We start from the raw sequence: 56,870 nt of genomic DNA, 5'->3' as shown, positions 1-56,870 counted from the left end.
GTGGAATGGGAGATCCGCACTGCACTGAAGGGGATCGTGCGCCGGGGGGAGAGGGTACTCGTCCTCCGCCGCTCGGACGGCGATGAGATCGGGCCGGGGACCTGGGAGTTCCCCGGCGGCAAGATCCGTTTTGGAGAGGAGCTGGAGGAGGCCCTTCTGCGGGAGATCGAGGAGGAGAGCGGCCTGGCTGTCGAGCCGGGAGAGCTGCTCTACGCCACCACCTTCCACCCGGCCCCCCACCGGCAGATCGTGCTGCTCAGCTACGCCTGCTACTGGGCGGGGGGTGAGGTGACCCTGTCGGAGGAGCACCAGGAGGCCCGCTGGGCCACCCGGGAGGAGATGGGGGAGTTGCTGCCCACCTCCATCCTGGCCGATCTGGAGCGCTGGGACGTCTGGGACCGGCTGGGGCTGGCCTGAATTGTGAGAAGGGATAAAAGCGCAAGGGGCGTGGGATTTCATTTTGCATGCTATTTTGCGGTTTTTGGAAAGGCTGGAGGGGAGATTGTACACGCTGTATCTCCCGCTTCGATAAAGGGGCAAAGGGCAGGGCGGCCTGTCCTCTTGCCCCTTTTTTGATGGCCGGGCGGGGGCCAAATCGCCCTGTCCCCCACGGCAGTGGCGGAAAAATAGAGCAAAAACGGTAAAAGATTGGGTAAATTGGAATATATTTGTTGCAATTCTTTACAGAGAGCGTTATACTATTAACAAATTAAGGCGTAGCTTTTCATTCGCGGATGAAATTGAGAAAAGAGCACGATTTTTTGGCAGGTCTGTCTAAGACAGACTTGCTTTTTTTGTACACAAAATTAAAAAAAGCAGATGAACGAAAAAGCACACCTTTCAAACCAAAAATTTGAATTGAGGAGTTGAATCTGCCATGAAGATGCAAAAGCGGTTGCTCTGCATCGCGCTGGCTCTGGTTTTGGCGGTGGGCAACCTGCCTGTCGCCCTGGCGGAGGGAGAGCCGTCGGTCACCTTCACCATCGGCATCGAGCCGGGCTATGCAAACGAGGTACAGCAGGGCGAGAGTGGGTATCAAAACGGCTACCACACCTACACCTTCCCCCAGTTGGAGGTGACCCAGCCGGGCAACCAACCCATCAAGAGCGTGGTGGTGCAGTTCTCGCGGGCCATCCAGTCCGGGGACGCCATCCAGGCGGCAAACCCCGCGGCGGCGGGGATCACCTCGGTGAGCGCCGGGGGCTGGGTGACCAACTGCGTTCTCACCAGCGCCAGCGGGTTGAGCGCCCAGCAGTGGCAGGATTACCTGCGCCAGAACCTGCAGGTGCGCTTGACCAATACCTCCAACGTGGTGCGCAGCCTTCGCTTTTCGGTGAGTGTGGAGCAGCTCGACAGCGTCTACCACTACAACGAGGACAACGGCCACTACTACCTGGCCGTGCCCACCGCTGTCAACTGGCCCACCGCCTATCAGCTGGCCTCCCAGCAGAGCTACCTGGGGCGGCAGGGGTATCTGGTGACCATCACCTCCCAGGCCGAGCACGACTTTGTCTACTCCCTGATCGGCACCAACTGTTGGACCGGCGCCACCTGCCTGGACGACTACACCGGCCACCCGGGCAGTTATGGGTCTGCCAAAGCGGACTACTACTGGGTCACCGGGCCGGAGGCCGGGCAGTTGATGTGGTCGGGTGCGTATAAGCAGACGACCCCCAACAACCCGGAGAGCTCGAAGATGTACACCAACTGGTCCACCGGCGAGCCCAACAATGCAAGTGGCGAACAGTGCATGCACTTTTACTCCACCGTACAGGGGCAGTGGAACGACTTCTCTCAAAACACCAACTGCGCCTATGTGGTGGAGTTCGGCGGGTTGGAGGGGGACAGCGAGGGGGTCACCGACACCTCCAGCACCACCGATATGGCCCTGGATATGACCGGCAAGACCCTGGGGGTCAACTGCTCCGACATCACCTACGGCGGCGCGGTCGTCCCCAGCACCAACGTCAACGGCAAGCCCTTTGAGGAAGAGGTACATTACACCTATTATAAAAAGCAGCCGGACGGCAGCTTTGTTAAGGTCGAGGGGACGCCTAGCGACGCCGGCACCTACAAGGTGGAGGTGACCAAGCCGGACGACGCCACCTACACCGGCTCCAGCAAGACCTTCACCATCTACCCCAAGGCGATCACCGCCGCTGATTTGGGCATCTCCCCCACCGTCAAGCCCTATGACGGCACCAACCAGTTCTTGGGGTCGGTGAGCATCGCCTCCGCCGTGGCGGGGGATGAGCTGTCCATCCAGTTTGACAGCAGTTCGGGCTACAACTCGCCCGAGGTGGCGGACGCCGACACCATCACCCTCAGCGGCCTGACCCTGGCCGGGGCGGACGCGGGCAACTACACCCTGGAGCCCGACCGCCTGGAGGTGGCCGGCTCCATCACCCCGCGGGAGGTGTGGGTGGGCCCCACCGCCGACCCGAGCGAGAAAAAGGTGGGGGAGGCCATCCCCCGCTACGGGGTGCAGTGGCTGCAAAAGCCGAGCGCCCGCGCCGCCGCGGCGGACCCCTTTGCCCGCCCGGTGAGCGACCTGGGCACCCCCTCCTTTACCTGCCAGAACAGCGCCGGGGTGGAGTTGAGCGAGACCAGCCCGGCCGGCACCTACTACCTCTGCGTGGTGGGATTCACCGACGGGAACGCCGTCTGGCAAAACCCCAACTACCAGGTGCACCTGGTCAACCCAGCCACCGTGGTGGTCACCCAGGACCAGGGCGGATACCAAATCACCGGCGAGCGCAAGAACAACAGCGGCTGGTTCACCGGCCCGGTGACCGCCGCCCCCACCGATGAGAGCGACTACCGGCAGATCGCCGACCTGCTGGCGGGGAGCCCCGCCGCTTGGGGGAGCGAGTGGGTCGTCACGGGAGACGGTGTCCACCGGCTGCAGTTGCAGCTGAAAAAAGAGGACACCGGCGCGGTGACCGAACCGGCCGACGAGGTGGTGAAGATCGACGCCACCGCCCCCGTGCTGGACGGGGAGCGGGACATCTCGGCCGCCTACCGGGATGGGAAGGACCATCCGGCCCTGCCCCCCATGGGCGGATTTGAGCGGGTGTACAACACTCCCATCGATTTATCGGTGCGCGCCGCCGACGCCACCAGCGGGCTGGCCTCCATCCAGTACGCGCTGCATCCCACCGCCGACCCGGCGGAGGTCTACACCCCCACCGCGCAGGAGTGGCGCAGCGACCTGACCCCTGACGGAGATGGAAAGATCGCCATCCCCTTTACCAGCGACTTTCGGGGGATCGTCTACCTGAAGGCGGTGGATGTGACCGGGAATGAGACGGTCGTGGCCTGCCCGCTGCTCGTCGACCTGACCCCGCCGGCGGTTTCGGGGGTACAGGACGGCGGCGTCTACTACGTGAAAAAGGACCTGCAGGTGAGCGATTTCAATTTGCAGCAGGTCATCGTCATCCAGGACGGGATGATCGTCCACCAGGCGACGGCTGGCCAGGGCCAGGAGCAGGTCGACCTGACCCTGCCCAGCGGCGGGGAGCCGGCGGACTACACCGTTTTGGCCTACGACAAGGCCGGGCATGTGACCGAGTACAAGGTGTCCACCCGCCCCATCGGCGAGATCCCTGCCCCCATCGAGGACGTGACCCCCGACACCGTCACCGGGGACGACCGGGAGGACATCGAGTCGGTCAAGGAGAAGGCCGAAGAGGTGAAAAACGACCCTGACGCCAGCGAGGAGCAGAAGGAGGAACTGCAGGAGATCATCGACCGCTGTGACGAACTGCTGGACAAACTGGATGAGGTGAAGGAGAAGATCGAGGAGGTCAAGAGACCGGACGGGGGCAGCGAGCCCCTGGACCCCGGTACGGTGGACAAGGACAACAAAGATGACGCCCAGCAGGTGGTGGACAAGATCGAGGACCTGCTGGACGGGGAGGACAGCCACCTGACCGAGGAGGAGCGAAAGGACCTGGAGGACCTGCGCGACCAACTGGAAGACGCCATCGACCAGGTGGAAGAGGTGGAGCAGTTGGAGGAGGACCTCCGCCGACTGCCGGAGGACCTGCGCGACGCCACCGCAGAGGAGCAGCGGGACATCCTGGACCGGTACAGCCAACTCAGCGAGCGCCAAAAGGAGATGATGGACCCGGCCCTGCGGGAGAGGGTGGAGGCCCTGTCGGTGTACACCGGCGACGCCACTGCCCCCCTGGGGTGGGGACTGCTGGCGGCCCTGGGCGCCCTGGTGCTGACGGCCGCGGGCAAGCGCCGCCGCGAGGGGTAGGGCAAAGGGCCTGAAGAGGGCGCTTTGCGGATGGGCAGATAAATAGAGAGGGGGCCCGGCCAAATCGACTGGGCCCCCTCTCTCTGTTCTTTCCCCGGGGATGGGGGTGGCGTTTTCCCGGGGGTGCGGGAGGGTCGCTGGAAAGGCGCTGCCACCCGCCTTTTCCCCCTGGGAGGCGGCGCCGGAGGGACGCCTGCTCTCACAAGTGGTCTACTGCCGGGCGGGGGAACGGCGCTCCCGGACGGCGGTCTCACACCAGCGGGCCATGGCCTCCCGCACGGCGGGGATGTCCGACTCGTCGCAGAGGAGGGAGAGCTGGTCCCCCTGCAAGAGGAGGGTGGCCCCGCCGGGCACCAGCTCCCGCTCCCCCCGGCGGACCGAGACCACCAGGCTGCCGGCAGGCCAGTCGATCTGGCTGAGGGTGCGGCCGCAGGCGGGGGAGCCCATGCAGACCGGGGCCTCCACCAGCACCTTTTCGCCGGTGGGCTCCAGGGGGCGGCCACGGCTTTTGAGCAGCCGCTCCAACAGCTCGTCGTAGACCGGCTTGCACCCCAGCAGGTCGGCGGTGGCGTAGGCCACCAGGGAGACCAGGGAGAGGGTGAGCATGTGGGTGAAGCTGCCGGTCATCTCGCTGATGAGGAGGATGCCGGTCACCGGCGCGCGGACGATGGCGGCAAAGTACCCGGCCATCCCCAGGATGACGAAGTTGTCCACCATCTCGGGGGCCAGCCCCAGCGAGGGGGCCAACCCGGCGAAGAAGCCCGCCCCCACCAGGGAGCCCAACACCAGCAGCGGCAGGAAGATGCCCCCCGGCACCCCTGCGCCGAAGCTGGCCATGGAGAAGAGGAATTTGCAGCCGAAGAGGAGGGCCACCGCCCCCAGGGTGGCGGTGGGGTCGATCCCCTCCACCAGGGCGTGGCCGCCCCCCAGCAGTTGGGGGGCCACAAAGGCCAGCACCCCGGCCAGCAAAAAGGGGATCAGGGTGCGCAGATAGGCCGGGCGGACGTGGGCGTAGAGGTCCTGCGCCAGGGAGGTGCAGCGGTTGTAGAGCACCCCCAGCAGCCCCAGGGCGACGCCCAGCAGGGCCACCGCCCAGTAGTGGCGGATGGGGAGCATCTGCCGCACCGACAGGTCGAAGACCGGCTTCAGGCCGAAGATGTTTTTGGACAGGAAGTCGGCGGTGATAGAGGCGGACATGGCCGGCAGCAGCACGTCCAGCGAGAAGTTCTTGTGCACCTCCTCCAGGGAGAAGAGGACCCCGGCGAAGGGGGCGTTGAAGGCCGCGGCCAGCCCGGCGGAAGCGCCGCAGGTCATCAGCAGCTTCTCCTCGGTGCGGATGCGGGCGGTCAGCCGGGAAAAGCCCTTGCCCGCCATGGCCCCCAGCTGGATGGAGGGCCCTTCCCGCCCCAGGGAGAGGCCGGCCCCCAGGCTGAGGAGTCCGCCGGCAAACTTGCACAGCAGCACCCGCCACCAGCGCTGGTGCACCTGGCCCACCATCTCCCCCTCCACCTGGGGGATGCCCGAGCCGGAGATGTAGGGCTCCCACCGCAGCAGGAGGGTCACCAGCCCCGCCGCCCCGGCCAGGGCCAAAAACCAGAGGGCCACCGCCCAGCCGCCCCGCTCTCTGCAAAAGGCGATGGCCTGGCCTCGCAGGCCGTCGGCCCCCTGGATGGCCAGCCGGAAGAGGACGGCCACCAGCCCGGCAATGGCGCCCACGGCGAGCCCCTCCAGCACCAGGGAGTACCGGTACCCCCGCACCCGTTTGACCGTCTTGGCGACGGCGCTTTCCCCTTGTTCTGACATTGCAGTTTCCCCCTCTGTTCTTCTTTTGCCGCAAAAAGGCCGCGTTCCCCGGCGGGGGGCCTCCCCACCGGCTCGCGGCCGGACGATTTCCGCTTTTTAGTATACTGCGCCGCCGCGCCAAAGAAAAGGGAAAGAGGCGGTCAAAACGACGAAATATGGACAGGATCTGGACCCATTCTCGGGCAGTTTCCCCGCCGCCCCCCGCCGCGCTTGTGTGGGGCGGGAAAATCCCGTATAATGGGAGCGAGAAAAAGGACGCCCCGCGCGCGGGGGAAAGGAAGGGACCGACATTGTCAAAATACCGCTTTGTCCTGCTGGATGCCGACAACACCCTGCTGGATTTCGACCGGGCCGAGGAGATCGCCCTGCAGACCGCCTTTGCGCGGTGGGAGGTGCCCCTGACAGAGGCCGTTCGGGCGCGCTATCAGGTCATCAACAGCCGGCTGTGGGAGCAATTTGAGCGGGGGGAGGTCAGCAAGGAGAAACTCCAGTCCCAGCGCTTCGACGAGCTCTTCGCCGAGCTGGGGCTGCCCCACTCGGGGGCGGACTTCAACCGCACCTATATGGACGCCCTGGGGGAACAGGGCTGCTCGATCCCCGGGGCGGCCGACGTCTGCCGCCGGCTGGCCCAGCTCTGCCCCCTCTACCTGGTGACCAACGGGGTCAGCCGCACCCAGCACCGCCGGTTGCAGGGCAGCGACATCACCCCCTACATCGCCGACGTCTTTGTCTCCGAGGACACCGGCTACCAAAAGCCCCAGAAAGAGTACTTTGACTATGTGGCCGCCCACATCCCCGGCTTTGACCGGGCGGCGGCCCTGCTGGTGGGGGACTCCCTCACCTCCGACATGATGGGGGGGCAGAACGCCGGCATCGACACCTGCTGGTACAACCCCGGGGGCAAGCCCAACGCCCTGGGGGTGCCCATCACCTACGAGATCGCCCGCCTCGAGGAGCTGCCCGCCCTTGTGGCCGGGGCGTGAGCAGCGGGATGGAGACGCCGATCGAAGAGGGGCGCTACGCCCTGTTCTTGCAGCTTTTGGACGCCCTGGACGAGGGCTGCCGGCTGATGGAGGTGTACGACGCCATGCCCCACCGCTACGGCGGCGAGACCCTCTACCAGGCCGAGAGCCACACCATCGCCCTCATCGGCCGCAGCCCGGGCATCACCGTCACCGACCTGGCGGCAAGGCTGCAAAAGACCCCCAGCGCCTGCTCGCAGATGGTGCGCCGGTTGCGGGAGAAGGGCTGGGTGACCCAGGCCAAGAACGCCCGCAACAACCGGGAACAGAACCTGGGCCTCACCGAGCACGGCTGGGTCATCTTTGAAAACCACGAGCGCTTTGACAGGGAGTGCCACCAGCGGAGCTGCCGCAACCTGGCGGGCTTTAGCGACGAGGAGCTGCGGACCTATCTGGCGGTGCAGGAACACCTCAACGCCTCCTTCCGTCAGGATGTGGAAAGAAGCCGCCGGGATTTTAGCGAAATCCCCGAAAAATGAGTTTTGCCCCCGGGCCGATTGACAAACCCTCCCGGCGGCGATAGGATGGAAACAGAGAATGCTTAAGCAGCTTAAATGTTGCCGGCGCCGGGCCTCTCCCCACTCGGGATGGGGGCGGGTCCGGCCCGGCGGCCAAAAAAGGAGACGTGTGCGATGAGACAGTACGATCTGGACCAGCTCGTTGACCGCAAGGGCACCTTTAGCTCCAAGTGGGAGTTTATGCCCGGCGACGACCAGTCCGCCCTCCCCCTCTGGGTGGCGGACATGGACTTCCCCTGCGCCGACCCCATCATCGACGCGCTGCACAAGCGCATCGACCGCAAGATCTTCGGCTACACCGTGTACAACAACCCCACCTATAAAGAGGCGGTCACCGGCTGGTACAAGCGCCGCCACGGGTGGGACGTCAAGGCCGAGGACATCTTCTTCTCCCCCGGCGTGGTGCCCGCCATCTGCTACCTGATCCAGGCCCTGTCGGAGGAGGGGGACGGCATCGTCATCCAGCGCCCGGTCTACTACCCTTTCACCAACAGCATCCTCGGCAACGGCCGCAAGGTGGTCAACAACCCTCTGATTTACCGGGACGGCCGCTACACCATGGACTACGAGGACCTGGACAAAAAGCTGGCCGACCCCGGCGTCAAGGGGATGATCCTCTGCAGCCCCCACAACCCGGTGGGCCGGGTCTGGACCTTGGACGAGCTGAAAAAGGTGGTGGAGATCGCCAAGAAGTACGACAAGTGGATCATCTCCGACGAGATCCACTTCGATCTGGTGCGGGAAGGGGTCACCCACATCCCCCTGCTCAAGGCCTGCCCCGAGTACAAGGACCGGATCATCGTCTGCACCGCCCCCAGCAAGACCTTCAACCTGGCGGGGATGCAGCTGTCCAACATCGTCATCGAAAACCCCGAGTACCAGGAGAAGTGGCTGCACACCATCGGCGACAAGAACTCGGTGGGCTTTGCCAACCCTTTCGGCATCACCGCTATGATCGCCGCCTACAACGAGAGCGAGGACTGGCTCAACCAGGTCAACGCCTACATCGACGGCAACATCGCCTTCTGCAAAGAGTTTGTGGCCGAGCGGCTGCCCAAGGCCACCATGGTCGACTGCGAGGGCACCTACCTGGTCTGGCTGGACCTGCGGGAGTACTGCAAGGACAAGGAGGAGCTGGAGGAGATGATGCTCCGCCGGGCCAAGGTCGCCCTGGACGAGGGCTACATGTTCGGCGAAGAGGGCATCGGCTTTGAGCGCATCAACGTGGCCTGCCCCCGCTCCATCGTCAAGGAGTGCATGGAGCGGATGGCCCAGGTGCTGGAAGGCAAATAGAAAGAGCGAGCGCCTCTGCGCGGCGGGAGCCGGGCGGCCGGAGTTTTTCGGCCCCCGGCTCTCTTTTTGCGCCCTTTCTTGCGGCGCGAGCGGCGGACGGGGGGGCGAAACCGGTGCCCTGCCCACCGCCTGCCCCGGCTGCGTTGACAAAGGCTGCTTGCCGGGGGATAATGGGGAAAATGAGAGAGGAGGGGCCCTTTGTGGAGAGACCGCCCTTTGCATTGAATCGCTGGCAACCCCGGGACTACCGGGCCTTTGTGGCCTACCTGCGGGAGCGGGCCGCGCCGGGCTATCAGGCCTTTAACGCCCGCATCGTGAACGACCCCCAGTGCCCCCTGCTGGGGGTGCGGATGCCGGTGCTGCAGGCCTGTGCCCGCGCCGTCGCGCGGGGGGACTGGCGGGGGTTTCTCGCCCTCTCTCGAGACGACAGCCACGAGGAGGGGATGGTGGCCGCCCTGGTGGCGGGCCGCGCCTCCTCCCTGCCCTGGCCCGAGGGGGCCCCGGCGGTGGAGGGGTACATCCCCCGGGTGCACAACTGGTCCCTCTGCGACAGCTTCTGCACCGCCTGCAAGGGGTTGGCCGGCCAGCCGGCGTACACCTGGTCCCTCTGCCAGAGGCTGGTGCAGGACGGGAGCGCCCCCTGGGAGAAGCGGGTGGGGCTGGTGCTGGCCATGACCTACCTGCTGTGGGGGGACTGGGCCCCGCTAGCGGTGGAGCTGGCGGCCGCGGCCCCTGCGGGGGAATACTATGTGGACATGGCCCGGGCCTGGCTCCTCTGCACCGCCTGGCCCCGCTTCCCCGCGCTGGTGGAAGCCCTGCTCGCCGAAGGGCGGCTGGACGACTTCACCCACAACAAAACCCTCTCCAAGTTGCGCGACTCCCGCCTGGTAGCGCCGGAGGAGAAGACGCGGCTGTGCGCCCTGCGGCGGGGGAAGGGGGCGGGGAGATGAGGGAGATCACCCGGGCGGAGGCGGTGGCCCGGCGGCTGGCCGCCCACCACCTGACTGCGCCGCTTTGCGGGCCGGGGGCGGTGGAGCAGGCCCTCCCCCTGGGGGTGCAGGACAGCCCACCGGGGATGGGGGAGGCCGCCCTCTTCTGCCGGGTGGGGGATCTGGCCCCCGGCTGGGTGGAGGAGGCGGTGGCCTCCGGCGCGCTCTGCCGCTGCTGGAGTTTTCGCGGCGCGCCCTACCTTTTCCCCGCGGTCCAGCGGGGTCTCTTTCTCGGCGCGCTCTGCGCCCAGGAGGGGGAGGAGTGGATCTACGCCTACCCCGGCTTTGCCCCGGTGGCCGCGCGGCTGGGGCTGGGGGCGGACCGGCTGTTGCCCCTGCTCTGCCAGGCGGCGGAGGAGCTGCCCGCCCCGGTGACCGGCAAGGCCGAACTGGACCGGCAGTTGGCGGACCGGATCGCCCCCCGCCTGCCCGCAGGGGTGAGGGAGGGGTGGGAGGGCCCCTCCCTCTACGGGCCGGACCAGCGGCTGGGGGAGGCGGCGGTCTCCTTTTTGCTGCGGGCCTGCGCCCTGCAGGGGCACCTGGTGCTGGGCCCCCGCCAGGGGCGCTCCCCCCTCTTCTGGCCGGGGAACTGGGGGCGGGAGCGGCTGGCCCCCGCCGACCCCGCCCTCTTGGGCGCGCCGGGCCAGCGGGAGTTGGCGCGCCGCTTTCTCGCCCTCTACGGCCCGGCCACCGAGGGGGAGTTTGCCGCCTTTTTGGGCTGCTGCCCCCGGCAGGGCAGGCGGCTTTGGGCCCTGGCCGAAGAGGTGGGGGAGCCGGTCACCTTTTTGGGACGCCCGGCCTTGGCCCTGGCGGAGGGGGACTGCCCCGCCACCCCGCGGGGGGTGCAGCTGCTGCCCCCCTACGACCCCTACCTCTATGGGGGGCGCCGCTGGCTCTGTGAAGAGGGGCTGGCGGGACAGCTCTGGAAGACGGTGGGCAACCCCGGGGCCCTGCTGCGGGATGGCATTGCCGTGGGCTGGTGGCGGGGCAAGACCTCGGGCAGGAACTGGTCGGTCCGGCTGATGGGGTCGCCCCTCTCCCCCGGGGAGAGGGAGGCGGCCGTCGCCTGGTTGGAGCGGTACGCCACCTTTCGCGGGCTGCGGCTGAAGGCGGTGGCGTGGCCCGAGTAGGGCGAAAAGAAAATCCGGGGCGGGAAACAACGGCTGTTTCCCGCCCCGGATTTGTTGTTTGGGGGAGAGGGGCGCTCACTCCTCCCCCTGTTCCCGCCGCCGCTCCATCCCCCGCCGGATGAGACTGAGCCCGGCGATGTAGAAGAAGAAGACCCCCATCACCAGTGGCTGGATCGAGATGGAGAGGAGGCCGTCCTCGACAAAGGCGACCCGCCCGGCGGCCCAGGAGAAGAGGAACTCTCCCCCAAAAAGGGCGCCGAGAGCCAGATAGACCCAGGAGAGCCAACTGCCGCTGCGCCCGAAATAGGCGTTTTTGCAGATGGCCAGGGTGAGGAAGTAGAGGGCCGGCAGCACGATGAGGAGGAGGGCCTCCATCATCGGTTCGGCCCACTCGCCCCAGCCGGTGCGGACGATGCCGTCGGCCAGGATGAGAACGAGGGTCAAGAGGAGGGTCTGCATGGCGATTTTTTGCCGCTGTTGCAGCTGGTACTCGTCGTACTCCCGCTGGTTCACTGCTCTCCCCCCTCTTCTTCGGCCTGGGCCCGCTTCCACTGGATGCGGTAAATCAGGGCCTGCACCCCCAAAAACAGGACCATCAACAGGGTGGCGCCGCCGTCGAGCCGGCCGTTTTCGGTGAGGGTGAAGTTGCCCCAGATGGCGTCGCAGGTGAAATAGACCAGCGCCACCAGCACAAAGACAGGGATGACGTAGTAGAATATGCGGTGGTAGCCGGGGTGCCTGGGCAGCACCTGGCGCAGGGCGCAGAGACAGTCGAAGAGGGACTGGCCCCCCACCACGATCAAAAAGGCGGAGTGCTGGGGGCTGGTCCAGTCAAGGCCCGCCTCCCGCACCAGGCCGTCGGCCAGCACGGCGAGAAAGACGGCGATCAGCGTCTGCATGCCGATGCGGTCCCGCTCCCGCAGCTGCCGCTCGTCGTACTGCCCTTCACAGAGAAACATTTTGCTCATTGTCCTTCCTCCCAAAACAGTTGGTCCAATGTCTGCCCCAGCGCCCGGCAGATGGCGCGGCAGAGGTTGATGGTGGGGTTGTAGTCCCCCTTTTCAATGGCGACGATGGTCTGCCGGGTGACCCCCACCTTTTCCGCCAGGTCTTTTTGCGACAGCCCCAGCATGGCGCGTGCCGCCTTGAGCTTCACGTTTTTCCCCATCTGCTCACCTCTTTTCTCTGCCACCAATATATAACTTACCGGACATAAAGTCAAATATATTTTACTAAAAGAAAATTATTTTATGCTTCTTTATACAGAAAAATGGCCCATATCATTTTGTGTGACATGGGCCATTTTACATACTTCTACAACTGTATCAGCTTTTGGGAAAATCCTTTTGAAAGAAGAGAGAATTTCCTTGACAACGAACTTCTACAGTGTAATCCTTATACTCACCACCGGGATAGCCTACTCGAAAAGAAAAGCGTGCACCAGATAATTCAGCATCGCGCCCACCAACAATAGTTGGCCAAAAATCACAAGTAAGAGTTGGGTTTTTTCCACTGCGAGCTGTCACCTGTGCATATTTTTCAACTCGTTCTCCTGTTACAGAATCAATGCCTCGTTGAACAACAGTCAGTTCTTTGTTCCATAAAAAAATCTGTTTACCGTGCAGAGAGCAGGAGCAATTTGCGAAAAGAAGAGTGTAAAACTTTCCTTTAGAATCAGTATCTTCCTGATATCCTATTTTAACTTCTGCCATGACAGTGCCGTTTTCAAAAGTATCATTTGTTGATTTTTCCTTGTTGGACACCGAAACCGGGATGGAAATTGTGCTTGTAGATGATGTCAGTTGACCTGTGGCAGATAGCTTCCCATTTTCAAACACAAGGATTTCACCCATTTCTCTCTCCTGGCGGGTTATAGGAATGAACAGAAAGCTCAAAGATAGGATGAGAGCAATAAACGGGAAACGAGAAAATTGATTCATTTATCATCCTCCATGGAACGATAAGCGGGCAAACAATAACGAATCAGAATAGCAGTATCCCAATATGTCGTTAGAACTCAATATTCCCAATAATCCTAAGGTTTATTTCGCAATCCTGATAGCCGCTTGAAGTTCCAACTCTAAAGTTAAAACGAGCACCAGACAAATACGTAGGACCTGCCTTAACAATAGCTGGCCATGATGAACACGAAGTATAAGTATAGGACGTACCAGTAACTGTTATATTAGAGGTTTTATCGACTATGGGGCCTCCATCTATGCCAACCCCCCGGTGGGTAACCTGTAAATACTTATTCCAGACAGAGTATCCTGATTTGTCGATCCTATATTCACATTTTACGGAAACAAGTCTATATGCTTCATTTCCTCTGCTGTCTGTTGAAACATTATAGCTAATTTTAACTTGTGCCCATACAGCAGAATTATAGAACCAATCCGAATTATCTTTTACACCAGAATCCCGCGGTGTTACCCCAATTAAAACTGTCTGCTCTCTATTTTCAATGCCACTGGATGTATAAGGTTGTATCTCTGCTGGTTTGTCACTGACAAATCGTTCGATTAGCATTTCTTCCCCATCAAGAGTCACACTCTGCTCTTCTACTTTAGTAGCTTGAGACAGAGAAGAGGCTATTTCGTCATATGTCAATGGATTTAACTCATAGGATTCGTGGTTTTCAGCAAAAACAGTTAAAGTATTGGCAAAGACAAAAGCCGCCATTAAAATAATGGAAAAAAGATTTTTTTTCATAATACTATCTCTCCTTATGTACCTAAGGATTTAGAGGGTCGACATTAAGTTGGCTTGAATAGTCGGCATAATCAGAACCTCGTCCAACTCGGAAAGAGAAGGTTTCTCCCAAAACGCTCGATGAGGTGAAAACGACTTGGGGCCAAGAAGCACAGGAATTTGTGTTGTAGGATGAGCCTGTTACAGCTACAGTTGACCTTTTCTGAACGGGATAGCCATCTAACCCTGGCCCTATCTGCCCAAAAGTTAGACTTTTATTCCATACAGATACGCCGACTTCCTCTATTTTATACTCACAACTAACGAATATTAGTCCACCAGCTTGGTTACCAGAACTAAGTGTAGAAAAATTATATCTAATAAAAAGTCGAACCCACACACTTGAAGAATAATAATAGTGCTCTTCCGAATTTCCAGTCGAGCTTTTAGGAGCTATTGATAACAGCATTGCACGCTCGCGTATTTGGTCAGAGTTGCGAGAACTATTAGTATCAACAATTTTGTCAGAAACGAACTGTCTAATAACCATTTCTTCGCCATCAAGTAGAATTACTTTATCTTCTCCAACTTGTTCAGATTCTGAAAGTGTGTCTTGAATTTCCTGATAGGTAAGAGTATTGGCAAAGTCAGTATTAACTTCAGCAGAAACAGACAAGCAAGGCCCAAATATTAAGGAAGTGGCACATAATAAACATAAAAATTTTTTTAACATCATTAGCAACTCCTTTAGAAGTTCATCTAAACTTTTTTCAGATACGCTGCTAATGCATTGGTATCACCCACTCCTTATAATTTACTATTATTAGTATATCATATAAAAAAATAATGTAAACGTATTTAAAAAATATTAGATATATTGACATATAAAAAACTTGGTTTTGTATAATATTTCCAAAATAAATTTTTTGATTTATCGCGAATACAAAAATTTATTATTAAGATGTTAACTAGTATTTTTTAAATGACAAATAACTTATAGGAGACTAGCTCTTGTAAAGTTTGTAGAGTTAAAAAAGATAATATCGTCCAAACAGCCAATGGACAAGCCCTCCCCAATATAGGAAAATAGAACCAAACGGGGGGAGAGCCGATGAGAAAGAGAAAGAACGCCAATTTAGAGGCGATCGAGCCCGAGATCATCGCCATGCGCAAGGAGGGGATGACCCGGCAGGAGATCGCTGACTTTTTCGGCCTGGACCTGGACCAGATCCGCTGGTGGGTGACCCGGTACAACCGCAAGCAGGCGCGGCTGGCGGCCGGAGAGGTGCTTCGCCCCAAGGGGAGGCCGCGAAAGGAGAAAACCCCCTGAAGAGCGGATTTTGACAGCGAGAGAGCGGCGCGTCCCCACGCAGGGGCGCGCCGCTCTTTTACACGGTGGGGGAGGATCCCCCTATTTGCCGATCATGATGTTGAGGATCTCCACGTCGGTGGATTTCATCCCCACCCGGCCCATCCGGCCGATGGCCTGCACCGTCTCCTCCGGGGTGCTCATCACCAGCCCCTCTCCGGCGCCAAAGGTGCGGTTTTGCAGGGACATGCAGTGGCTGAGGATGGCCGCGTCCACCGCCGAGGCGATCTTGGCCGCACAGGAGGGCTTGGCCCCGTCGCAGACCACCCCCGACACGTCGGCCAGGGTGTTGACCACCGTGCGGCAGATGGCCTCGAAATCGCCGCCGCAGAGGTAGGTGATGGCGGCCCCGGAGGCGGCCGCGGCAGAGACCGCCCCGCAGTAGGCGCTGAGTTTGCCCAGCCCCTTTTTCTGGTAGATGGCGATCAGGTTGGAGAGGACCAGGGCCCGGTAGGCCTTTTCCTCGCTGACGCCCAGCTCCTGGGCATAGGCCAGCACCGGCAGGCAGACGGTCATCCCCTGGTTGCCGCTGCCGGAGTTGGTGACCACCGGCAGGGCGCAGCCGCTCATCCGCGCGTCGCTGCCGGCGGCGGCCCAGGCGCGGGCCCGGATCTTGACGTCGTCGCCGTACTCGCTGAGCAGGGTGCGCCCCACCTGGGCGCCGTAGGGGTGGGAGAGCCCCTCTTTGGCGATGGCGTAGTTGTATTCGATCTGGCGGGAGATCACCTTGCGCACGTCGTCCAGGTCCACCGTCTCGGCAAAGATGTAGATGTCGGCCAGGTCCAACAGCTCATAGGCCTCGCTCAGGTGGTCTTCCACCGGGGTGTCGGCGCCGCCCACCAGCACCTCGCCGTCGCGCTCGACCCGGACGATGTTGGTGTGGGAATAGCAGATCTCCACCACCGAGGTGTGCTCCCCCGCGGTGACCTCGACGATGATCTGCAGGTTGGAGACCCCCTCCAGCAGCTCGGTCTCGCAGATGCCGGCGTCCAGCAGCTCTCTGGCCCGCTGCAGGTCGGCGGGGGTGACGGCGGTCAGCACCTCCAGCCCCCGCTCGGGGTCGCCCCCCACCGCGCCCAGCACGGCGCTGGTGTCGATCCCCTTGAGGCCGCCGGAGTTGGGGACCACCACCCCCTTGACATTTTTGATGATGTTGCCGCTGCAGGAGACCACCATCTTCTGGGGCTCCTCCCCCAGCACCTGGCGGGCCTTGGCGGCGGCCAGGGCGATGGCAATGGGCTCGGTGCAGCCCAGGGCGGGTACCAGTTCCCCCTCTAAAATGGCGATGTACTGCTCGTAGATGTTGCGGTTCACGATCGGCGTCCCCCTCTATTCGCGCGCCGGCGGGGCCGGCGGCTTGTCTTTGTCTCCATTATACTCCTTTTTTCAGCGGGAGACTATCCCCCTTTTGCGCGGGTAAAACTGCCGGTTGAAAGGGGGGAGCGGTTGTATTACAATAAAATGATACGGCCGGTTTACACCGATCGCAAGAAAGTTGAAAGAAAGGCGGGCGGCAGGATGAATACCATATTACAGACACTCAAACAGGAGATGATCGACCGCGGCTACAAGTGCGTGGCCGGGAAGGGGGAAGGGGTGCTCTTCTCCTCCCACAAAAACGGGATCGCCCCCCTACTGGACCTCTACGAGGCCAAGCTGGGCGGCGAGGGCGGCCTCTGCATCTGCGACCGGGTCTTTGGCAAGGCGGCGGTCTTTGTGGCCTATCTCTGCGGCGCGAGGGACTGCTACGCCTTTGTGGCCAGCCGCCCCGCCCTGGACCTGGCCGCCGAGCTGGGGATGCGGCTGGACTGCGAGACCGAAGTCCCCTTCATCGAAAACCGGGACAAAACCGGCCAGTGCCCCATCGAAAACTCGGTGATGGACTGCCACACCCCCGAGGAGGCGCTGGCGGCCATCCGCCGCCGGTTGGCCGCGCTGCGGGGGTAGGAGGTGGCGCAGGGTCTCTGAAATTTGTGTGAAAAACCCATTTTTCCCCTTGCCAGAGGGGGGCGGTTTCTGGTATTTTAGAGCAAGCTGCAATTTTAAAACGTATGAGAGGGATGCCCATGTCTGTCGATCTCGTTCCGGCCGTCGCCTATCCTGCCCGCCCGACCCTGCCGTCCGGCCAAGCGCCGGCGGGCAGACGCCATATCTATTTGGTGTTCACCCACACCGGCACCCGCTTTTCCAAGGTGCTGAAGATGGTCACCCGGGGGGAGTACACCCACGTCTCCATCGCCATGGACGCCAGCTTGGACCGCCTCTACTCCTTTGGCCGCAACAGCATCAAGGAGCGCCCCTGGGAGGCCGGCTTTGTCTGTGAGCAGAAGGACGGCGGCGTCTACCGGGAGTTGCCCGGCACCCGCTGCATCGTCTACCAACTGGAGGTGAGCGAGGAGCAGTACCGCCGCGCGCAGGGGATCATCGACCTCTTTTTGCGCCACCAGTCGGTCTTTAAATACAACTATCCCGGGCTGTTTTTTATGTCCATCGGCTGGGCCAAGCAGTGCAAGCGCCGGTTCGTCTGTTCTCAGTTTGTGGCCTATGTCCTCGAAAACAGCGGCACCATGCGCTTTCACAAAGATTTCAGCCTGATGCGCCCGACCGATTTGAAGGGCCTTCTCTACGCCCCGGTCTACACCGGCATGCTGCGCAGCTATTCGGCGGCCCATGCCCTGTAACGGGCCCCTCCCGAACAGAAGATTTCAGACGGCCGCAGGGCCGTTTTTTTGTTGCCCTTTTTCCCGGTGTTCCGAAAAGCCCACTTCTTTGCGCTGCTGTGTTGACGCGCTGCTGCAAGAAAGTGAATTTGCACAATGATTTTTTTGAGCAGATGGTGATTTTTATGAGAGGGTGACAGTATTTTTTCGGTTTTTTTACTAATGTGTACAAACTTTTAACAGAGTGGCCGCGGGCGTTGGAAAATGTTCACCGATATGGTACACTACAAATGTCGGCCCGAGGGCAGGGCCCTGCGCGCGCTTCCCAATGGGGGCCGGCGCCCTTTTTTTGCCCGTTTGCCGCACGGCGGCGGGAAGGGCAGTTTTTGAAGAGATAGGAGAGGGAGAGAAATTTGAGTAGAAAAATCGCGATCGAACGGGACCAGGGCTTTTACGGCTCGGTGTTGTCCCTGGCCATCCCCCTGGCGCTGCAGTCGGCGCTGATGTACAGCGTGACCACCCTCAACAGCATCATGCTGGGCGCCCTGGGGGAGATCCCCATGTCCGCCTCGGCCATTGCCGACCAGCCCTTCAACATCGTCTCGGGCATCTTCCGCGGACTGACGCTGGGCGGGGCCATCCTCATTGCCCAGTACTGGGGCAAGGGGGACACCAAGGCCATCCGCCGGGTCATCGCCATCGGCATCCGCTGCTCGGTGCTCATCTCCCTGCTGACGGCCATCCTGGTCATCGCCTTCCCGGCCCCCATCATGGGCGTTTTCTCCACCGACAAGGCGGTCATTGACGCGGGTATCGACTACCTGCGCATCGTGGCGCTGACCTATCCCATGTTCGCCGTCAGCAACTGCTATATGCTCTCCATCCGGGCGACCGAGAACGCCCGCACCCCGCTGCTGATCAACCTGCTCTCCTACGGGGTCAACATCCTCCTCAACTACGGCTTCATCTTCGGCAAGTTCGGCCTGCCGGAGATGGGGATCACCGGCGTGGCCATCGGCACCCTGCTGGCCCGCGGGATCGAATTTGCCTGTGTGCTGGTGCACATGCTCTGCCTCAACAAGAAGGTGCGGATGAAGCTGAGCGACTTTGTCAAGCGCGACAAGCTGCTCTTCAAGGACTTTATGACCTACGCCGCCCCCTCCCTCCTCAGCGAGATGATCTTCACCATCGGTATGTCCGCCTACTCGGTCATCTTCGGCCGCCTGGGCACCACCACCATCGCCGCCAACACGGTGGCCGAGGTGCTCCACCGCATCGGCTCGGTCTTCTTTGCCGGGCTCTCGGGCGCCTCTTCGGTCATCATCGGCAAGACCATCGGCTCGGGCGACATCCAGCGGGCCAAGCTGCAGAAAAAGACCTTCAACGTGCTGGCCATGGGGGTGGGCCTGTTCACCACCGCCCTGCTGCTGGTCATCAAGAACTTTGTCCTCTCCCTCTATAACATCGCCCCCGAGACCTATGCCATGGCCGACAAGATGATCGTCATCAATGCCATCTTCATGATCGCCTTTGCCTACGAGTCCCTCTATGTCACCGGGCTGCAGGTGGGCAGCGGCGACGCCACCAACATCCTCATCTACACCACCATCATCATGTGGGGGGTCACCATGCCCATCGCCTTTGCGGGGGCCTTCTGGTTCAAGCTCTCCCCCCTGGTGGTCTTCGTCATCCTCAAGTGCGACTACGCCGTCAAGGGCGTTTACGGCTACCTCCGCACCCGGGGCGACAAGTGGATCAAGCAGGTCACCCGGGACGAAAAGGACCTGCAGGCGCAGGAGTAAACGGATCTTCTCCGCAAAAAAAGAATGGCAAAAGGAGGCGGGCAGCTGCGGCTGCCCGCCCCCTTTTTGCCGTGTCGAAAAAAGAGGGGATATTTTCAAACCGCCTCATTGCAGAGGGGAGGAGGGATGCGCTGTGCTGGGGGTGCAAGGGAGAACACGAGATGGAAAATGAAGGGAAAAAGGACTTTAACGCAATGCTGCACAGGGCCGCGGGGACGCCCAAGACCCAAATCGTCACCGACCCCAAAACGGTGGCCAAATACGGCGAGGAGAGGATGCACTTCGCCCCGCCCATCGACTGCGACTGGGTGATACGGCGGGTCCCCTTCGGCAGGGTGATCGCGGTGGGGGCATACGGGAGCACTTTGCCGCCCAGAATGGGGCCGACTTCACCGACCCCATCACGGCGGGCATCTTTGTCTCCATCGTCGCCTGGACCAGCTTTCAGCGCCAGGGGGACGAGACCCCCTACTGGCGCCCCCTCAAGGCCGGGGGCGAGCTCGACCCCAAGGATCCCGGCGGCGTTGAGGCGCAGTGCGCCCGCCTCGAGGGGGAGGGGCACACCGTCTTGCGGCGGGGGCGCACCGATCTGCGCTCCTTTGTAAAGGACTATGAGCAGGCCCTCTTTCCCCTGGATGAGAGGGGATAGGGGGATAGAAAAAGAGGGCCGGTCGACCTGCGACCGGCCCTCTTCTTTTTCGTTACTGGTGGGCAATCAGGTAGCGGATGCCCTCGATGGTGGCCTTGATGGCCTTTTCGGTGTCGTGGTCGTAAGGGTTTTCCATCCCCAGGGCGGCCCGCTCCTGGTTTTGGACGACGTGCATCACCGCGCCCGCCTTACAGCCCAGGGACTGGCAGACGGTGAAGAGGGCGGCGGACTCCATCTCACTGCCCAGGGTGCCGGCCCGCTTCCATGCCTCCCAGCGGTTGAGCAGCTCATAGGAGATGGGCATCCTGTCGGGGGAGTGCTGGCCGTAGAAAGAGTCCTTGCACTGCACCACCCCGGTGTGCACCCGGTAGCCCAGCTTTTTGGCGCCTTCCCGCAGGGCGTAGGCGATGTCCAGGTCGGCCACGGCCGGGAACTCGATGGGCAGGTACTCTTTCGAGGTGCCCTCGGCGCGGATGGCGCCGGTGACCACCACCACGTCGCCGCCCATGACGTCGAGGTCGATGCCGCCGCAGGTGCCGATGCGGATGAAGTTCTGCACCCCCAACAGGTGCAGCTCCTCGATGCAGATGGCGGCGGAGGGGCCGCCGATGCCGGTGGAGCAGACGATGACCTTTACGCCGTCCAAAAAGCCCTCGTAGGAGACGTACTCCCGGTTCTCGCCCAGCTTGCGCGGGTTGTCCAAAAAGGCGGCGATTTTGGGCACCCGGCCCGGATCGCCGGGCAGGATGGCAAACTGCGTGCCCTTGACGTCCTCCTCGTTGAGTTTGATGTGGTAGGTCCTCCCGTCGTCGCCGACGATCATTTTGCTGAGCATGCACAACACACCTTTCTATTTGAATCAAACGCGGGTTTGTGGAAATACATCTTCATTATACACCCGTTGGAAGCGTTTACACAATTCGGAAAATGCGCCAAGAAGCGCGGCCCTTTTTAGATAAAAAGTCAAGGCAAAAGAAAGGGGGACAAGGGCAATCCGCTAAAAATACAGGCTGCGAAAGGGCAAAAATACAATATTTGTGCGAAAGAATTGACAAATCTTCGTGGTCAACAGTATATTATAAAGAGATGGAAAACGCTTGCGCTCGTGGCGGCGAAACGTTTTGATATTGTCTGTCGGGCCCCTGGGGTCGGCTGCCGGCGGAATGTGAGGGGCGCTGGCCCCGTAAAGGTGGAGTGAAGAGTGGAGACCAAACAGATTACCATCAAGGACATCGCGCAGAAGGCGGGGGTGGCAGTGTCCACCGTCTCTCGGGTGCTCAACGGAAAGGACCGGGTGAGCCCCGAAACGCGGCAGCGGGTACAGCAGATCATCGACGAGTACGACTATGTGCAAAACGCCGCGGCGGTGTCGGTTGTCAAGCGTAAGACCAACATGATCGGCGTCATCATCCCCGAGATCCAAAACCCCTTTAACGCCTCCATCGTCTACGGGGTCGACAAGGTCTGCAAGACCCGGGGATACAACATCTGCGTCTTCTCCACCGACGACAAGGTGGCCGACGAGGAGCGGCTCATCCGCTCGGTGGTCAGCCCCCTGGTGGACGGGATCATCGCCATCACCTGCACCGACGGGCGCATCTACCTGGGCGGGCGCAAGCCGGTGGTGCTGGTGGACAGGGGCCTGGGGGCCGACGACTTTGACGAGGTGGTCATCGACAACATGGGCGGGATGCACCGCGCCTGCGACTACCTGATCAAAAAGGGGCACCGCAAAATCGCCTACATCTCCGGCCCGCTGGAGTTCACCACCGGCTTGGGGCGGCTGCAGGGCTTTCGCAGCTGTATGGAGGAGCACGGCATCCCCATCGACGAGGACAACGTCTACGTGGGCGACTGGTTCGTGGCCGACGGCCGCCGCGCCACCCAGAAGATATTGGAGAGAAACAGCGCCGGTGCGGGGGTCACCGCCATCCTCTGCAGCAACAACCTCATCTGCAAGGGCTGCATCGAGGTGCTGCACGAGGCCAAGGTGGCCATCGGCGAGGACATCTCCCTGCTGGGCTTTGACGAAAACGATCTGGTGCACTACACCACCCCCAAAATCACCTATGTGGCCCGTCCCACCTACGAGATGGGGGAGAAGGCCGCCGAGATGCTTTTAGAGAAGATCGCCTCGGAGAAGAGCTACCTGGGGCAGAAGATGGTGATGCGCACCCGGCTCATCGAGCAGGGCTCGGTCAAGGACCTAAACAGGAAATAGCGGCGGCGGAGCTGCCGAAAGAGAAAGACGACCGCCTTTGGGTGGTCGTCTTTTTTGCATTTAGGACTTGCTTCTGAGGAGGGGGTGCGGCGACTCGGCAGTTGGTTTTGCGGTCGGGGCAGGCCGTGAGGGAGGAGGGAAGAGCAGAGGTTCTTGCCTGTGACCGGACAACCGCGCCCCAGGGGCTGACGCTTACCCCCGACCAGACGAGGAAACTGGTGCAAAGTCAGGCCGCCTGCGGGCTGCCGGGCGTATGGAGGCGCAGAGGATACGGCGTAGGCACACCTTCTGCGACTCCCCCTACCTCTTCCCCCGGGAGTATCTGCCCACACTGGAAGGTCTGTTAGAGCTTTTTTACTTTAACTAAATCAGCGAGAGGTTGACCGGCCGGGAGCCGATGGAGCGGATGCGTTTCTATTTTGATGAGAGTTGTGGGGGTCCCGCTGGAACTGCCATGGGAGGGAAAGTGGAAACAGTTGGCCCAGGCCCTGTGGGAGGGGGAGGGGCCTCCTCCTCCCCAGACCTACACCGGCAAAGACCATTGGTAGGGGGCTAAAAGAGGGGGACGATGGCGAATGCGTGTGGGAGGGCCCTTTCTGGACGGCTGGCGCCCGGCTTTAAACAAGCTGTTGGTCTTCCGGGACGGAGAGGCGGTGCGACAGATGGACCGGGAGGACAGCTCCGTCGAGCGGGGGGGGGGGGCGGCAAATACCCTGCTGTGCTTCTTCTGCTCCGTGATTTCCCCGCACCAAGGGGAGGGGGAGGTGTCCGGCATTCCGCCGCGGAACGAGGGGCTGTCCTCTTTCCCGGCCCTGCCCTGCCCGGGGGAGCGCCGCCGACCCGCTTTGCCGGCGCTTTATCCTGCCGGATGGAGGACTGCGGCAGGATGGGGCGCGGTACAGCTGTGCCCTATCTGACAAGCTGGCGCTGGCGACGGGAGTAGCGGCCTGGGGTCCCTGCTGGAGAGCGGGCGTTTTGCCGACGGTGAGTGCGCCACCCCCCTTGAGACTTTGGGGGAGACGGTGCAATCTCTCCTCCTATGGGAGGCCGGTGCTTTTGGTTGGGGCGAAGGGGGGGGGGTTGGGCGGAAATAGCCCGCTTCTGCACCGCCCCCAACCCCGACAGAAGTGGTCGCGGGAGCTGGCTGCCGGGAGGCGGAGGGATGGCAGGGCGCAAAAAAAGAGCTGTTTGACTGGTTCAAACAGCTCTTTCTCTCTTTTGGAGGGATCACCGCTCCCCGCTGCCCAGGGCCTGTTCGGCCAGGCGGAGGGTGTAGACGGCGGCAGCCAGTTGGTCGGGGTCGCGCATCCCCTGGGCGGACTGGCGGTCCAGGGGGAACTCCACCACGTCGGCCCGCATGGCGGCGGCCATCACCGGCACCACGTCGTAGCCGGTGCCGTCGTAGTAGCCGACCCCCTCTTGAAACCGGCCCTTGAGGACGATCATCGCCCGCAGGTTGGCCTCTTCCGGCGGGGCGGGAAAGGCGGGCGCGCCGTGCAGCAGGGTGACCAGGCCACTGCCGGCGCCGTGCAGGGCGACCAGGGCCTGGCGGAGCAGGTCGGTGGGGGCGTCCTCGGCGCAGAGGAGTACGGGGGCCCCGCTGGCGCCCGCGGCCTTCAGCAGCGGGGTGTCGTCCAGGGTGGCCCTCCCCAACTGCCAGAGGGGCATGCCCAGCTCTGCCAGGCGCTGGGCGTGCTCGGCTTTCTCGGGGAGGACCAGCAGGAGGATGCCCAGGGCGTTTGCCTCCTCTTTTAACTGGGTATAGTGGGGCCCGGCGACGGCAAAGGGGAGGAGCAGGCCGTTGACCCCCGCCTCGGCGGCGGCGCGGATGAAGAAGTGGGCGTCCTCCTCGCTGCGGCAGCCGCGGGTGGCGTCGGCCAGCAGGATGCAGCGGCTCATTGGGCCTGCTGCTCCCCGCCGTCGATGACCAGCTCTTTCAGGGAGGCGGCCAGCCCGGCCATGGACTGGATCTCGGAGGGGATGATGATCTTGGTGGCCCGCCCGTCGGCCACCTTTTCAAAGGCCTCCAGACTCTTGAGGGCAATGACCTTGTCGCCGGGATTGGCGTCGTTGAGCAGGCGCAGACTGTCCGCATAGGCCCGCTGCACCATCAGGATGGCTTCGGCCTCGCCCTCGGCCTCGTGGATCTTCTGCTCCTTGACTGCCTCGGCCCGCAGGATGGCCGACTCCTTCTCGCCCTCGGCCACCAGGATCTGGCTGCGCTTCTCGCCCTCGGCCCGCAGGATGGACTCGCGGCGCTGGCGCTCGGCCTTCATCTGTTTCTCCATGGCATCCTGGATCTCGGCCGGGGGCACGATGTTCTTGACCTCCACCCGGTTGACCTTGATGCCCCACTTGTCGGTGGCCTCGTCGAGGATGGTGGTGATGCGGGTGTTGATGACGTCGCGGGAGGTGAGGGTGTTGTCCAGTTCCAGGTCGCCGATGATGTTGCGCAGGGTGGTGGCGGTCAAAAACTCGATGGCGGCCATGGGGTTGTCGACACCGTAGGTGAACAGCTTGGGGTCGGTGACCTGAAAGAAGACCACCGTGTCGATCTGCATGGTGACGTTGTCCTTGGTGATGACCGCCTGGGGGGCAAAGTCCACCACCTTCTCTTTCAGGGAGACCCTCTTGGCGACCCGGTCCACAAAGGGGATCTTGAAGTGCAGGCCGGTGGCCCAGGTCTCCCGGTAGGCGCCGATGCGCTCGACGACATAGGCGTTGGCCTGGGGCACCACCCGGATGTTGGCGACCAGGATGATCAGGATCAGGGCGACAAGCCCCAGCAGGACGTATTGCATTGTGACTCCTCCTCGTTTTGGTTAGCGGGATCCCCCGTCGGCGGGGCGGACAAACAGCCGGACCCCTTCAATGCGGCAGATTTGCACCACCGCGCCTTGGGGGATGGTCTCGCCCCCCTCGCTGCGGGCGGCCCAGCTCTGCCCGCAGACAAAGACCCGCCCGCTGGGGGCCAGGTTGTCCACGGCCTGGGTGATGGTCCCCTCTTTGCCGATGACCATGTCGGCGTTGGTCCGCTGGGCCCGGCCGCTCAAGAACTTTTTGCACAGGGGGCGGGTGGCGGCCAGCAGCAGCCCACTGACCACGAAAAAGACCAGCAGCTGCACCCACAGGGACTCGGTGAACAGAGAGGTGATGAGGCCGGCCACCCCGCCGGCGGCAAACCAGATGGACACCAGGGCCACGGTCGCCGCCTCGGCAATGGCGAAGACGGCGATGGCGACCAGCCATCCCACAGCGTAGATCATAAGCAGAGAACCTCCTTTGCAAGGTGACGGGCGGCGCCCGCGGCCAAAAGGACCCCGGCGGGGCGGGTGAGATCGGCCGTCGGGGGCGGGGAGTGGGGCGGACAAAAGCTGCCCGCCGCCGCGGCGCCCCGGCCGTTTGCGGTCGTGCTTTCCCGGGCGCAGAGCGCGCGGGAGATTTGGCCGCGGGGCGGGGGCAAACAGGGGTTGCGCCCTCTGCCCGGCCCTCTTGGCACAATGACCGCGTTGCGATTATTATACCACAGTTTGGCCGGAAAAACGATTTTGCCCCCACAAATTGGCCGAATCCCCCAAAAGGAGGGGGCAAGCAGCGCAGCCGGTCTATTTTGTGGGGGAAAACGGCCCCTCTTTTGGCAGTTTTCTCAAAAGGCCGCGATTTGCCCGGCAAGATGGAGAAACTGGCGATATGACCGGCCTTTTTTGCCCCTTTGCGCCCTCCAATTTCGGCAGAAAGCGGATTGCAAAGGCCGTTTGCCCGGTGGTACAATAGAGGCAACAAGTGAGAACCGCCATCCGTTCGAGAGTTGAAGGAGGAACGCCCCATGATCACCCAAATTTATTCCATGCAGACCCCTGAAGAGGCCCTGGCCTGTGTCGAGGCCGGTGCCGACCACATCGGTGTCAACCCCACCGCCAAGAATTCCGGCATGAGCAAAGACGAGGCCATGGCCAAGTGCAAGGCCATCTTTGACGCCGTGGGCGACCGGGCCGTCAAGGTGGCCCTGACCATCGACGACACCCCGGAGGAGCAGATCGAGATCATCGAGAAGCTGCACCCCGACGTGCTGCATGTCTCCGGCGCCGAGGACGACGCCACCCCCGAGCAGGTGGCTGCCTGGAAGGCCAAATACCCCTGGCTGAAGATCATGCAGGCCGTTCCCATGAGCGGGCCCGAGGCCATTGAGCGGGCGGTCGCCTTCAGCAAGTTCTGCGACATGCTGATCCTCGACTCGGTGGTGCCCGGGGTCATCGGCACCGGCGCCGCCGGCATCACCCACGACTGGGCTTGGGACAGGGCCATTGTCGAGCAGGCCTCCTGCCCGGTCATCATCGCCGGCGGCCTGGGGCCCGACAACGTGGCCGACGCCGTTCGCGCCGTCAAGCCCTGGGGGGTCGACTCCCTGACCAAGACCAACTGCGAGAAGAGCCATATCGGCAAGAAGGACATCGACAAGGTGCGCGCCTTCTGCGAGAATGCGCAGGCTGCCGCCAAGGAGCTGGGCATCTAGTTTTCCCGATACAGCAAATAAAAACTCCCCGTGCCAAAGGCACGGGGAGTTTTTTGACTGTGTGCAGAAAAAACCTAGTGGTGGCAACCGCCCTGGCAGCCGCCCATTTCGCCCTGGCAGCTGTCGTGGTGGTGGCCGTCTTTTTCGTGGTGGCCGCCGCAGCCGCAGGAGGGGAGGGGGGCGAACTGCAGCTGCCCGTCGAGGTAGCGCTGTACGACCGCCTCAACGGGGCCCTCGCAGCCGCCGATAAAGGCGATGCCCTCGGCCGTCAGCTTGTTCTGGGCCCCCTGGCCCATACCGCCGCAGAGGACCAGCTCGACCCCGTTTTCCTTGAGCAGGTCGCCCAGCAGGTCGTGGCTGTGAATGAGGTTTTGGATCTGCCGGGTGGAGACGACCTTCCCCTCTTCGACGGTGAAGAGGGTGAAGTCGCGGGTCTTGCCGAAGTGGTGGGAGACCTGTCCGTCCAGGGTGGGGATGGCGATGATCACTTCTCCTCGCCTCCCATCAGGACCTCGACGGCGTCGCAGGCGATGTCCAGCGCCGGGAGCTGCACCTCTTCGATGCGGCCCTCGTCGCAGAGGGCGGCCACCGCCGGGTCGATGGGTAGCCGGCCCAGGAAGGGCAGGGAGAACTGGTTCGCCACTGCTTCGGCCTTGCTGTGGCCGAACAACTCGATCTGCTTGCCGCAGTCGGGGCAGGCCAGGTAGCTCATGTTCTCCAGCAGGCCCAGCACCGGGATGTGCATGGCGGACGTCATGTTCACCGCCTTGGAGACGATCATCGACACCAGGTCCTGGGGGGTGGAGACCACCAGACAGCCGTCCACCGGCAGGGACTGAAAGACCGTCAGGGGCACGTCGCCGGTGCCCGGAGGCATGTCCACAAAGAGAAAGTCCACGTCCCGCCAGATGACGTCGGTCCAGAACTGTTTGACCACCCCGGCGATGACCGGCCCCCGCCAGATGACCGGCGTGGTCTCGGTGTCCAGCATCATGTTGATGGAGATCACCTGGGTGCCCTGGCCGGTGAGGGCGGGGTAGATGCCCAGCCCGTCGGACTGGGCCTGCTCGTGGATGCCAAAGAGTTTGGGGATTGAGGGGCCGGTGATGTCGGCGTCCAGCACGGCGGTCTTGTAGCCGCGCCGGGCCAGGCCGACGGCCAGCATCGAGGTGACGAAGGACTTGCCCACGCCCCCCTTGCCGCTGGCCACCGCCACTACGTGTTTGACCGAGGACAGCTCGTGGGGCTTCTCCAAAAAGCTGGCGGGACCCGCCTGCTCTCTCGAGGAGCAGGACTGGGAACAGCTGCTGCAGTCGTGGGTGCATTGCTCTGCCATCAAATCATTCCTCTCCATCTTCTTTTGCCGTTTTGCCGCACAGCTGGCAACAGGGGTGGGGCTGGCCCTCCAGCGCCCGGCAGCGCAGCCGGTAGCTGCCACCGCCGATGAGCAGGGCCTTTCCTCCCACCACTGCCTCGGCCACCTGCCGCCTGGCGGCGGTGAGGATGCGCTGATAGGTGCCGCGGGAGACGCCCATCTGTGCGGCGGCGAGCTGCTGGTCGAGCCCCTCCAGATCCGACAGGCGGAGCGCCTCCAACTCCTCGACGCTGAGGCGGACGCTCCCCCGGGGATGGGGCGGGGAGAACTGGCTGCACCGGGGAACGAAGCAGACCTCTCTGCACTTCTTGATGCGCGCCACAGCAGCTCCCCCTTTCGGCAAAATGATTGAAACATTTATTTTGTGCAAATGCACAATACGGCAGTATTATACCGCACCCCAAAGGGGGCGTCAAGGGCTATTTGTCCCGGCGGCGCAGGACGGCAAAGACCCCCAGGGCGATGAGGAGGACGGCCGCCGCCCCCAGGGCGATGTAGAGCCCAGTGGGGGTAGTGGTGGTGTCCCCGGTAAGGGGGGAGAGGGTGAGCAAGGTCGGATACACGGCAAAGCACTCCTTTCGCGGCGCGGCGGGCAGCAGAGGCCCGACGGCGGTTTGAATTCTCCCTCAGTATAGCACAATTGCCACTGTTCGGCGCCCCTGCCGGGGAAAAAGGGCAAAAAACACCCCGGCGAGGGGGAGGGGAGCTCCGCCCTGTCGGGGTGCTTGGCTGCTAGCTGTCGGGAAAGGCGGGGGCAGCTGGAATGGGGTGGACGCCGCTCGCCGCCCGTGGAGGGAAGTGGGGCAGAGCGCCGGAACAGAAGAGGCGGGAAGGGGCGCGCTACTCGGAGAAGAGCAGCTGCCCGTAGGAGGGGTAGGGCCAGCAGTCGGCGGCGGTGAGGGTCTCCATCTCATCGGTGACGGCCCGCAACTTCTGCATGGAGGGAAAGACCTTTTCCCGGCAGTGGCGGGCGCAGGCCTCCAAGTCGGCGCAGTTCTTGGTCTCCAGCAGCGCCTCCTCTAGGGTTTCGACGACCTCTGCAAAGCAGCCGCTGAGGGCGGCCAGCCGGTCGATGATCTTCTCTTCGCAGCGGCAGGAGAGGGCGGGGGAGACGGCGCGCTTGGCGTTCACTGCGGCGCAGAGCTGGCCGGTGTAGCGGCTGACGGCGGGGAGGATATCCCGCCGGGCCATCTCCAACATGGTCTGGGCCTCGATGGAGAGCACCTTGGCGTAGTTTTCCAACAGGATATCCACCCGGGAGCGCAGCTCCACCTCGCTGTAAATTTTGTGTTTGGCTAGCAGGGAGATGTTTTTCTCCCGCAAAAAGCAGGGGATGGCGTCGGCCGCTGAGGGCAGGTTGGCCAGCCCCCTGCGCTGGGCCTCCTCCACCCAGTCGTCGCTGTAGCCGTTGCCCGAGAAGAGGATCCGCCGGTGCTCCTTGACGGTGCGCGCCAACAGCTCGGCCAAGGCCTGGTCAAAGTCTTCGGCCCCCTCCAGCTCGTCGGCGAACTGGGCGAGGCTCTCGGTGACGATGGCGTTTAAGATGGTGTTGGGCCCCGAGATGGAGAGGGCGCTGCCGGGCATGCGAAATTCAAACTTGTTGCCGGTGAAGGCAAAGGGGGAGGTGCGGTTGCGGTCGGTGTTGTCCAGGGGGATCCTGGGCAGCACGTGCACCCCCACCTTCAGTTCGCCCCGGCCGCCCCCGTCGTAGCGCTCCCCCCTTTCAATGGCCTGCAGCACGGCGGTGAGCTCGTCGCCCAGGAAGATGGAGAGGATGGACGGCGGCGCCTCGCTGGCGCCAAGCCGGTGGTCGTTGCCCGCCGTGGCCACCGAGGCCCGCAGCAGGTCCTGATAGTCGTCCACCCCCTTGATGACCGCGCAGAGAAAGAGGAGAAACTGGGCGTTTTCCCGCGGGGTGTCGCCGGGGTCCAACAGGTTTTGCCCGCCGTCGGTGCGGAGGGACCAGTTGTTGTGCTTGCCCGAGCCGTTGACCCCGGCATAGGGCTTTTCGTGCAGCAGGCAGACAAAGCCGTGGCGGCGGGCCACCTTCTTCATGGTCTCCATGGTCAGCTGGTTGTGGTCGGCGGCAATGTTGGCGGTGGTGTAGATCGGCGCCAGCTCGTGCTGGGAGGGGGCCACCTCGTTGTGCTCGGTCTTGGCGTAGACCCCCAGCTTCCAGAGCTCGGTGTTCAGCTCCTCCATAAAGCCCTTGACCCGGGCCTTGAGGGCGCCGAAGTAGTGGTCGTCCAGCTCCTGCCCCTTGGGGGCCTTGGCGCCAAAGAGGGTGCGGCCGGTGTACTTGAGGTCGGGCCGCCGGTCGTAGAGCCGCTCGTCTACCAGAAAGTACTCCTGCTCCACCCCGACCGAGGTGCTCACCCGCTGGGTGGTCTGGTCGCCGAAGAGCCGCAACACCCGCACCGCCTGGCAGCTGAGGGCCTCCATCGAGCGCAGCAGGGGGGTCTTTTTGTCCAGCGCCTCCCCCCCGTAAGAGCAGAAGGCCGTGGGGATGCAGAGGGTGTCGTCCTTGATAAAGGCGTAGGAGGTGGGGTCCCAAGCGGTGTAGCCGCGGGCTTCAAAGGTGGCCCGCAGCCCCCCAGAGGGGAAGCTGGAGGCGTCGGGCTCTCCCCGGATCAGCTCCTTACCTGAGAACTCCAGGATGGCCGCCCCCTCCCCGGTGGGGGCGAGAAAGCTCTCGTGCTTTTCGGCGGTGATGCCGGTCATGGGCTGAAACCAGTGGGTGTAGTGGGTGGCCCCCTTCTCGACGGCCCAGTCCTTCATGGCGCTGGCCACCACGTCGGCCAGCGCCTGGTTTTCACGCCCCAGGCTGCGCCCCTCACGAATGGTGCGCCGCAGGGCCAGATAGGTCTCCCGGGGGAGCCGCTCCCGCATCACCTCGTCACCAAAGACCATGCTGCCAAAAACCTCTCTCACAGTGTTCACAGTCGATCCCTCCTCGTCTGGGCGGTGCTTTCCGCCCTGCTTTCTCTTTTTGCCTGCCACCGCGCACCTCGAACGGGGGCAGCGGCGGGCAGTGGGGTGCTGTCCCAGGTCGGCCGGGCAGGGCGAGAGGCCCCGCCCCGGCGCCTGCTTTTTCGAGACCCAGACAAAAAAAGCGCTGCCGGCCCGTCGGGGCCTGCAGCGCCTTTGCTGTTTCTCTATGCCGGCCAGTATACCCCTGGCCGGGGCGGTTGTCAACACCCCGGCCGCCCTTTTTTCGGCGGGAGAGCGGGGCAAACGGAGGGGCCCGACCGATATAGGGACCCTGGTGGGGGCGCAAAAAAATTTATCCAGTGGGCAGATCGGCCCAAAAAACGGGTTGACAACTGGCTTTTTCATCGGCTATACTTGCACCAGTAAGTGAACAAAGGCGTTCACCGTGGAAGGGACGAGGGCCCCTTCTCCGGTGGACGCTTTTTTGGGTTGTGGCCGAGGAGAGGGCGGACACAGGGCAAGATGGGCGGGACAGGGCCCGCCAAAAAGGGAAAGGACGGAGTAGCAGTGGATTACACCGTGGGAGAGATCCTCCAATTTGTGGAGGAAAACGACGTCAAGTTCATTCGGCTGGCGTTTTGCGACGTCTTTGGGCGGCCGAAAAACATTGCCATCATGGCCGACCAATTGGAGAGGGCCTTTTCCTCCGGCATCTCCTTTGACGCCTCGGCGGTGCGGGGCTTTTTGCAGGTGGAGGAGTCGGATCTCTTCCTCTTCCCCGACCCGGGGACGATGGCCATTCTGCCATGGCGGCCGCAGCAGGGGCGGGTGGTGCGGTTTTTCTGCCACATCCGCCATCCGGACGGGCGGCCTTTTGCCGGGGATGGGCGCTACCTCCTCCACCAAGCTGAAGGGGCGCTGGCTGAGATGGGCTACACTGCCAAGGTGGGAGCTGAGTGCGAGTTCTACCTCTTTTTGCAGGGGGAGGACGGCGCGCCCACCAAGATCCCCTTTGACCGGGCGGGCTACCTGGATATGGCGCCCCTCGACCGGGGGGAAAATATTCGCCGGGAGATCTGTCTGACGCTGGAGGAAATGGGCATCCTCCCCGAGAGCTCCCACCACGAGCAGGGGCCGGGGCAAAATGAGGTGGACTTTAAGTACGCCGACCCCCTGCGGGCGGCCGATGACCTCACCACCTTTCGCTCGGTGGTGCGGGTGGTGGCGGCGCAAAACGGCCTCTGCGCCAGCTTTGCCCCCAAACCCCTGCCCGACGCCAGCGGCAGCGGGCTGCACGTCAACCTCTCGCTGCACCGGGACGGGGTCAATCTCTTTCGGGCCCAGGGCGAGGGGCACAGCCGAGAGGCGGAGGCCTTTCTCGCCGGGATCCTCGACCGGGTGGAGGAGATCACCGCCTTTTTAAACCCTCTGCCCCAGTCCTACGAGCGGCTAGGCCGCTGCGAGGCGCCGGGATACCTCTCCTGGTCCCACCAGAACCGCTCCCAGCTCATCCGCATTCCGGCGGCGGCCGGCCCCTATGCCCGCATGGAGCTGCGCTCCCCCGACCCGGCCTGCAACCCCTATCTGGCCTTTGCCCTGTTGCTGCGCGCCGGGGCCGAGGGGGTGCGGGAGAAAAAGGCCCTCTGCCCCCCCTGCGATCACAACCTCTACACCGCCCCAGAAGAAATTTTGCGGGGGGTACGCCCCCTGCCCAAGGACTTTGCCGCCGCCGCGCAGCTGGCCAGGGAGAGCGCCTTTGTGCGGGCAGCGCTCCCCCAGGGGGTCGTGGACAGTTTGCTTGGCGGTCAGCAGCCCCGCTAAAGGGGCGGTCGTGTGCGGGAAAGGGGGAGTGAGCGATGATGACGGCCCTGTTGGTGCAGCGCTCCAGCGATGGCGGACCGCTGCCGGACCTGCTGAAACAGGCGGGCTATGGCCAGGTGGTGAGCGCCTGTTCAGGGGCGCGGGCCCGGCAGCTCGTCGCCCGGCAGACCTTTGACTTGATCCTCTGCAACGCCCCCCTGCAGGACGAGACGGGGGAGCTGTTTTGCTGCGACTGCGCCGCCAGGACCGACGCCGGGGTGGTGCTGATTGTGGGGAGGGAGCGCGCCGGCGAGGTGGGGGAGCGGGTGGGCCACTGCGGGGTGTTCACCGTGTCAAAACCCATGAGCCAGCCGCTGTTTTTCCAGGCGGTGCGGATGGCCCAGATCGCCCGGCAGCGGCTCTATACCCTGCGGCGGGAGAATGTCGAGCTGCAGAAGAAAATCGACGAGATTCGGCTGGTGGACCGGGCCAAGTGCGCCCTGATTCAGTATTTGCAGATGAGCGAGCCCCAGGCCCACCGCTACCTCGAAAAGCAGGCCATGGATATGCGCCTCACCCGGGCTGAGGTGGCCCGCAGTGTGTTGCAGACTTACGAGAAAGAGTGAGGGATTGGGGGGACCGACGGTGACATACCGCTTTACCAAGATGCAGGGGTGCGGCAACGACTACCTCTACTTTGACTGTTTTGCCCAGTCGGTCACCGACCCGGCGGGACTTGCCCGACGCTTTTCCGACCGGCATTTTGGGGTGGGGAGCGACGGGGTCATCCTCATCCTCCCCAGCGAGGTGGCCGACGCGCGGATGCGCATCTTCAACGCCGACGGCAGCGAGGGGAAGATGTGCGGCAACGGGGTGCGCTGTGTGGGGAAATACCTCTACGACAGCGGGCGCTGCAAAAAGACCGCGCTGCGCATCGAGACCGGCAGCGGTATCAAGACGTTGCAGCTGGAGGTGGCGGGGGGCGTTGCGCGCCGGGCCACCGTGGGGATGGGCCCGCCCGATCTGCGCCCGGCGGCGGTACCGGTGCTGCTGCAGGGGGAGCGGGTGGTAAACGCACCAGTCAAAATCGGGGGACAGCGCTGGCAGATCACCTGCGTGAGCATGGGCAACCCCCATTGTGTGGTCTTTGTCGATTGTGTGGACGAACTGGACCTGACTGTCCTGGGTCCCCTGTTTGCGGGGAGCGGCCTCTTCCCCGAGGGGATAAACGCGGAGTTTGTACAGCCGCTGGGGGAGCGGGCCATCAAGATGCGGGTCTACGAGCGGGGCAGCGGCGAGACCCTGGCCTGCGGCACCGGGGCCTGTGCGGCGGCGGTGGCCGCCATCGCCGCCGGCCGTTGCCGCCGGGAAGAGGAGATCGCCGTCTCGCTACCCGGAGGCCAGCTGCAAGTCCGCTGGGGGGAGAGGGAGTGCTATTTGAGCGGCCCGGCGGAGACGGTTTTCTGCGGCCAGCTGGAGTGGTAAACAGAGGACTCGGAGAGCGAGTGGGGAGGAAAAGAGATGCAACAGAAAAAGAGAAAGTACGTATTTGTCACCGGCGGGGTGGTGTCCGGGCTGGGCAAGGGGATCACGGCCGCCTCTCTGGGCAGGTTGCTCAAGAGCCGGGGGCTCAAGGTCATGGCCCAGAAGTTGGACCCCTACATCAACGTGGACCCCGGCACCATGAGCCCCTACCAACACGGTGAGGTCTTTGTCACCGAGGACGGGGCCGAGACCGACTTGGACCTGGGCCACTACGAGCGCTTTATCGACGAGAACCTCAACCGATTCTCCAACCTCACCACCGGCAAGGTCTACTGGAACGTACTGCAAAAGGAGCGGCGGGGGGAGTATCTGGGCGAGACGGTGCAGGTCATCCCCCACATCACCGGCGAGATCAAGGGCTTTATCTACTCGGTGGGGGAGCGCGACGACGCCGATGTGGTGATCACCGAGATCGGCGGCACCACCGGCGACATCGAGAGCCTGCCCTTTTTGGAGGCGATCCGCCAGGTGGACCAGGAACAGGGGCCGGGGAACTGCCTCTTCATCCACGTGACCTTGGTGCCCTATATCCCCGGGTCGGAGGAGTACAAGTCAAAGCCCACCCAGCATTCGGTAAAGGAGCTGATGAGCCTGGGCATCCGCCCCGACATCATCGTTACCCGCTCCGACGGGCCCATCGGCGAAGAGGTGCGGGAGAAGATCGCCCTCTTTTGCAATGTGGAGCCCGACTGCATCATTGAAAACATCACCCTGCCGGTGCTCTATCAGGCCCCCAAGATGCTGGAGGAACAGCACTTCTCCGACATCGTGCTGCGGGGGCTGGGGCTGGAGGGACTGCCCCCTTGCGACCTGGCGGAGTGGGATGAGATGCTGCGCCGAATCGGCGCCTGCCGGGGCGAGGTGGAGATTGCCCTGGTGGGCAAATACGTCCGGCTGCACGACGCCTACCTCTCGGTGGCGGAGGCGCTGCGCCACGCGGGCTGTGCCCACGGGGTGGAGGTGGCCATTCGCTGGGTGGAGGCCGAAGAGGTGACCGACGACACTGCCGAGGCCCTGTTGGGCGGTTGCAGCGGGGTGCTGGTGCCCGGCGGATTTGGCGACCGGGGGGTGGAGGGCAAGATCGCCGCCTGCCGCTACGCCCGGGAGAACGACATCCCCTACCTGGGCATCTGCCTGGGGATGCAGGTGGCGGTCATCGAGTTTGCTTGCCACGCCCTGGGCTGGGCGGGGGCCGATTCCAGCGAGTTTGCCCCCGATACCCCCTACCCGGTCATCGACCTGATGCCCGATCAACAGGGGGTCGTCTCCAAGGGGGGGACCATGCGGCTGGGGGCCTATCCCTGCGCCCTGGCCGAGGGGTCGCTCCTGCGGGCGGCTTACGGCGAAGCCGCTGTTTCGGAGCGCCATCGCCACCGTTACGAGTTTAATTCCCGCTTCCGCGCCGCCTTTGAAGAGGGGGGGATGCGGGTCGTCGGCACCTCGCCCGACGGCCGCCTGGTGGAGGCGGTGGAGATTCCCCACAACCGCTTCTTTGTGGGGGTGCAGTACCACCCCGAGTTCAAGAGCCGGCCCAACCGCCCCCACCCCGCCTTCTGCGCCTTTGTGGGGGCCGCCATGGAGCGGGGGAGAGGGGACAAATAGGCCAACAGGAGAGAGAAAGCGACCGGAGGGCGGTTTGAATGCCGCGCTGTACCGACAGGGGGGAACACCATTGCAAATCAACGGAAACTACCGCAACTTACAGCCAAACTACCTCTTTTCCACCGTCACCAAAAGGGTGGCGGAAGAGAGGAGGCGCCACCCGGGCAAACCCATCTACCGCCTGGGGGTGGGGGATGTGACCCTGCCTCTCTGCCCGGCGGTCATCGGCGCCCTCGGCAAAGCGGTGGAGGAGATGTCGGCGGCCGAGACCTTTCGCGGGTATGGGCCCGAGCAGGGGTATGACTTTTTGCGGGAGAGGATTCAGCAGTACTATGCCGCGTTCGGGGTCTCCCTGGACCTGGAGGAGATTTTTGTCAGCGATGGGGCCAACAGCGATTTGGGGAACATCCTCGACCTCTTCTCTAAAGAGAACACCGCTCTCATCCCCGACCCGGTCTACCCAGTCTACCTGGACACCAACACCATGGATGGCCGCAAAGTCCTCTTTATGGATGGAGGGGAGGAAAACGACTTTCTCCCTCTGCCCGACCCCTCGGTGAAGGCCGACCTCATCTACCTCTGCTCCCCGGGCAACCCCACCGGCGCGGTCTACACCCGCGCGATGCTGCAGAGCTGGGTGGACTACGCCCGGGCGCGGGGGGGCGTCATTCTTTTCGACGCGGCCTATGAGAGCTTTGTGACGGGGGACCTGCCCCACAGCATCTACGAGGTGGAGGGGGCCAAGGAGTGCGCCATCGAAATCAGCTCCCTCTCCAAGACCGCCGGTTTCACCGGGATGCGCTGTGGCTACACCGTGGTGCCCCGGACCCTGGAGCGGGAGGGGATGTCCCTCAACCGGATGTGGCTGCGCCGCCAGACCACCAAGTTTAACGGCGTCTCCTATGTGGTGCAGCGGGGGGCGGCCGCGGTCTTCACCCCCGAGGGGCGGCGGCAGACCGGCGAGGCCACCGCCTTTTACCGGGAGAACGCCGCCCTGATCGCCGCCGCCCTGCGGGAGTTGGGGGTCTGGTTTACCGGCGGGGTCTGTTCCCCCTACATCTGGATGGCCTGCCCTGAAGGGATGGGCTCCTGGGAGTTTTTTGACCTGCTCCTACGCGAGGCCGGGGTGGCCGGGGTGCCCGGCGCCGGGTTTGGCAGAAATGGCGAGGGGTATTTTCGCCTCACCGGCTTTGGCAGCCGAGAGGAGACCTGTCAGGCCATTGCGGCCCTGCAGGAGCTCTACCGGGCCAGGGGACTAGCCGGGTAAAACCTGGTAAAAAGAAGAGAGGGGCCCTTTCCCGGCGGGAAAGAGCCTCTCTCTACAGATGATAAAGGGAAGGTCAATGCCCCTCGCCGTCCTGTCGGGCGACGAAGGCCTTGATCTGGTCAAAGGACTCCTGGCTGATGATGTGCTCGATGCGGCAGGCGTCGGCGTCGGCGATCTCCGCCGGGACGCCGAGGGTGAGGACCAGGTAGCGGGAAATCAGCCGGTGGCGCTCATAGACCGCCTCGGCCTTTTGCTGCCCCGACTCGGTGAGGAGGATGTTGCCCCCTTCCCCCACCTGCACGTAGCCGGCGGATTTGAGGATGCCGATGGCCCGGCTGATGCTGGGCTTGGAGAAGCCCAGTTCGGTGGCCACGTCGATGGAGCGGACGTGCCCCTGCCGCTGGCGGAGGAGGAGGATGGTCTCCAGGTAGTTTTCACCCGACTCTTGCAGTTTCACGGTGCACCTCCCAAAGGTCCGCCCGCAGGGCGGAGAGATGGCCCCGGGCAGAAGACGGCCGGGGGGCGGCTCGAGGCCGCTTATAAAAGTATTCTAACACATTCTCCCCCGCGCCGCAATCGCCGGTCGGGGGAGTTTGGTTTTCCCCTCTCGTTGGGGAGACGGCAAGCGGCGGCGCCCGGCCTTGAGGAAGCCGAGCGCCGCCGCCCTCTATGGATTTTTTGGAAGAGGCAGTTGAAAGGGGGATTTACGGTTTGACGCTGTCGCGGAAGGTGACGTACTCGTTCTGGTCCATTCCGTAGACCATCTTCACCTCGATCTCGCCCGAGGCGATCTTGGCGGAGAGGCCGCCGATGTAGTCCTGGGTCTCCTGGGGGACCTGGGCCTTGTAGTAGTCGTTCTCGGCGAGGACGGTGATCCCCTCTTTGAGGCCCCATTTGTAGAGCTTGCCGTACTCGGCAGTGCCCTCGACGGTGTCTTTGATGGCCTTGGCCATGGTGATGTCGTTGCGCTTTTGCATGGAGGTGAGGATGACGTCGGCGATCTCCGGCTTGGTGTCGATGAAGAACTCGCGCTGGTCGGCGTCCACGCCGATGCCCCAGAGGCCCTTGTCCTTGCAGGCCTCAAAGACGCCCAGCCCGGCGCCGCCGGCCACCTGGTGGATGACGTCGGCCCCCATCTGGTTGGCCTGTACCAGGGCCAGCTCTTTGGCCTTGGCGGTGTCGGTGAAGCCGCCGATGAAGGAGTTGGCCACCTTGCCGCTGGGGTTGGCCTCCAGAGAGCCCTGGATGTAGCCGATGATGAAGTTGTTGATGGGCACGGTGTCGGCGCCGGCCACCAGACCGATGGTGCCGGTGCTGGACATCTTCTGGGCCAGGGCGCCGGCCAGGTATTCGCCCTCGTGCTGCTTGCTCATGACGGCGAAGACGTTAGGGATGTTCACCTCGGTGGTGGGGGTCAGGTCGGTGACGATGAACTTGGTGTCGGGGTACTCGGTGTAGATGCGGTCGAGGATCTCATAGAACTCGTTGCCGTTCATCACCACAATGTCGTAGCCCTCGGCCGCGTCGCGGACAGCCGGCTCCATCTTGGACTTGTCGGTGCCGTACTCGATGCACTTGGCGTTCAGGTCGATTTCCTGGGCGGCCTTCTGCACCCCCGACCAGGAGAGGTCGTTGAAGGATTTGTCGCCCAGCTGGGCGCAGATGTAGCCCACGCTTTTGTACTCGCTGCCGCTGGCGGAAGAGGCGTCTCCGCCCTCGCCGGACTGGCCGCAGCCGGTGAGCAGGGCAGAGGCGGTCAACAGGCACGCCAGGGCGATGGCTCCAGTCTTTTTCATTGCGATGTCGCTCCTTTTTCTCATGTCTCAAAGTGTTCGGTTTGGCGGAGGGGGCGAGCGCTCGCCAGACGGGCCCTGTCGGCGAATCCTGTGTCCCCAATTGCTGAAATCAGTGTAGCATGGCCGCAAAAGGGGGGAAACGACAATTGTCGCTTCCCCCAAAAAAACAAACGGATTTTCGATTTTTCGGTGAAATCGCCCAGGGAAAGCGCTGCCACCCACCCCTCTTTTGCCCGATTTGGAAAAAAGGACCTCTCCTGCGCCCCCTCTCTGCGAGGGGCGGGGGGAAAGCGACAGCTGTCGTTTTCCCCCCCTCTGGAGGCGGCTATAATGGGGGTGTCCCCTCAGAGGGTCAGCTCCTCCACCAGATCGAGAAGCCGCCGGTGCTGCTCCTCGGTGACGGTGATCTTGCGGTGGGAGCCCCCCACATACCCCTGTTCCCGCAGCTTTTGGATGATGCGGTCCACCGAGCGGGGGTCGCGGCCGATGTAGCGGCCGATCTCCGAGCGGGTCTCGAGGATGCGGATGGCCCCCTTCTCGTCGGGCTCGCAGCAGTCGCGGTAGATGGAGTAGAGGAAGCTGAGATAGCGGGCCCCCGCCAGCAGGGAGTTGTTGACGTTGCACTCTCGGTAGAGGCGCTGGTCGTCGTGCTTTTGCTCGATGATGTAGAGGAGGATGGCGTTGTAGACCGGCAGGCAGATCTGGCTCCAGCGCAGGAAGTCCTGCCCGTGGATGCGCAGGGCCGAGACCTGGGTCTTGGCCCGCACCTGGTTGCGCCGCTTCATGGGCTGGGGGGAGAGGATCTCCGCCACCCCGATGAACTGCCCGGCGAAGAGGCGGATGCCCGTCAGGTCGTTGTCGCCGCTCTCGGCGAAGGCGCGAAAGTGCTCGCACACCCCCCGGACCAGGAAGAACAGGTCGGGCGGGGCAAAGCTGTCCTTCTCGATGAGGAGCTCCCCCGGGCCGATCTGGCACAGCTCGATTTTCTCCTGCTCCTCCTGGGGCAGCCCCTCAAAAAAGGGGGCCGCCTGGGGCCACTGCTCCAGCAAATGTGTCACCGATCACCGCCTCCACTCTCCTGTATTTCTGTCTTTTAGGATAGCACAGGCGGCGGGTCAATACAATGGAAAGGATGAACCTTCATGCGCTTTCGCGTCAACCGGGAGGACCGGCGCCCCAACATCCTCCTCATCACCTGCGACCAGTTGCGCAGCGACTACCTGGGCTGTTACGGGGCCGACTTCATGCAGACGCCCAACATCGACGCCCTGGCCGCCGAGGGACGGGTGTATGAAAACGCCTACTCTCCCAACCCGGTCTGTATCCCCGCCCGCATGGGGCTGCTCACCGGGCTGGGCTGCCGGCACCACCAGTTTTACGACAACCGTTGGGCCCCCGACGCCCCGCCCCTCTCCTACAAGCTGCCCACCTTCCCCCGGATCCTCTCGGACAGCGGCTACGACACCTGCGCCGTGGGGAAGATGCACTTTCAGCCCGAGCGGCGGGCCAGTGGGTTCGACCACTTCTTCGCCATGGAGGAGGGCCCCTCCTCCCGGGAGGCGGACAGCTATCTGCAATTTCTCAAAGAGCAGGGCTACGGCCGGGTGCAGAGTGTTCACGGGGTGCGCCACTGCCTCTACATGCAGCCCCAGCGCAGCCTGCTGCCCGAGGCGCTGCACGGCTCCCGCTGGGTGGCCGACCGCTCGATCCAGTACCTGGACGAGCAGCGGGGCCGGCGGCCCTTCCTCCTCTGGACCAGCTTTATCCACCCCCACCCGCCCTTCGACGCGCCCGACGAGTGGGCCGAGATGTACGCGGGCAAGCTGCCCGCCCCAGCGGTCCCCAAGACCCCCCTGGGCCTGCTGGCCGAGGAGAACAAGACCCTGGGCGATCTGGCCGACGACGCCTCCCTCCAGCGGATGCGGGAGCTCTACGCGGCCTGCGTCTCCTACTGCGACCACCAGGTGGGGCGGATCGTGGAGAAACTGAAAGAGTTGGAGCTCTACGACGACACCCTGATCCTCTTCACCAGCGACCACGGCGAGATGCTGGGGGACCTGGGCACCTACCAGAAATTTCTCCCCTACGACCCCTCCTGCAAGGTCCCCTTTGTCCTGCGCTGGCCGCAGCGGGTGGGGGCCGGGGAGAGGGACCCCCGCTTTGTCGACCTCTACGACATCCTCCCCACCTTTTTGGACGCCGCCGGGGCCGAATATCCCGACGTCTACGACCTGCCGGGGGAGAGCGTCTTTGGCGAGGGGGTCAAGGACCGGCGCTACCAGTACGCTGAACACCAGCAGGGGAGCAAGCGCTGGTGCATGCTGCGGGACGAGCGGTACAAGTACGTCTACTCCTACGGCGACGACGAGCAGCTCTTCGACATGGCGGCCGACCCGCAGGAGACCGAGAACCTCCTGTGCGGCGGCGGCACCCCCGAGATGCGGGCGGTGGCCGACCGGCTGCGCCAGCGGCTGATCCGCTACGAGGCGCGCTACGGCCTGAAGGGCGGCATCGTGAACGGCGACTTTGCAAAGCGCCCCCGCTACCAGCCGTCCCTCTACTGGGAGGAGAATTTTCCCCCCTTTGTCCGCTCCCTGGTCAGGGAGGGGGAGAGAGAGGAGCTGGACGACATGCTCGACGAGGTGCTCTGGGCCATCCAAAAGGAGCCCACCTCCAAACCGGCACAGACCCACGCCCGGGACATCCTGCTGCGGGCGGGCTACGCGAAAGAGCGGGTCGACGCGCTGATGGAGCGGGCCAAGGCGCAGGGCAACGGCTGACATTGCACAGAGAAAAAGGACTTCGGAAAAAATCCGAAGTCCTTTTTTATGGGTGAAGGGGAGGGTTCAGAGGGGGGTTACGGTTTGACGCTGTCGCGAATGGAGACGAACTCGTCCTGCTCCATGCCGTAGACGGTCTTGACCACCAGGTCGCCCGAGGCGATCTTCTTTTCCAGATCGTCGATGTAGTCCTGGGTCTCCTGGGGGACATTGGCCTTGTAGAAGTCGTTTTTGGCCAGGACGGTGACGCCCTCGGCCACGCCCCACATGTTCAGCTTGCCGTATTCGGCGGTGCCGGCCACGGTGTCGCGGATGGCCTTTTCCATGGACATGTCGTTGCGCTTCATCATCGAGGTGAGGATGACGTCGGCCAGATCGGCCTTGCTTTCGACGAAGAACTCGCGCTGGTCGGCGTCTACGCCGATGCCCCAGATGCCGTTGTCCTTGCAGGCCTCAAAGACGCCCAGCCCGGCGCCGCCGGCCACCTGGTGGATGATGTCGGCCTTGGACTGGCTGATCTGCACCAGGGCCAGCTCTTTGGCTTTGGCGGTGTCGGTGTAGCTGCCGATGAAGGAGTGGGCCACCTTGCCGCTGGGGTTGGCCTGCAGGGAACCCTGCACGTAGCCGATGATAAAGTCGTTGATCGAGACGGTGTCGGTGCCCGCGACCAGGCCGATGGTGCCGGTCTTGGACATCTTCTGGGCCAGGGCCCCGGCCAGGAAGTCGCCCTGGTGCTGTTTGGAGTTGACGCCGAAGAGGTTGGGGATGTCCCACTCCAAAGTCGGGGTCATGTCGGTGGCGATGAACTTCACGTCGGGGTAGTCGGTGTGGATGCGCTGCAGGATCTCCACGTACTCGTTGCCGTTGAAGAGGACGATGTCATAGCTCTCGGCGGCGTCGCGGATGCAGGGCTCCATCTTGGACTTGTCGGTCCCCCACTCGATGGCCTTGGCGGTCATCCCCAGGTCACTGGCGGTCCGCTGGATGCCCGACCAGGATAGGTCGGTGAAGGACTTGTCGCCCAGGGCGCTGCAGACGTAACCGATGCTCTTGTACTCGCTGCCGCCACTGGAGGAGGCGTCCCCCTTGTCGTTGGACTTGCCGCAACCGGAGAGGAGGGCGGAGGCCGCCAACAGGCAGGCCAGCGAAACGGCTCCAATCTTTTTCATCATACACACTCCTTTTGAAAGTCGTATCCAAAGCCGGCGGCCCCTCTGGCGAGCGGACCCTTCCGGCTGCTACTGATTTTAGTATAGCACGGCGATTTTGAGGGGAAATATGACAAATGTCTATTTTGTAAAAGAAAAGGGGCGGGGGTGCGCCTTTGATGCCTGTGATTTCCCGGTTTCTGGGAAAGGTGTCTGTCTCCATAGAAAAGCGGGCCCCCTGCGGCGGGCCCGCTTTTTTACCGATTTGTCTGCGCCTCCAACTGTCGGCAGAGGGGGAGCATCTCCTCCGGGTGGTCCGACTCGATGAGGTCGACCCCCAGGGCCAGGGCCTGGCGAAGCCGCCCCTCGCTGTTGATGACCGAGCCGTCCACCAGGTAGCCCGCCCGGTGCAGCTGCGCCACCAGATCGGGACAGAGGTTGTCGATGTAGCAGAGGTAGATCTCGGCCTCCATCTCCTCCATCAGCCGCACCGGGTCGGCGGGGACAAAGGGGACGATCAGCCCCAGGTGGACTGCTGGCAGCAGCCGCTTGATTTGGCGCAGGGTGCGGTAGTCGGTGCCGAAGATAAAGCTGTACTCAGCAAAGTCGTGCGCCTCGACCGAGCGGGCGATCTCCTCGGCCAGGCGGGGCATGGTGGGGGCCATCTGCAGCAGTTCGCACTTGATTTCCAGGGCGGCGGGCAGCTCCCGCTTCCGGCACCAGGCCAGGCACTCATCCAAGGTGTTGATGGAGAAGGCCGCCTTCAGCTCGGCCGCGGTGTAGTCGGCCACCCGCCCCTGCAGGGGGGAGCGCTCGCCCAGGTCCAGGTCGTGGTAGACCATGGCCACCTGGTCCTTGGAGAGCTGGACGTCGATCTCGATGTGGGAGAGGCCCAGCCCTGCCACCTCTGCAAAGTTTTCGAGGGTGTTTTCCCGCACCCGGGAGAGGTGTCCCCGGTGGCCCCCCACCAACAGCTGTTTGCCCCGGCTCTGGGCGATCTCTTCAAAGAGGGTCATGTTGCCTTCGCGCTCCTTTCGCTTTCCCGCCTGTGGGCGGGCTTTCTTTCAGTGTAGCAGGACAGCCCTTTTCAAAATAGGACAGCTGTCGGCTTTTTGGCAAAAGGGGGCGCTCCCCTTTTTTAGAGGGAGCGCTCCTCGATGAAGCGGCGCAGGGTCTGCCGCTGGGCGGAGGTGATGACCACCTTTCCCCGCTCCACCCCGATGCAGCCGGCCTCCCGCAGCTTTTGGATGATGCGGGCCACCGAGCGGGGGTCCCGGCGGATGGACTGGGCGATCTCGGACTGGGTCTCCCACAGCCGCACCGGGCCCTGGTAGCCCTCGGGATAGCAGCCCAGGTAGACCCCGTAGAGGTAGTCCAGGTAATAGGCCCCGGCCAGCACCGAGTCGGTGACCGAGCAGTTGCGGTAGAGCGTCTGCAGGCGGTGCTTTTGCTCCAAGCTCTCAAAAATCACGGCGTTGTAGACCGGCAGGCAGACCTGGCTCCAGCGCAGAAAGTCCTCCCCCCGGATGCGCAGGGCGCAGAGGGGGGTCTTGGCCACCACCTCCGCCGTCCGCTTCATGGGGACGGGACTGACGATTTCCGACAGGCCGATGAACTGGTTGGCGCAGATGCGGTAGCCCAGGTCGTTGTCCCCCGAAAGGGAGAAGGCGCTGTACAGTTCGCACACCCCTTTGACCACCAAAAACAGGTCGGGCGGGGCAAAGCTGTCCTTCTCGATCAGGGTCTGGCGGGCGGCCCGCTCCACCAGGGTGATCTTCCCCTTCTCCTCGGGGGGGTGGGGGGCAAATAGGGCGGCCGCCCGGGGCCAGCGCTCCAGTGGTTCGCCCATCTCCATCACCTCCTTTAAAAAGGATTTCTCTCCCCACCAGATTAGCACAGGCGGCCGATTTATACAAGAAATACCGGGCAGGTCCCCTCGCTTTTGACAGGCGGTCTGCCCTGGGGGAGCGGCAAATTTTTTGCGGCAAAGATGACAGGTGTCGTTTTCCACCCGGGGGCTGAAAGCTATAATGGAGGCAAAGCTGGGGCGGTGCGCCGCCCTGTTCGCTTCCCGCGAAGACCGCCTCTCCGCGCCCACCCGGCCCGGCCAGCGGATCTGAATCAATGGAAAGGATGGTTACCATGCGTTACCGAGTCAACCAGGAGGACCGGCGTCCCAACATCCTCCTCATCACCTGCGATCAGCTGCGCAGCGACTATCTGGGCTGCTACGGGGCCGACTTCATGCAGACGCCCAACATCGACGCCCTGGCCGCCGAGGGGCGGGTGTATGAAAACGCCTACTCCCCCAACCCGGTCTGCATCCCCGCCCGGCACAACCTGCTCACCGGGCTCACCGACCGCCACCACGGCTTTGACGACAACTACTTCGGGGCCGAGGCCAAGCCCTTGCCCTACTATCTGCCCACCTTCCCCCAGATCCTCTCGGACAACGGCTACGACACCTGCGCCGTGGGAAAGATGCACTTTCAGCCCGAGCGGCGGATGAACGGCTTTGACCACTTCTTCAACATGGACGAGGTCCCCCCCGACAGGGAGGCCGACGACTACATGCTCTTTTTGAAGGAGAAGGGGTACGGCAACCTGCAGAGCATCAACGGGGTGCGCCACTGCCTCTACATGCAGCCCCAGCGGGCCCTGATGCCCGAAGAGCTGCACGGCTCCCACTGGGTGGCCGACCGCTCGATCCAGTACCTGGACGAGCAGCGGGGCCGGCGGCCCTTCCTCCTCTGGACCGGGTTCATCCACCCCCATCCCCCCCTGCACATCCCCGACGAGTGGGCCGAGATGTACAAGGGCAAGCTGCCCGCCCCCTCGGTCCCCAAGACCCCCCTGGGCCTGCTGGCGGAGGAGAACAAGACCCTGGGCGACCTGCCCACCCCTGAGGCGGTGCAGCGGATGCGGGAGATGTACGCGGCGGCCATCTCCTACGTGGACTTCCAGGTGGGGCGGATCGTGGAAAAACTCAAGGAGTTGGACCTCTACGACGACACCCTGATCCTCTTCACCAGCGACCACGGCGAGATGCTGGGGGACCTGGGCACCTACCAGAAATTCCTCCCCTACGACCCCTCCTGCAAGATCCCCTTCATCGTCCACTGGCCCAAACAGGTGGCGGCGGGAGAGAGGGATCCCCGCTTTGTCGACCTCAACGACGTGCTGCCCACCTTCTTGGACGCCGCCGGGGCCGAATACCCCGACGTCTACGACCTGCCGGGGGAGAGCGTCTTTGGCGAGGGGGTCAAGGACCGGCGCTACCAGTACGTGGAGCACCAGAGGGACAGCAAGCGCTGGTGCATGCTGCGGGACGAGCGGTACAAGTACGTCTACTCCTATGGCGACGACGAGCAGCTCTTCGATATGGTGAACGACCCGCAGGAGACCGAGAACCTCCTGCACGGCGGCGGTACCCCCGAGATGCGGGCGGTGGCCGACCGGCTGCGCCAGCGGCTGATCCGCTATGAGGCGCGCTACGGCCTGAAGGGCGGCATCGTGAACGGCGACTTTGAGAAGCGCCCCCGCTACCAGCCGATCCTCTACTGGGAGGAGAACTTCCCCAACTTTGTGAAGATGCTGGTCAAAGAGGGGGAGAAAGAGGCCCTTAACGACATGCTCGACGAGGTGCTCTGGGCCATTGAGAAGGAGCCCACCGTCAAGTTGAGCCTCAACCACACCCGCGACATCCTGCAGCGGGCGGGCTACTCCAAAGAGCGCATCGACGCGCTGATGGAGCGGGCCAAAGAGCAGGGAAACTACTAGAGCCGACCTTTTGAGATGGGAAAACGGCGAGAAGGGGCCGGGGCTGTCAGCCCCGACCCCCTCTTTTTTTGTGTGTTTTGTGCGGCGGCCGAGGATCAGTCGGTCCCGCCGGTCTGCCGGTTGAAGTGAAAGCGCAGGATGCCGGTGAGCAGGGCCTCGGCCAGGGCGGCGCAAATCAGCGCCACAAAGGCCCCGATACTGAAATAGCCCGCCACCACCGCTGCCGCCAGCAGCAGGATGGTCATCCACCGCCAGCTGTACCGGCCGGCCATCTGCTCCACGTACTGGGTGCGCTCGTCCTGCTCCTCCAGCAGGAGGGCGGTGAGCCGGGCGTCGTCGCGCAGGGCGAGGAGGTAGCGCACCACAAAGAAGATGGCCACCGCCTCCAGCCCAAAGAGCATGCCCGTCTGAAAGCCGGCAAAGAAGTCGGCGTAGTGGGTGTCGCCGACGAGGGGGGACAGGGTACGGGTCGACGCCAGCACGGCCAGCAGCAGGATGCAGCCGCTGCCCATGGCAAAAAAGGCCAGCCGGCGGCGCAGGGTGGCGCGCATCCGTTCGAGTTTCTTTTCCATTTCAATTTTCCTCCCAATCTGAAAAGTCGAAGACTTCTTCGATGGTCAGCCCAAAGTAGTGGGCAATTTTATAGGCCAGCGGCAGAGAGGCGGTGTACTTCCCCACCTCGATGGAGGTGATGGTCTGCCGGGTGGTGCCCACGGCAGCGGCCAACTCCTCCTGCGAGAGTTTGCGCTCCCGGCGCAGCTGGCGGATGATGCTCTTCACAGGCAGCCCTCCCTTTTTGTTAGCAAAGCTTGCTTTGCATTTTTAGTATAGCTTGCTTTGCAAAATGTGTCAAGCACACTTTGCAAAAATAGTTTGAAAAAGAAAAAATGGACAGCTGTCGTTTTCAGTGGGGGGAGAATCCGCTATAATGAAAGACAGAAGCCGTGGCCGCCACTCGGCTGCCTGTGCCCCGAATGTCTGGGCAGACGGCGGCGGGGCGAGGGCGCCCGGCGGCAGGACAGAAAACCCGTTCCCGCCCGGCGGGAGCGATGTGGCCCCTTGGCGGGGCATTCTTTAGAGAGAGGGGGAAGTGCGCCGTGCCCGCTGTGAGTATGCTCATCAAGCCCGCCTCCGACGCCTGCGACCTGCGCTGCAGCTACTGCTTTTACGCCGACCTGGCCGAAAAGGGGGGCTGCCCCAGCGGCAAGCGGATGCCGGAAGAGACCCTGACGGCAATCGTCCAAAAGGGGATGGCCGCTGCCGAGGGGGCCTGTCGCTTTGCCTTTCAGGGGGGGGAGCCCACCCTGGCCGGGCTGGACTTCTTCCGCCGGGCGGTGGCCCTGCAGAAGGCGTTTTCGCGGGAGGGACTGCGGGTGGAGAACGCCATTCAGACCAACGGCTGCTCCATCGACGCCGAGTGGGCCGCCTTTTTGGCCCAGGAGCGGTTTTTGGTGGGCCTCTCCCTCGACGGCACCCGCGCCAGCCACGACGCCTTTCGCCGGGACAGCCGGGGGGAGGGCACCTTTCGCCGGGTGCTGGCCGCCCACAAGCTGCTGCGCGAGGCGGGGGCCGAGGTGAATATCCTGACGGTGGTGACCCCGGCGGTGGCACGACAGGCCGACAGGGTGTGGGACTTTTACCAGGAACAGGGGTTTGACTACCTGCAGTTCATCCCCTGTATGGCCCCCTTGGGACAGCCGGCCACCGGCCCCCAGGCCCTGACTCAAAAGCAGTACGGCGACTTTCTCTGCCGCATCTTCGACCGCTGGCACAGCGACCTGCGGCAGGGGCGGTACGTCAATGTGCGCTACTTTGAAAATCTGTTGGGGCTGGCCGCCGGCCGCCCGCCGGAGGAGTGCGGCCTCTGCGGGCGCTGCGCCAACCAGCTGGTGGTGGAGTCCGACGGGTCGGTCTATCCCTGCGACTTCTACGTCCTCCCCCAGTGGAAGTTGGGGAAAATCGGAGAAGACGACCTCTCCGACCTGTTGCAGTCGCCCCGCTCGGGCGAGTTCACCGCCCCGCTGCCCCTGCTGCCCCGCTGCGGCGGCTGTCGCTGGCGGCCCCTCTGTGGGGGCGGCTGCCGCCGGGAGCGGGAGACCGCGGGCGGCTTGGGGGAGTACCGCTGGTGCGCCGCCACCCGCCGGTTTTTGGAGTACGCCTGGCCCCGGCTGCAGAAGTTGGTGCCCTATGTGCGGCGAGATGGGCGCTAGAGAGCGCAAAAAAGAGCGCCTGTCCTTTCCCCCTTTTTGGGAAAAGGACAGGCGCTCTTTTTTTTGCAGAAGGGGGAGAATCAGAGTTTCCCCACCACCTGGCCGCTGCAGGAGACCTGCTCGAACCGGGCCAGGGGGATGTCCGGGTAGGCGGGGTTGAGGGAGATCAGTCGGTCGCCCCCAAAGCGCTTGAAATAGCCCTCGCCGTCCAGGGTGAAGACCCCCAGCTCCCCCACCGGCACTGCCTCCTGCTGGCGCACCAGCAGGATGTCGCCGTCCAGGTAGTTGGGCATCATGCTGTCGCCGCAGACCCGCAGGGCGAAATCGGCCCTGGCCGAGGCGGGGGTCAGGGGGACCTCTAGGTCCTCGGTGTCGCTGGAATCCAGGTAGACGCCGGTGCCGGCCGAGACCGGCAGAGCGTAGAAGGGGATGATCTTGGTGCTGGCCCGGCGGGCGGCGGTCTTGGCCCGACGGCAGCGCTCCACCTCCTTTTGCAGGATGGTCTCCACCAGTTCGCGGCTGTAGTCGTCCAGCCGGCGGTAGCTGCTGAGCAGGGATTCCTCCTCTGCGGTGAGGGCTGCCTGCACCCCTGCGGGACCGGCGGGGTAGTGCCCGGCAAAGAGGTAGTTGGCGTCGCACCCCAGGACCTGAAACAGCTTGTAGAGTACAGGTTCCTTGGGGTGGCTGACTTCGTTTTCGTAGTTCCCCACGGCGGATTTGGTGATGCCAAGCTGTTTGGCCAGTTCGCCCTGGGTGAGACCGAGACGCTCCCGCCCGGCCCGTATCTGTTTGCCAATGCCCACTGTTAAGCCCTCCTTTTGTTCATATTCTAACATGCGGCCCAGCCGCGGTCAAGGAAAAAGTACAAGAAATTTGATTTTTCTATTGACAACACAAGTTTCTTGCGGTACACTGAGGTCACACAAGAAACTTGTACATGCCCTTTGCTTACAAGAAGGAGAGAGACGTATGAAAACATATAGATCCATCTTCACCGGGCTGGCCATCGCCGCCCTCTTCTTTGCCGCCGGCGCCCTTGACGCCGGGTTCTTCTCGGTGGGACAGGCCTTCATCACCTGCCTGGCCTCGGTCGCCGTCCTCTGCTGGAGCAGCCTGCTGCGCCCGGCTCGCCGCCGCCGTCCTGCCCGCCGCCCCCAGCCCGCCGCCCAGCCGGCAGGGAGGGCGTTTCGGCCCCAGCTGGCCCCCCGCAGCAGGGGCAGCGCTGCATAAAAGCGGGCAAAGAGGGAGCGCTCCCCCTTTTCGGGAGGGGGAGATGGGGTGTGGCTTGGCAGCTGCACCCCTTTTTGAATGAGAGAGGGGAAGAGAGATGGAGAGAGAAAAGTCGTTTGCCTGCTGCGGGCTGGCCTGCTGCCTCTGCGAGGTGGGGGACTGCCGCGGCTGTCGGGGAGAGGGCTGCCCGCAGGAGACGGACTGCACCCTTCGCCGGTGCTGTCTGAACAGAGGGCTGGCCGGCTGTTGGCAGTGCGAGCAGTTTCCCTGTGGGGAGCTGATGTTGCAGAGGCCCCGCAACAGGGCCTTTCTCCGCTTCCTCAAGGACCGGGGAGAGGCGGCCCTTCTGGAGCGACTCGAGGCGGATGAGCGGGTGGGGATGCGCTACCACCACCCGGGCGCCCTCACCGGCGACTACGACGACCTGGGGGACGAGGAGGCCATCTACCGCCATCTGCGGGGACTGTGAGGGGGGAAGGAATTTGACGCGCGCACAGTACGACCTGATAGAGGGGAAGATGCTCGCCTGCACAGAGGACAGCGCCCACGACAGGGAGCACATCTACCGGGTGCTGCACCTGGCCCTGGAAATCGCCGCCACCGAGCCGGGCTGCGATCGGGAGGTGTTGGCGGCCGCCTGCCTGTTGCACGACATCGGTCGACCGGCGCAGTTTGCCGACAGCCGGGTCGACCACGCCGACGCCGGTGCGATGCAGGCCGCCTGTTTTTTGCGGGAAAACGGCTTCTCACCCGCCTTTGCCGGGCGGGTGGGGGACTGCATTCACACCCACCGCTTTCGCAGCAGCGCCCCGCCCGAGAGCCTAGAGGCCAAGATCCTCTTCGACGCCGACAAAATCGACAGCTCTGGGGCCATGGGGGTGGCCCGCACCCTGCTCTACCAGGGGCAGATGGGGCAACCCCTCTACACCCTGCGGCCGGACGGCCGCATCTCCGACGGGCAGGGGGAGAAGACCCCCTCCTTTTTCCGCGAGTACCGCCGCAAGCTCGAGGGGCTCGGCGACAGGCTCTACACCTCGCGCGGGCGGGCCATGGCCGCCCAGCGCCGCGACGCTGCCGCCGCCTTTTACCAGAGCTTGCTGGCCGAGGCCCGCGCCGCGGGCGACGGCGAGAGGATCCCCCCCACGCTCTGGGAAGGGCCTTGAATCCGCTGTAAAAGGGACTTTGGACCCGGCAGCGGACAGACGCGTTGGAAAGGGGCCGCGGCGAGCTTGTCCGCCTTTCCAAACAGTTTGCCCCATGCGCTCTCAGCCCTATCGTCAATACCGGCAGGGCGAAACACATTCCGCGCTGGCTGGGGGTGCAGCCGCTGTGCTTGTGTATTGCTATGGTGGGAGGGCGAAGTGCCGACGGCACTTCTGCGTTCCTTCTATTTCGGCCTGAAGGGGATTTCCAGTGCAGGGGAGCGCCCTATCACAGGACAGCACCCCAGCTTGAAAACAGCACCCCAAATAAAAAGACGTCGCCGCCCGGTTTGCCAGGCAGCGGCGTCTTTTCGTTGTCCCTTTTGCGCAGGGGAGCAGAGAGGGGGCGAGGAGAAATTTTGCGCCGTGCGGGAGGGGGGGCGATACCCGGGCAGGGCGCTTCCTCGCCTCTGTTCGGGTGCACCTTTGTCTCAATATGCTCCTGTCCCGCTGTGCCCATGTTCCGACGTGTCGCTGTCTCGATGGGCTTCTACCACGGCTAGCCCTTGTCCCGGGGCATCTGTCTCGGCGTATCTCCATCTCAACGTGCCCTCGTTCCAGTGCGCATTTGTTCCGGTGTGCGCCTGTTTCAGTATGGACTCTACTCCGGACGCGCCTCCTGCCTCGGTGTGTGCCTGCTTCGGCATGGGCCCTACTCCGCCGTGCCCCCTGCTGGTGCAAGCCTGTCACCGGCATGCCCCTGTTTTGGCGTGCTTCTGCTTGGGTGCGCTCCTGTTCTGGCATGCCTCTATCTCGGCGCGTCCCCATTCCAGTGCGCATCTGTTTTGGCGTATCCCTGTTTCGAGGTGTCCTCACCCCAGTGTGTATCTGCCCCAATGCGCGTCGGATTCGACATGGACTTGACTCCGCCGCACCTCCTGCCCCGGTGCAAGCCTGTCACCGGCACGCCCCTGTTTTGGCGTGTTTTTGCTTGGGTGCGCTCCTGCTCTGGCATGCCCCTATCTCGGCGCGTCCCCATTCCAGTGCGCATCTGTTCCGGCGTATTCCTGTCTCAAGGTGTCCTCACCCCAGTGTGTATCTGCCCCGATGCGCGCCGGCTTCGGTATGGACTCGACTCCGACGCGCCTCCTGCCCCGGTGCAAGCCTGTCACCGGCATGCCCCTGTCTTGGCATGCTTCTGCTTGGGGGCGCTCCTGCTCTGGCATGCTTTTATCTCGGCGCGTCCCCATTCCAGTGTGCATCTGTTCCGGCGTATCCCTATCTCGACGCGTCTCTGTCCCGGTGGTGCCTTTGCCTCGGCGTGCCGCCCCCGACGCACCTCTGCCCCAGTGTGCTTCCGCCTCGATGTACCCTTGCCTCGATGCTCTCCTGTTTTTGTGTGTCCCTGTCCCGGCACGCCTCCGTCCCGGTATGCCCCTTCCCCATTGCGTGCCGGCCGAAAGGGCACTGCTGTAAAGGAGGCGTCGGGTATGGGAGTGGAAGCGTTCGACTAGGCCTAAAGGGAACCCTATTCCGGCGGCTGCCAGAGAGGGAGGGTCAGGGTGAAGGTGGCCCCCTCCCCCGGACGGGAGGAGGCGGTGAGGTCGCCCCCCATTTCAAGCAGCGACTCCCGGGCGATGAAGAGGCCCAACCCCCGGCTGTCTTTATCCTGCCGGGTGGAGAAGCGCCGCTCGAAGAGGCGGGGCAGGTCGGCTTCCTCCACCCCCTGGCCGCTGTCGCTCACCGCAATCCAGGCGCTTTTCTCCCGCACCCCGGTGCGAAGGGTGATTTCCCCCTCCGCCGGGGTGAAGTCGATGGCATTGTAGACCAGATTTTCCAGCGCCCGGGTCAGCCGGTCGGGAAAGGCCAGCACGAAGACCCCTTCCGGCGGCGGAACGAGGGTGAAGTGGATGGCCGAGGCGTCGGTGTCTGGCAGCAGGGATCGGTGGAGCCGTCGCAAGAAGGGGGCCAACTCCACCCGCTGCCGCCCACCAGAGGTCAGTTCCTGGGCGGTGTAGCGCTGCAGGTACCCCAGCCGCTGGGCCACCTCGCCGCTCTTCTGGCCGATGATGTCAAGGTACTCGCCCAGCTCCCGGTCGTCGCCCCCCTCTCCCTGGCGGATGAGGGAGACGTAGGTGGCAATGGCTGCCGCTGGGCCCTTGATGTCGTGAGCCAGGTCGGCCAGAAAGCGCCGCCGCTGGTTTTGCAGTTCGGTGAGCTGGCGGGTGCGCTGGGCCACCGTCTCCTCCAGGTGGGCGGTGAGGGCGCGGTTTCGGCGGGCGATCCGAACATTTTCCCGCACCATGGCCGCCGCCAGCAGCACCACCAACCCCAGGCCGCCGTACTCCACCGGCCAGCCGCCGCGGATGGGTTCAAAGCGGTTGGCCTGCACCACGCTCAGCCAGAGGGCGACCCCGTAACAGCAGCAGCCGAGGTAGACCAGCCAGCCCGAGGGGCGCTGTTTGCGGACCCCCCGGAAGGATGTTATAATGAGATAACTTCCCACCCCGAGGCGGCAGAGGTCGATCAGTGCGCCGTAGAGGGGGAGAAAGCCCGGCGCCCGCGGCAGCACAAAGGCGTTGCAGACAGCCGAGAAGAGGGCGAAAAAGAGGGTAAGGGGCTCGGCCAGCCACCGCTGGGCCCGGCTCGTTTCCAGGTGGGACAGCCGGGCGACCAGAGAGCACAGGCAGAAGGCCGCCCCGAAGAAGGCCGCGTCTTCCAGCACATAGGGCCAGCGCCCACCCAACCCGCCCAGCCAGTGGAAGAGGGGGTAGGCCGCGTGCAGGCCGAAGAGGAGACAGAACCCGCCGAAGGAGAGATAGTGGCGCTCCCGCCGGTCCACCGCCCAGACGGCCAGGGAGAAGAGGGCCAGGGTCACGGCGCCCAGGGAGATCGCCCTGTAAAAGAGCAGCTGCCCGGCCAGGGCCGAGGAGAGGGCTTCCGGCGTTCCCAACAGGGGCGGGTAGTAGAGGCCGCTGTAATAGTGGCTGTAGTTGGCCGCCTCCACCACGATTTCGGTGCGCGCCCCCGGCGAAAAGGTGAGCAGGGCGTTTTGCACCCCGGGGCGGTAGCCCTCTGCCTCGGGCTGGCCCTGCTGCCAGAGCAGCACCCCGTCCACCCAGATGCGGCTGGCCGAAAAGACCTCCTGCACCTGCAGGGAGAGGGCGGGCAGGGACTGGGCGCCGGTGAGGACCAGCCGGTAGGTGGCGGCCCCATACGGGCTGCGCCCCGCCTGCCGGCGGGAGAAGTCGGGGTACTGGCCGATATAGGTCTGCTCCGGGGCCCCTCCCTGCCCGTCGGCCAGCTCCTGCGGGGTGTAGAGCCCGTCATAGAGCTCCCAGCCGCCAGTCAGGACCGACAGCTCCCCTGCCTGCAGAGCGGCGGCGTCCAGCGGCTGTGCCCCCTGTACCCTGCCGGTGGCCAGGGGGGCGGTATACTTGTTGTCAAAGCGGTAGGCCAGGGCGAACAGCCCGCCCACCAGTGCCAGGGCCAGCAGAAGGGCGGCGCTTGCGAGGACGCCGCGGCGAGAAGGGGACACGATGTCACCGCCTTTCAGAGTGTTTGAGAAGAGGGAGAGATAGAAAAGATGAAAAAGAGGGGATTGGCCGGCCTGATGGCGGCTTTGATGCTCCTCCTGGCGGGAGGGCTGACGGCGTCCGCCGCTGCGCCGGCCGGGGGGGAGTACGAGCGGTTTCAGGCATGGTACGAGGAGCACCGGGTGGGCGGCGGCACCTTTGCCCTGCGGGGGGACTTGCTCTTGGAGGAGGGGGAGTGGTACCTGGACACCGCCGATTTGGTGGGGGAGATCACCATCGACTGCGGCCCCCACCAGATCTTGATGGACGACCCCGTCCAGTCGGCCTACCTGCGCCAGAGCGGCGGCAAGTTGCGCATTGTGGGGGAGGGCCGGCCCGACGGGATGATCCGGGTGGAGGACGGCGTCTTCAGCCTGTACGGCGTTGAGGTTGCCGCCGAGAGCGGGGTGGCCATCTGGCAGGGGACCCCCGCCTGGGTGTTCATCGGCTCCGGCAGTGAGCCCACCCGCCTCTCGTCCCGGGGCGAGGGCGCCACTGCCCTTCTCTGGGCGGGGGAGGGGGCCGAGGGACAGCTGGACCTCTTTCAGGCGGAGCTGTCCGTTCAGGGCAGAGACAGCGCCGCCCTGCGGTCCGCCTTCCCGGTCTGCGCCCAGTTTTGCACCTTTGCCGCCCAGGGGGAGGGGGCCCAGTCGGTCGTCTGCCAGGGGGAGATCACCCTCAGCGGCAGCAGTGCCCAGCCCGACCCGGCCCTCTCCGGCCAGCCGGTCGTCCGCCGGGCCTGGCAGCTGTTGGGGCCGCCGGAATGCCGCCCGGTATCGGTCCTCCCCGGGGCCAGTTTGGCCGAGAGCGGGCTGCCCACCGCGGTCCCGGTCGACCTTTTCTGCGAGGAGGAGGACAACTATCAGTCCCCCTACTTCCCGGTGCACTGGGATGAAAACGCCTACTGGAACGGGCAGGCGACAGGCGGCAGCTTTTCCCTTCCCGGAGTGGTGGAACTGCCGGGGATGGACGGCCTGCTGCCGGGGGGCACCGTCGCCGTCACCGCCGAGGTGGAGGTGACCGGCGCGGCCCCCGTCGGCGACCTCTGCGTCCGCCTGCCGGAGAGGGAGAAAGATCCCCCCGCCCTCTTGCTGACAAACCCCCTCACCTTTGGGGGCATCTACCTGCAATCCTCCCGGGACGGGGGTCTCACCTGGTCGGAGGAGCGGGCCGTCGCCTACCCGGCAGAGGGCGGGGAAAGGCTGGCCATCGACCTCTGCGACCTGGAGGAGGGGGAGTGGCAGTTTCGGGTGCGGATCACCCGCTCTCCCCGGGCGGGGGTCAGCAACACCTGCCGCTTTACCTGGGACAGGGAGGCCCTCTTTCCCGACGAGGAGCCCCTGCCTCCCGACGGAGAGCCCCTTCCGCCCAGCGAGGAGCCGGAGGAGGAAGAGCACGAGGGCATTGACGGGAACCGGGGCGGCGGGGGCCGGCAGGACCCCGAGACCCCTCTGCCCAGCCCTGACCCAAAGGAGGAGACAGCCCCCAGCAGTCCCACTGTCTCCGGCTCGGCCCGCCCGGAGGAGCAGGTGCCCCCACAACCCGCTGAACCCAGTGTAGGCGAGGAGAGCGGGGAGCCCGGCGGCGAGACGGGCCCCTCGGAGGGAGAGGATGCGGCCGCGCCCGTCTTCTCCCCTGCAGGGGAGGAGCGCCCTGCCGGCAGTTGGCTCTGGCCGGTGGCAGGGGCCGCCGCTGCCTGTGGGGCGGCGACAGCGGCCATCCTGCTGTTGCGGCGGGCCCGGCGCAAATAGGGTGAGAGAGGGGG

At 63.8% G+C, this 56,870-nt stretch carries 52 protein-coding genes and 1 pseudogene; 26 read left to right on the top strand and 27 right to left on the bottom strand.

Features of this window, described 5'->3' with window-relative positions; all coding sequences use genetic code 11:
- Both GT748_RS04660 and GT748_RS04655 read left to right on the top strand, forming a co-directional pair.
- A complete protein-coding gene (locus GT748_RS04660; RefSeq protein ID WP_207637591.1) occupies positions 1 to 417 on the top strand; it encodes an NUDIX domain-containing protein in 417 nt (138 codons plus the stop codon).
- 460 nt (positions 418 to 877) lie between these two features.
- Positions 878 to 4,264, top strand: a complete 3,387-nt coding sequence (locus GT748_RS04655) for a YDG domain-containing protein (protein ID WP_021657947.1) — start codon at positions 878 to 880, stop codon at positions 4,262 to 4,264.
- Between the two features lie 210 nt (positions 4,265 to 4,474).
- Here GT748_RS04655 and GT748_RS04650 read toward each other — a convergent pair whose 3' ends face one another.
- Positions 4,475 to 6,067: a ClC family H(+)/Cl(-) exchange transporter gene (locus GT748_RS04650; protein ID WP_021657948.1), complete on the bottom strand. Its 1,593-nt coding sequence runs from the start codon at positions 6,065 to 6,067 to the stop codon at positions 4,475 to 4,477.
- Between the two features lie 290 nt (positions 6,068 to 6,357).
- Between GT748_RS04650 and GT748_RS04645 the strand changes: the two genes are divergently transcribed.
- From GT748_RS04645 to GT748_RS04625, 5 genes are all read left to right on the top strand, one after another.
- Positions 6,358 to 7,050: a YjjG family noncanonical pyrimidine nucleotidase gene (locus tag GT748_RS04645; RefSeq protein WP_044991706.1), complete on the top strand. Its 693-nt coding sequence runs from the start codon at positions 6,358 to 6,360 to the stop codon at positions 7,048 to 7,050.
- Between the two features lie 8 nt (positions 7,051 to 7,058).
- Entirely contained in the window at positions 7,059 to 7,568 is a 510-nt protein-coding gene (locus GT748_RS04640; RefSeq protein WP_021657950.1) for a MarR family winged helix-turn-helix transcriptional regulator, read from the top strand.
- A 153-nt stretch (positions 7,569 to 7,721) separates the two neighbouring features.
- Entirely contained in the window at positions 7,722 to 8,900 is a 1,179-nt protein-coding gene (locus tag GT748_RS04635; RefSeq protein WP_044991708.1) for a MalY/PatB family protein, read from the top strand.
- 200 nt (positions 8,901 to 9,100) lie between these two features.
- Entirely contained in the window at positions 9,101 to 9,850 is a 750-nt protein-coding gene (locus GT748_RS04630; protein ID WP_161213350.1) for a DNA alkylation repair protein, read from the top strand.
- Positions 9,847 to 11,019: a DNA glycosylase AlkZ-like family protein gene (locus GT748_RS04625; protein ID WP_143161600.1), complete on the top strand. Its 1,173-nt coding sequence runs from the start codon at positions 9,847 to 9,849 to the stop codon at positions 11,017 to 11,019. Before GT748_RS04630 ends, GT748_RS04625 begins: the two co-directional genes overlap by 4 nt.
- A gap of 75 nt (positions 11,020 to 11,094) precedes the next feature.
- Here the strand turns inward: GT748_RS04625 and GT748_RS04620 are convergent, their stop codons facing one another.
- The 6 genes from GT748_RS04620 to GT748_RS04595 all read right to left on the bottom strand — a co-directional run bounded on the left by GT748_RS04620 (position 11,095) and on the right by GT748_RS04595 (position 14,443).
- Positions 11,095 to 11,532: a hypothetical protein gene (locus tag GT748_RS04620; RefSeq protein WP_021657954.1), complete on the bottom strand. Its 438-nt coding sequence runs from the start codon at positions 11,530 to 11,532 to the stop codon at positions 11,095 to 11,097.
- Positions 11,529 to 11,987: a hypothetical protein gene (locus tag GT748_RS04615; RefSeq protein WP_021657955.1), complete on the bottom strand. Its 459-nt coding sequence runs from the start codon at positions 11,985 to 11,987 to the stop codon at positions 11,529 to 11,531. Before GT748_RS04615 ends, GT748_RS04620 begins: the two co-directional genes overlap by 4 nt.
- Complete coding sequence (locus GT748_RS04610) at positions 11,984 to 12,187, bottom strand: helix-turn-helix transcriptional regulator (protein WP_021657956.1); 204 nt, start codon at positions 12,185 to 12,187, stop codon at positions 11,984 to 11,986. The genes GT748_RS04615 and GT748_RS04610 overlap by 4 nt, the downstream gene beginning before the upstream one ends.
- A 157-nt stretch (positions 12,188 to 12,344) precedes the next feature.
- Positions 12,345 to 12,959, bottom strand: coding sequence for a hypothetical protein (locus GT748_RS04605; protein WP_021657957.1), 615 nt, complete (start codon positions 12,957 to 12,959; stop codon positions 12,345 to 12,347).
- Positions 12,960 to 13,029: 70 nt separating this feature from the next.
- Positions 13,030 to 13,731 carry a hypothetical protein gene (locus GT748_RS04600; protein ID WP_143161601.1) on the bottom strand — a complete coding sequence of 234 codons (702 nt, stop codon included), beginning with the start codon at positions 13,729 to 13,731 and terminating at the stop codon, positions 13,030 to 13,032.
- Between the two features lie 22 nt (positions 13,732 to 13,753).
- Entirely contained in the window at positions 13,754 to 14,443 is a 690-nt protein-coding gene (locus tag GT748_RS04595) for a hypothetical protein (protein WP_143161602.1), read from the bottom strand.
- Positions 14,444 to 14,821: 378 nt separating this feature from the next.
- Between GT748_RS04595 and GT748_RS04590 the strand changes: the two genes are divergently transcribed.
- Entirely contained in the window at positions 14,822 to 15,040 is a 219-nt protein-coding gene (locus GT748_RS04590; RefSeq protein ID WP_021657959.1) for a helix-turn-helix domain-containing protein, read from the top strand.
- Positions 15,041 to 15,121: 81 nt separating this feature from the next.
- On the opposite strand, the gene GT748_RS04585 is transcribed toward GT748_RS04590, so the two are convergent.
- Entirely contained in the window at positions 15,122 to 16,393 is a 1,272-nt protein-coding gene (locus GT748_RS04585) for an L-cysteine desulfidase family protein (protein WP_021657960.1), read from the bottom strand.
- Between the two features lie 204 nt (positions 16,394 to 16,597).
- On the opposite strand from GT748_RS04585, the gene GT748_RS04580 reads away from it, so the two are divergent.
- The 4 genes and pseudogenes from GT748_RS04580 to GT748_RS15430 all read left to right on the top strand — a co-directional run bounded on the left by GT748_RS04580 (position 16,598) and on the right by GT748_RS15430 (position 20,190).
- Positions 16,598 to 17,026, top strand: a complete 429-nt coding sequence (locus GT748_RS04580; RefSeq protein WP_052537564.1) for a DUF1893 domain-containing protein — start codon at positions 16,598 to 16,600, stop codon at positions 17,024 to 17,026.
- 119 nt (positions 17,027 to 17,145) lie between these two features.
- On the top strand, positions 17,146 to 17,760 hold the full coding sequence (locus GT748_RS04575) for a hypothetical protein (protein WP_143161603.1): 615 nt from the start codon (positions 17,146 to 17,148) through the stop codon (positions 17,758 to 17,760).
- A gap of 392 nt (positions 17,761 to 18,152) precedes the next feature.
- The gene (locus tag GT748_RS04570; protein ID WP_021657965.1) at positions 18,153 to 19,541 is read left to right on the top strand and encodes an MATE family efflux transporter; all 1,389 of its coding nucleotides are present in this window, start codon (positions 18,153 to 18,155) and stop codon (positions 19,539 to 19,541) included.
- Positions 19,542 to 19,702: 161 nt separating this feature from the next.
- Positions 19,703 to 20,190 (top strand): annotated as a pseudogene (locus GT748_RS15430) (methylated DNA-protein cysteine methyltransferase).
- A 52-nt stretch (positions 20,191 to 20,242) separates the two neighbouring features.
- Here GT748_RS15430 and udp read toward each other — a convergent pair.
- The gene (gene udp, locus GT748_RS04560; RefSeq protein ID WP_021657967.1) at positions 20,243 to 21,025 is read right to left on the bottom strand and encodes a uridine phosphorylase; all 783 of its coding nucleotides are present in this window, start codon (positions 21,023 to 21,025) and stop codon (positions 20,243 to 20,245) included.
- Positions 21,026 to 21,391: 366 nt separating this feature from the next.
- Here udp and GT748_RS04555 point away from each other — a divergent pair, with 366 nt between their 5' ends.
- Positions 21,392 to 22,411 (top strand): LacI family DNA-binding transcriptional regulator, encoded by a 1,020-nt coding sequence (locus GT748_RS04555; RefSeq protein ID WP_021657969.1) that lies wholly within the window; start codon positions 21,392 to 21,394, stop codon positions 22,409 to 22,411.
- A 1,227-nt stretch (positions 22,412 to 23,638) separates the two neighbouring features.
- On the opposite strand, the gene GT748_RS04550 is transcribed toward GT748_RS04555, so the two are convergent.
- The 3 genes from GT748_RS04550 to GT748_RS04540 are packed head-to-tail and all read right to left on the bottom strand — an operon-like array spanning position 23,639 to position 25,677.
- Positions 23,639 to 24,310, bottom strand: coding sequence for an N-acetylneuraminate synthase family protein (locus tag GT748_RS04550; protein WP_021657973.1), 672 nt, complete (start codon positions 24,308 to 24,310; stop codon positions 23,639 to 23,641).
- Positions 24,307 to 25,212: an SPFH domain-containing protein gene (locus GT748_RS04545; protein WP_021657974.1), complete on the bottom strand. Its 906-nt coding sequence runs from the start codon at positions 25,210 to 25,212 to the stop codon at positions 24,307 to 24,309. Before GT748_RS04545 ends, GT748_RS04550 begins: the two co-directional genes overlap by 4 nt.
- 21 nt (positions 25,213 to 25,233) lie before the next feature.
- On the bottom strand, positions 25,234 to 25,677 hold the full coding sequence (locus GT748_RS04540; protein ID WP_021657975.1) for an NfeD family protein: 444 nt from the start codon (positions 25,675 to 25,677) through the stop codon (positions 25,234 to 25,236).
- Positions 25,678 to 26,237: 560 nt separating this feature from the next.
- On the opposite strand from GT748_RS04540, the gene GT748_RS04535 reads away from it, so the two are divergent.
- Positions 26,238 to 26,924, top strand: a complete 687-nt coding sequence (locus GT748_RS04535; RefSeq protein ID WP_021657977.1) for a phosphoribosylanthranilate isomerase — start codon at positions 26,238 to 26,240, stop codon at positions 26,922 to 26,924.
- A 74-nt stretch (positions 26,925 to 26,998) separates the two neighbouring features.
- On the opposite strand, the gene GT748_RS04530 is transcribed toward GT748_RS04535, so the two are convergent.
- From GT748_RS04530 to GT748_RS04510, 5 genes are all read right to left on the bottom strand, one after another.
- Positions 26,999 to 27,412 carry a NifB/NifX family molybdenum-iron cluster-binding protein gene (locus GT748_RS04530; protein WP_021657997.1) on the bottom strand — a complete coding sequence of 138 codons (414 nt, stop codon included), beginning with the start codon at positions 27,410 to 27,412 and terminating at the stop codon, positions 26,999 to 27,001.
- Positions 27,409 to 28,260 carry an Mrp/NBP35 family ATP-binding protein gene (locus tag GT748_RS04525; protein WP_044991721.1) on the bottom strand — a complete coding sequence of 284 codons (852 nt, stop codon included), beginning with the start codon at positions 28,258 to 28,260 and terminating at the stop codon, positions 27,409 to 27,411. The genes GT748_RS04530 and GT748_RS04525 overlap by 4 nt, the downstream gene beginning before the upstream one ends.
- 4 nt (positions 28,261 to 28,264) lie before the next feature.
- Positions 28,265 to 28,621: a DUF134 domain-containing protein gene (locus tag GT748_RS04520; RefSeq protein ID WP_021657999.1), complete on the bottom strand. Its 357-nt coding sequence runs from the start codon at positions 28,619 to 28,621 to the stop codon at positions 28,265 to 28,267.
- 97 nt (positions 28,622 to 28,718) lie between these two features.
- The gene (locus GT748_RS04515; protein ID WP_161213352.1) at positions 28,719 to 28,862 is read right to left on the bottom strand and encodes a hypothetical protein; all 144 of its coding nucleotides are present in this window, start codon (positions 28,860 to 28,862) and stop codon (positions 28,719 to 28,721) included.
- A gap of 277 nt (positions 28,863 to 29,139) precedes the next feature.
- Positions 29,140 to 31,239 carry a glutamine synthetase III family protein gene (locus tag GT748_RS04510; protein WP_073261093.1) on the bottom strand — a complete coding sequence of 700 codons (2,100 nt, stop codon included), beginning with the start codon at positions 31,237 to 31,239 and terminating at the stop codon, positions 29,140 to 29,142.
- Between the two features lie 558 nt (positions 31,240 to 31,797).
- On the opposite strand from GT748_RS04510, the gene GT748_RS04505 reads away from it, so the two are divergent.
- The 5 genes from GT748_RS04505 (at position 31,798) to GT748_RS04485 (ending at position 37,444) form a co-directional block, all read left to right on the top strand.
- Positions 31,798 to 33,051, top strand: a complete 1,254-nt coding sequence (locus GT748_RS04505) for a glutamine synthetase family protein (protein ID WP_059003462.1) — start codon at positions 31,798 to 31,800, stop codon at positions 33,049 to 33,051.
- Positions 33,052 to 33,086: 35 nt separating this feature from the next.
- The gene (locus tag GT748_RS04500) at positions 33,087 to 33,656 is read left to right on the top strand and encodes an ANTAR domain-containing response regulator (protein WP_021658004.1); all 570 of its coding nucleotides are present in this window, start codon (positions 33,087 to 33,089) and stop codon (positions 33,654 to 33,656) included.
- 19 nt (positions 33,657 to 33,675) lie between these two features.
- Entirely contained in the window at positions 33,676 to 34,515 is an 840-nt protein-coding gene (gene dapF / locus GT748_RS04495) for a diaminopimelate epimerase (protein WP_242861701.1), read from the top strand.
- Positions 34,516 to 34,551: 36 nt separating this feature from the next.
- Complete coding sequence (locus GT748_RS04490) at positions 34,552 to 36,177, top strand: CTP synthase (RefSeq protein WP_021658006.1); 1,626 nt, start codon at positions 34,552 to 34,554, stop codon at positions 36,175 to 36,177.
- A 70-nt stretch (positions 36,178 to 36,247) separates the two neighbouring features.
- On the top strand, positions 36,248 to 37,444 hold the full coding sequence (locus tag GT748_RS04485; RefSeq protein WP_021658007.1) for an LL-diaminopimelate aminotransferase: 1,197 nt from the start codon (positions 36,248 to 36,250) through the stop codon (positions 37,442 to 37,444).
- Positions 37,445 to 37,517: 73 nt separating this feature from the next.
- Here GT748_RS04485 and GT748_RS04480 read toward each other — a convergent pair whose 3' ends face one another.
- The 3 genes from GT748_RS04480 to GT748_RS04470 form a co-directional block, all read right to left on the bottom strand.
- Positions 37,518 to 37,901: a metal-dependent transcriptional regulator gene (locus tag GT748_RS04480; protein ID WP_021658008.1), complete on the bottom strand. Its 384-nt coding sequence runs from the start codon at positions 37,899 to 37,901 to the stop codon at positions 37,518 to 37,520.
- 247 nt (positions 37,902 to 38,148) lie between these two features.
- A complete protein-coding gene (locus GT748_RS04475) occupies positions 38,149 to 39,240 on the bottom strand; it encodes a BMP family lipoprotein (RefSeq protein ID WP_052537568.1) in 1,092 nt (363 codons plus the stop codon).
- Positions 39,241 to 39,584: 344 nt separating this feature from the next.
- On the bottom strand, positions 39,585 to 40,298 hold the full coding sequence (locus GT748_RS04470; protein WP_143161604.1) for a Crp/Fnr family transcriptional regulator: 714 nt from the start codon (positions 40,296 to 40,298) through the stop codon (positions 39,585 to 39,587).
- A gap of 84 nt (positions 40,299 to 40,382) precedes the next feature.
- On the opposite strand from GT748_RS04470, the gene GT748_RS04465 reads away from it, so the two are divergent.
- A complete protein-coding gene (locus tag GT748_RS04465) occupies positions 40,383 to 42,020 on the top strand; it encodes a sulfatase family protein (RefSeq protein ID WP_073261095.1) in 1,638 nt (545 codons plus the stop codon).
- A gap of 77 nt (positions 42,021 to 42,097) precedes the next feature.
- Here GT748_RS04465 and GT748_RS04460 read toward each other — a convergent pair whose 3' ends face one another.
- The 3 genes from GT748_RS04460 to GT748_RS04450 form a co-directional block, all read right to left on the bottom strand.
- Positions 42,098 to 43,189 carry a BMP family lipoprotein gene (locus tag GT748_RS04460; protein ID WP_052537569.1) on the bottom strand — a complete coding sequence of 364 codons (1,092 nt, stop codon included), beginning with the start codon at positions 43,187 to 43,189 and terminating at the stop codon, positions 42,098 to 42,100.
- A 236-nt stretch (positions 43,190 to 43,425) separates the two neighbouring features.
- The gene (locus GT748_RS04455; RefSeq protein ID WP_021658016.1) at positions 43,426 to 44,184 is read right to left on the bottom strand and encodes a glycerophosphodiester phosphodiesterase; all 759 of its coding nucleotides are present in this window, start codon (positions 44,182 to 44,184) and stop codon (positions 43,426 to 43,428) included.
- Positions 44,185 to 44,306: 122 nt separating this feature from the next.
- Positions 44,307 to 45,017, bottom strand: coding sequence for a Crp/Fnr family transcriptional regulator (locus GT748_RS04450; protein WP_161222317.1), 711 nt, complete (start codon positions 45,015 to 45,017; stop codon positions 44,307 to 44,309).
- Between the two features lie 293 nt (positions 45,018 to 45,310).
- Here GT748_RS04450 and GT748_RS04445 point away from each other — a divergent pair, with 293 nt between their 5' ends.
- On the top strand, positions 45,311 to 46,948 hold the full coding sequence (locus GT748_RS04445; protein WP_073261097.1) for a sulfatase family protein: 1,638 nt from the start codon (positions 45,311 to 45,313) through the stop codon (positions 46,946 to 46,948).
- Positions 46,949 to 47,043: 95 nt separating this feature from the next.
- Here the strand turns inward: GT748_RS04445 and GT748_RS04440 are convergent, their stop codons facing one another.
- Both GT748_RS04440 and GT748_RS04435 read right to left on the bottom strand, forming a co-directional pair.
- Entirely contained in the window at positions 47,044 to 47,520 is a 477-nt protein-coding gene (locus GT748_RS04440; protein ID WP_021658021.1) for a hypothetical protein, read from the bottom strand.
- Between the two features lies 1 nt (position 47,521).
- The gene (locus GT748_RS04435) at positions 47,522 to 47,728 is read right to left on the bottom strand and encodes a helix-turn-helix transcriptional regulator (RefSeq protein ID WP_021658022.1); all 207 of its coding nucleotides are present in this window, start codon (positions 47,726 to 47,728) and stop codon (positions 47,522 to 47,524) included.
- Between the two features lie 317 nt (positions 47,729 to 48,045).
- On the opposite strand from GT748_RS04435, the gene GT748_RS04430 reads away from it, so the two are divergent.
- Positions 48,046 to 49,158 carry an anaerobic sulfatase maturase gene (locus GT748_RS04430; RefSeq protein ID WP_161213354.1) on the top strand — a complete coding sequence of 371 codons (1,113 nt, stop codon included), beginning with the start codon at positions 48,046 to 48,048 and terminating at the stop codon, positions 49,156 to 49,158.
- Between the two features lie 80 nt (positions 49,159 to 49,238).
- Here the strand turns inward: GT748_RS04430 and GT748_RS04425 are convergent, their stop codons facing one another.
- Positions 49,239 to 49,961, bottom strand: a complete 723-nt coding sequence (locus tag GT748_RS04425; RefSeq protein ID WP_052537572.1) for a helix-turn-helix domain-containing protein — start codon at positions 49,959 to 49,961, stop codon at positions 49,239 to 49,241.
- Between the two features lie 166 nt (positions 49,962 to 50,127).
- On the opposite strand from GT748_RS04425, the gene GT748_RS04420 reads away from it, so the two are divergent.
- From GT748_RS04420 to GT748_RS04410, 3 genes are all read left to right on the top strand, one after another.
- Positions 50,128 to 50,388: a hypothetical protein gene (locus GT748_RS04420; protein WP_021658027.1), complete on the top strand. Its 261-nt coding sequence runs from the start codon at positions 50,128 to 50,130 to the stop codon at positions 50,386 to 50,388.
- 97 nt (positions 50,389 to 50,485) lie between these two features.
- A complete protein-coding gene (locus GT748_RS04415; protein ID WP_021658028.1) occupies positions 50,486 to 50,857 on the top strand; it encodes a DUF3795 domain-containing protein in 372 nt (123 codons plus the stop codon).
- A 13-nt stretch (positions 50,858 to 50,870) separates the two neighbouring features.
- Positions 50,871 to 51,551 (top strand): HD domain-containing protein, encoded by a 681-nt coding sequence (locus GT748_RS04410; protein ID WP_021658029.1) that lies wholly within the window; start codon positions 50,871 to 50,873, stop codon positions 51,549 to 51,551.
- A 1,507-nt stretch (positions 51,552 to 53,058) separates the two neighbouring features.
- On the opposite strand, the gene GT748_RS15935 is transcribed toward GT748_RS04410, so the two are convergent.
- Entirely contained in the window at positions 53,059 to 55,068 is a 2,010-nt protein-coding gene (locus tag GT748_RS15935; protein WP_021658031.1) for a sensor histidine kinase, read from the bottom strand.
- A 48-nt stretch (positions 55,069 to 55,116) separates the two neighbouring features.
- Between GT748_RS15935 and GT748_RS04400 the strand changes: the two genes are divergently transcribed.
- Entirely contained in the window at positions 55,117 to 56,856 is a 1,740-nt protein-coding gene (locus tag GT748_RS04400) for a hypothetical protein (protein ID WP_021658032.1), read from the top strand.
- Positions 56,857 to 56,870 lie beyond the last annotated feature (14 nt).

The organism is Bittarella massiliensis (ex Durand et al. 2017), assembly GCF_009876955.1.
In the GTDB taxonomy this organism is placed as follows: domain Bacteria; phylum Bacillota; class Clostridia; order Oscillospirales; family Ruminococcaceae; genus Bittarella; species Bittarella massiliensis.
Note: the sequence above shows the minus strand (reverse complement) of the source record. Positions and strands in the feature narration are given on the sequence as shown.

Coding starts and splice junctions, on each gene's coding strand:
- GT748_RS04400 (WP_021658032.1), top strand. CDS start 55,117: ATGAAAAAGAGGGGATTGGCCGGCCTGATGGCGGCTTTGATGCTCCTC.
- GT748_RS04440 (WP_021658021.1), bottom strand. CDS start 47,520: ATGGAAAAGAAACTCGAACGGATGCGCGCCACCCTGCGCCGCCGGCTG.
- GT748_RS04490 (WP_021658006.1), top strand. CDS start 34,552: ATGCAACAGAAAAAGAGAAAGTACGTATTTGTCACCGGCGGGGTGGTG.
- GT748_RS04455 (WP_021658016.1), bottom strand. CDS start 44,184: ATGACCCTCTTTGAAGAGATCGCCCAGAGCCGGGGCAAACAGCTGTTG.
- GT748_RS04450 (WP_161222317.1), bottom strand. CDS start 45,017: ATGGGCGAACCACTGGAGCGCTGGCCCCGGGCGGCCGCCCTATTTGCC.
- GT748_RS04500 (WP_021658004.1), top strand. CDS start 33,087: ATGATGACGGCCCTGTTGGTGCAGCGCTCCAGCGATGGCGGACCGCTG.
- GT748_RS04610 (WP_021657956.1), bottom strand. CDS start 12,187: ATGGGGAAAAACGTGAAGCTCAAGGCGGCACGCGCCATGCTGGGGCTG.
- GT748_RS04535 (WP_021657977.1), top strand. CDS start 26,238: ATGATCACCCAAATTTATTCCATGCAGACCCCTGAAGAGGCCCTGGCC.
- GT748_RS04525 (WP_044991721.1), bottom strand. CDS start 28,260: ATGGCAGAGCAATGCACCCACGACTGCAGCAGCTGTTCCCAGTCCTGC.
- GT748_RS04590 (WP_021657959.1), top strand. CDS start 14,822: ATGAGAAAGAGAAAGAACGCCAATTTAGAGGCGATCGAGCCCGAGATC.
- GT748_RS04615 (WP_021657955.1), bottom strand. CDS start 11,987: ATGAGCAAAATGTTTCTCTGTGAAGGGCAGTACGACGAGCGGCAGCTG.
- GT748_RS04580 (WP_052537564.1), top strand. CDS start 16,598: ATGAATACCATATTACAGACACTCAAACAGGAGATGATCGACCGCGGC.
- GT748_RS04475 (WP_052537568.1), bottom strand. CDS start 39,240: ATGAAAAAGACTGGAGCCATCGCCCTGGCGTGCCTGTTGACCGCCTCT.
- GT748_RS04625 (WP_143161600.1), top strand. CDS start 9,847: ATGAGGGAGATCACCCGGGCGGAGGCGGTGGCCCGGCGGCTGGCCGCC.
- GT748_RS04550 (WP_021657973.1), bottom strand. CDS start 24,310: ATGAGCCGCTGCATCCTGCTGGCCGACGCCACCCGCGGCTGCCGCAGC.
- GT748_RS04640 (WP_021657950.1), top strand. CDS start 7,059: ATGGAGACGCCGATCGAAGAGGGGCGCTACGCCCTGTTCTTGCAGCTT.
- GT748_RS04465 (WP_073261095.1), top strand. CDS start 40,383: ATGCGCTTTCGCGTCAACCGGGAGGACCGGCGCCCCAACATCCTCCTC.
- GT748_RS04445 (WP_073261097.1), top strand. CDS start 45,311: ATGCGTTACCGAGTCAACCAGGAGGACCGGCGTCCCAACATCCTCCTC.
- GT748_RS04420 (WP_021658027.1), top strand. CDS start 50,128: ATGAAAACATATAGATCCATCTTCACCGGGCTGGCCATCGCCGCCCTC.
- GT748_RS04650 (WP_021657948.1), bottom strand. CDS start 6,067: ATGTCAGAACAAGGGGAAAGCGCCGTCGCCAAGACGGTCAAACGGGTG.
- GT748_RS04595 (WP_143161602.1), bottom strand. CDS start 14,443: ATGTTAAAAAAATTTTTATGTTTATTATGTGCCACTTCCTTAATATTT.
- GT748_RS04605 (WP_021657957.1), bottom strand. CDS start 12,959: ATGAATCAATTTTCTCGTTTCCCGTTTATTGCTCTCATCCTATCTTTG.
- GT748_RS04655 (WP_021657947.1), top strand. CDS start 878: ATGAAGATGCAAAAGCGGTTGCTCTGCATCGCGCTGGCTCTGGTTTTG.
- GT748_RS04545 (WP_021657974.1), bottom strand. CDS start 25,212: ATGCAATACGTCCTGCTGGGGCTTGTCGCCCTGATCCTGATCATCCTG.
- GT748_RS04540 (WP_021657975.1), bottom strand. CDS start 25,677: ATGATCTACGCTGTGGGATGGCTGGTCGCCATCGCCGTCTTCGCCATT.
- GT748_RS04575 (WP_143161603.1), top strand. CDS start 17,146: ATGTCTGTCGATCTCGTTCCGGCCGTCGCCTATCCTGCCCGCCCGACC.
- GT748_RS04460 (WP_052537569.1), bottom strand. CDS start 43,189: ATGAAAAAGATTGGAGCCGTTTCGCTGGCCTGCCTGTTGGCGGCCTCC.
- GT748_RS04600 (WP_143161601.1), bottom strand. CDS start 13,731: ATGAAAAAAAATCTTTTTTCCATTATTTTAATGGCGGCTTTTGTCTTT.
- GT748_RS04415 (WP_021658028.1), top strand. CDS start 50,486: ATGGAGAGAGAAAAGTCGTTTGCCTGCTGCGGGCTGGCCTGCTGCCTC.
- GT748_RS04635 (WP_044991708.1), top strand. CDS start 7,722: ATGAGACAGTACGATCTGGACCAGCTCGTTGACCGCAAGGGCACCTTT.
- udp (WP_021657967.1), bottom strand. CDS start 21,025: ATGCTCAGCAAAATGATCGTCGGCGACGACGGGAGGACCTACCACATC.